The organism is Streptomyces sp. CC224B (assembly GCF_030010595.1).
GTDB lineage: Bacteria > Actinomycetota > Actinomycetes > Streptomycetales > Streptomycetaceae > Streptomyces > Streptomyces longispororuber.
The window spans coordinates 1-45591 of sequence record NZ_JASCXL010000074.1 but is presented as its reverse complement, the minus strand read 5'-3'; the positions used below and the strand labels follow the sequence as shown (position 1 = coordinate 45591).

General features: G+C 75.5%; 39 protein-coding genes. 26 read left to right on the top strand and 13 right to left on the bottom strand.

Features of this window, described 5'->3' with window-relative positions; all coding sequences use genetic code 11:
• Positions 1-646: 646 nt before the first annotated feature.
• From QK440_RS27025 to QK440_RS27015, 3 genes are all read right to left on the bottom strand, one after another.
• On the bottom strand, positions 647-1513 hold the full coding sequence (locus QK440_RS27025; RefSeq protein ID WP_282795830.1) for an NAD(P)H-binding protein: 867 nt from the start codon (positions 1511-1513) through the stop codon (positions 647-649).
• A gap of 58 nt (positions 1514-1571) precedes the next feature.
• A complete protein-coding gene (locus QK440_RS27020; RefSeq protein ID WP_282795829.1) occupies positions 1572-1973 on the bottom strand; it encodes a RidA family protein in 402 nt (133 codons plus the stop codon).
• Between the two features lie 191 nt (positions 1974-2164).
• Complete coding sequence (locus QK440_RS27015; protein WP_282795828.1) at positions 2165-3010, bottom strand: NAD(P)-dependent oxidoreductase; 846 nt, start codon at positions 3008-3010, stop codon at positions 2165-2167.
• A gap of 58 nt (positions 3011-3068) precedes the next feature.
• Here QK440_RS27015 and QK440_RS27010 point away from each other — a divergent pair, with 58 nt between their 5' ends.
• Entirely contained in the window at positions 3069-3404 is a 336-nt protein-coding gene (locus QK440_RS27010; protein WP_282795827.1) for a LysR family transcriptional regulator, read from the top strand.
• A 21-nt stretch (positions 3405-3425) separates the two neighbouring features.
• The gene (locus QK440_RS27005) at positions 3426-4079 is read left to right on the top strand and encodes a LysR substrate-binding domain-containing protein (RefSeq protein ID WP_282795826.1); all 654 of its coding nucleotides are present in this window, start codon (positions 3426-3428) and stop codon (positions 4077-4079) included.
• Here QK440_RS27005 and QK440_RS27000 read toward each other — a convergent pair.
• A complete protein-coding gene (locus tag QK440_RS27000) occupies positions 4011-4622 on the bottom strand; it encodes a hypothetical protein (RefSeq protein ID WP_282795825.1) in 612 nt (203 codons plus the stop codon). The two genes, QK440_RS27005 and QK440_RS27000, sit on opposite strands and share 69 nt — an antisense overlap.
• Before the next feature lie 243 nt (positions 4623-4865).
• Here QK440_RS27000 and QK440_RS26995 point away from each other — a divergent pair, with 243 nt between their 5' ends.
• Positions 4866-6206 carry a pyroglutamyl peptidase gene (locus QK440_RS26995; protein ID WP_282795836.1) on the top strand — a complete coding sequence of 447 codons (1341 nt, stop codon included), beginning with the start codon at positions 4866-4868 and terminating at the stop codon, positions 6204-6206.
• Positions 6207-6262: 56 nt separating this feature from the next.
• Here the strand turns inward: QK440_RS26995 and QK440_RS26990 are convergent, their stop codons facing one another.
• Positions 6263-7096, bottom strand: a complete 834-nt coding sequence (locus QK440_RS26990) for an EI24 domain-containing protein (RefSeq protein WP_282795824.1) — start codon at positions 7094-7096, stop codon at positions 6263-6265.
• Positions 7097-7241: 145 nt separating this feature from the next.
• Between QK440_RS26990 and QK440_RS26985 the strand changes: the two genes are divergently transcribed.
• Positions 7242-9818, top strand: a complete 2577-nt coding sequence (locus QK440_RS26985; RefSeq protein ID WP_282795823.1) for a M14 family zinc carboxypeptidase — start codon at positions 7242-7244, stop codon at positions 9816-9818.
• A gap of 663 nt (positions 9819-10481) precedes the next feature.
• On the opposite strand, the gene QK440_RS26980 is transcribed toward QK440_RS26985, so the two are convergent.
• Positions 10482-10910: an organic hydroperoxide resistance protein gene (locus tag QK440_RS26980; protein WP_282795822.1), complete on the bottom strand. Its 429-nt coding sequence runs from the start codon at positions 10908-10910 to the stop codon at positions 10482-10484.
• Positions 10911-10995: 85 nt separating this feature from the next.
• Positions 10996-12030: an NADP-dependent oxidoreductase gene (locus tag QK440_RS26975; protein ID WP_282795821.1), complete on the bottom strand. Its 1035-nt coding sequence runs from the start codon at positions 12028-12030 to the stop codon at positions 10996-10998.
• 161 nt (positions 12031-12191) lie between these two features.
• On the opposite strand from QK440_RS26975, the gene QK440_RS26970 reads away from it, so the two are divergent.
• Positions 12192-12638 (top strand): MarR family transcriptional regulator, encoded by a 447-nt coding sequence (locus tag QK440_RS26970; RefSeq protein WP_282795820.1) that lies wholly within the window; start codon positions 12192-12194, stop codon positions 12636-12638.
• A gap of 16 nt (positions 12639-12654) precedes the next feature.
• Here QK440_RS26970 and QK440_RS26965 read toward each other — a convergent pair whose 3' ends face one another.
• From QK440_RS26965 to QK440_RS26955, 3 genes are all read right to left on the bottom strand, one after another.
• Positions 12655-13500 (bottom strand): hypothetical protein, encoded by an 846-nt coding sequence (locus tag QK440_RS26965; RefSeq protein ID WP_282795819.1) that lies wholly within the window; start codon positions 13498-13500, stop codon positions 12655-12657.
• Between the two features lie 203 nt (positions 13501-13703).
• Positions 13704-14969 (bottom strand): helix-turn-helix domain-containing protein, encoded by a 1266-nt coding sequence (locus tag QK440_RS26960; protein ID WP_282795818.1) that lies wholly within the window; start codon positions 14967-14969, stop codon positions 13704-13706.
• A gap of 7 nt (positions 14970-14976) precedes the next feature.
• On the bottom strand, positions 14977-15141 hold the full coding sequence (locus QK440_RS26955; protein WP_282795817.1) for a hypothetical protein: 165 nt from the start codon (positions 15139-15141) through the stop codon (positions 14977-14979).
• Between the two features lie 363 nt (positions 15142-15504).
• Between QK440_RS26955 and QK440_RS26950 the strand changes: the two genes are divergently transcribed.
• The 9 genes from QK440_RS26950 to QK440_RS26910 all read left to right on the top strand — a co-directional run bounded on the left by QK440_RS26950 (position 15505) and on the right by QK440_RS26910 (position 27246).
• Positions 15505-16560, top strand: a complete 1056-nt coding sequence (locus tag QK440_RS26950; RefSeq protein ID WP_282795816.1) for a DUF3068 domain-containing protein — start codon at positions 15505-15507, stop codon at positions 16558-16560.
• Positions 16561-16841: 281 nt separating this feature from the next.
• Positions 16842-18041, top strand: a complete 1200-nt coding sequence (locus tag QK440_RS26945; protein WP_282795815.1) for a glycosyltransferase family 4 protein — start codon at positions 16842-16844, stop codon at positions 18039-18041.
• Positions 18038-18766 carry a class I SAM-dependent methyltransferase gene (locus QK440_RS26940; protein WP_282795814.1) on the top strand — a complete coding sequence of 243 codons (729 nt, stop codon included), beginning with the start codon at positions 18038-18040 and terminating at the stop codon, positions 18764-18766. Before QK440_RS26945 ends, QK440_RS26940 begins: the two co-directional genes overlap by 4 nt.
• Positions 18763-23238, top strand: coding sequence for an alpha-(1->3)-arabinofuranosyltransferase (locus QK440_RS26935; protein ID WP_282795835.1), 4476 nt, complete (start codon positions 18763-18765; stop codon positions 23236-23238). Before QK440_RS26940 ends, QK440_RS26935 begins: the two co-directional genes overlap by 4 nt.
• Complete coding sequence (locus tag QK440_RS26930; RefSeq protein WP_282795813.1) at positions 23235-24647, top strand: condensation protein; 1413 nt, start codon at positions 23235-23237, stop codon at positions 24645-24647. The genes QK440_RS26935 and QK440_RS26930 overlap by 4 nt, the downstream gene beginning before the upstream one ends.
• On the top strand, positions 24644-25399 hold the full coding sequence (locus QK440_RS26925; RefSeq protein ID WP_282795812.1) for a class I SAM-dependent methyltransferase: 756 nt from the start codon (positions 24644-24646) through the stop codon (positions 25397-25399). Before QK440_RS26930 ends, QK440_RS26925 begins: the two co-directional genes overlap by 4 nt.
• A 17-nt stretch (positions 25400-25416) precedes the next feature.
• On the top strand, positions 25417-26331 hold the full coding sequence (locus QK440_RS26920) for a hypothetical protein (RefSeq protein ID WP_282795834.1): 915 nt from the start codon (positions 25417-25419) through the stop codon (positions 26329-26331).
• Positions 26328-26597 carry a Trm112 family protein gene (locus QK440_RS26915; protein WP_282795811.1) on the top strand — a complete coding sequence of 90 codons (270 nt, stop codon included), beginning with the start codon at positions 26328-26330 and terminating at the stop codon, positions 26595-26597. The genes QK440_RS26920 and QK440_RS26915 overlap by 4 nt, the downstream gene beginning before the upstream one ends.
• Before the next feature lie 55 nt (positions 26598-26652).
• Positions 26653-27246 (top strand): hypothetical protein, encoded by a 594-nt coding sequence (locus tag QK440_RS26910; protein WP_282795810.1) that lies wholly within the window; start codon positions 26653-26655, stop codon positions 27244-27246.
• On the opposite strand, the gene QK440_RS26905 is transcribed toward QK440_RS26910, so the two are convergent.
• Positions 27243-28118: a hypothetical protein gene (locus QK440_RS26905; RefSeq protein WP_282795809.1), complete on the bottom strand. Its 876-nt coding sequence runs from the start codon at positions 28116-28118 to the stop codon at positions 27243-27245. The genes QK440_RS26910 and QK440_RS26905 overlap by 4 nt on opposite strands.
• A gap of 388 nt (positions 28119-28506) precedes the next feature.
• Between QK440_RS26905 and QK440_RS26900 the strand changes: the two genes are divergently transcribed.
• Both QK440_RS26900 and QK440_RS26895 read left to right on the top strand, forming a co-directional pair.
• Positions 28507-29973, top strand: coding sequence for an acyl-CoA synthetase (locus QK440_RS26900; protein WP_282795808.1), 1467 nt, complete (start codon positions 28507-28509; stop codon positions 29971-29973).
• Positions 29974-30414: 441 nt separating this feature from the next.
• Positions 30415-30816, top strand: a complete 402-nt coding sequence (locus QK440_RS26895) for a CU044_2847 family protein (RefSeq protein WP_282795807.1) — start codon at positions 30415-30417, stop codon at positions 30814-30816.
• Positions 30817-30870: 54 nt separating this feature from the next.
• Here QK440_RS26895 and QK440_RS26890 read toward each other — a convergent pair whose 3' ends face one another.
• Entirely contained in the window at positions 30871-32142 is a 1272-nt protein-coding gene (locus QK440_RS26890) for an MFS transporter (RefSeq protein ID WP_282795833.1), read from the bottom strand.
• 493 nt (positions 32143-32635) lie between these two features.
• On the opposite strand from QK440_RS26890, the gene QK440_RS26885 reads away from it, so the two are divergent.
• Both QK440_RS26885 and QK440_RS26880 read left to right on the top strand, forming a co-directional pair.
• A complete protein-coding gene (locus QK440_RS26885; protein ID WP_282795806.1) occupies positions 32636-33676 on the top strand; it encodes a rod shape-determining protein in 1041 nt (346 codons plus the stop codon).
• A gap of 81 nt (positions 33677-33757) precedes the next feature.
• The gene (locus tag QK440_RS26880) at positions 33758-35320 is read left to right on the top strand and encodes a GAF domain-containing protein (protein ID WP_282795805.1); all 1563 of its coding nucleotides are present in this window, start codon (positions 33758-33760) and stop codon (positions 35318-35320) included.
• Positions 35321-35624: 304 nt separating this feature from the next.
• On the opposite strand, the gene QK440_RS26875 is transcribed toward QK440_RS26880, so the two are convergent.
• Positions 35625-36908, bottom strand: coding sequence for an MFS transporter (locus QK440_RS26875; protein ID WP_349239322.1), 1284 nt, complete (start codon positions 36906-36908; stop codon positions 35625-35627).
• Between the two features lie 249 nt (positions 36909-37157).
• Here QK440_RS26875 and QK440_RS26870 point away from each other — a divergent pair, with 249 nt between their 5' ends.
• The 8 genes from QK440_RS26870 to QK440_RS26835 all read left to right on the top strand — a co-directional run bounded on the left by QK440_RS26870 (position 37158) and on the right by QK440_RS26835 (position 45584).
• Entirely contained in the window at positions 37158-38186 is a 1029-nt protein-coding gene (locus QK440_RS26870; protein WP_282795804.1) for an ABC transporter substrate-binding protein, read from the top strand.
• Complete coding sequence (locus tag QK440_RS26865; RefSeq protein ID WP_282795803.1) at positions 38176-39396, top strand: iron ABC transporter permease; 1221 nt, start codon at positions 38176-38178, stop codon at positions 39394-39396. Before QK440_RS26870 ends, QK440_RS26865 begins: the two co-directional genes overlap by 11 nt.
• A complete protein-coding gene (locus tag QK440_RS26860; RefSeq protein WP_282795802.1) occupies positions 39393-40238 on the top strand; it encodes an ABC transporter ATP-binding protein in 846 nt (281 codons plus the stop codon). The genes QK440_RS26865 and QK440_RS26860 overlap by 4 nt, the downstream gene beginning before the upstream one ends.
• The gene (locus tag QK440_RS26855; RefSeq protein WP_282795801.1) at positions 40238-40975 is read left to right on the top strand and encodes a methyltransferase; all 738 of its coding nucleotides are present in this window, start codon (positions 40238-40240) and stop codon (positions 40973-40975) included. The genes QK440_RS26860 and QK440_RS26855 overlap by 1 nt, the downstream gene beginning before the upstream one ends.
• Positions 40976-41097: 122 nt before the next feature.
• Entirely contained in the window at positions 41098-41946 is an 849-nt protein-coding gene (locus tag QK440_RS26850) for a DUF364 domain-containing protein (protein WP_282795831.1), read from the top strand.
• On the top strand, positions 41943-43181 hold the full coding sequence (locus QK440_RS26845) for a GHMP kinase (RefSeq protein ID WP_282795800.1): 1239 nt from the start codon (positions 41943-41945) through the stop codon (positions 43179-43181). The genes QK440_RS26850 and QK440_RS26845 overlap by 4 nt, the downstream gene beginning before the upstream one ends.
• The gene (locus tag QK440_RS26840; RefSeq protein WP_282795799.1) at positions 43102-44151 is read left to right on the top strand and encodes a pyridoxal-phosphate dependent enzyme; all 1050 of its coding nucleotides are present in this window, start codon (positions 43102-43104) and stop codon (positions 44149-44151) included. The genes QK440_RS26845 and QK440_RS26840 overlap by 80 nt, the downstream gene beginning before the upstream one ends.
• A gap of 833 nt (positions 44152-44984) precedes the next feature.
• Complete coding sequence (locus tag QK440_RS26835) at positions 44985-45584, top strand: hypothetical protein (protein ID WP_282795798.1); 600 nt, start codon at positions 44985-44987, stop codon at positions 45582-45584.
• Positions 45585-45591: the final 7 nt, after the last annotated feature.

Here is a 45591-nt window from a genome sequence, read left to right as displayed (position 1 = left end):
AGGCCGGCGTCCACCTCGCCTCACTCATCCTCTGGCTCAGAGAACCCACCCAAGATCCTTTGCCAGACAGGCCCTAGGGCAGCCCGCACCCACTCCACAGGGCCGCACGGGTGGGCGGGTGGGAAACATCCCTCGCCAAGCGGCCGAGCAGGCGGACGACGGGCGCAAGCCACCAGGCCACCCCACGCCCACTCCGCAGGACCGCACGGCGGGCGAGTGGAAAACATCGCGTCGCCAAGCGGCCGAGCAGAAGGACGACCCGCCGCAAGCCACCAGGACCCCACACCGGCACCGCAAGGCCGCACGGACGAGAGGGCGGGCGGACTCCCCGTCGCCAAGCGGCCGAGCAGACAGACCGGCCGCGAGCAGCCAGGGCAGCCCGCACCTACCCCGCAGGGCCGCACGGGTGGGTGGGTGGGAAACACCCCCTCGCCAAGCGGCGGAGCAGACGGACGACGGGCCGTAGGCCGCCGGGGCAGCCCGCGCCCGGTTCGCGGGGCCGCACGGGTGGGTGGGTGGGAGGCCTCCCGTTCGAAGCGGCGGGGCTGGCCTAGGGGCAGGGCCTTGCCGTGGGGAGGGGCGGGGGGGGGGGCGTCAGGTGGTGGGGTTTGGCAGGGGTGGACGGCCCGGGTTGCTTTTCGGGGGGTCAGCGGAAGGTCGGGGCGTGGGTGTGCGCCCAGGTGGTGAAGGGGCGGGCGGAGCGTCCCGTGACGCGCTCGACGGTGTCGAGGACAGTGCGCCCCTCCGGGGGCGTGTTCCTGTACACGTCCAGCAGCCACGCGATCGTGCCCTCGTCCTGCCCCTCGGCCCGCATCCCCGCCGCCGCCTCCTCCTCGCTGAGCTCGACGAGGGCGATGTCCTTGCCCCGCGCCTCGGCGAGGACGGCCACCCTTTCCCGCAGGGTCAGCGCCTGCGGCCCGGTGATCAGGTACTCCCGCCCCGCGTGCCCCTCCTCGCTCAGCGCCACCGCCGCGACCGCCCCGATGTCGCCCTCGTGGACCAGGGCGCTGAGCCGGTCCGCGAAGGGCGCCCGCACGGTGTCCTCGGCCCGTATGCCCTCCGCCCACTCCAGCGTGTTGGCCATGAACTCGACCGGCATGAGCACCGTCCAGTCCAGGCCGCCGGCACGCACGGCGTCCTCCAGCGGGGTGGGGCCGCCGCCGTTCAGGACGGTGACGCGCCGCACCCCGGCCTCCCTGGCCAGGCGGACGATCTCGGGGCCGGTCTCCAGCGGCTGGAAGGCCGCGCCGGCGAAGGTGATCAGGTGCAGCCCGGTGACGCCCTGGAGGGCGGCCTCGATGGTCGCCGGGTCGGTGAGGTCACCGCGTACGGCCTCGACACCGTCGGCGAAGGAGGCCTTCGCGGGGTCACGGGTGAGCGCGCGGACCTGGTGGCCGCGCTCCAGAAGCTCGCGGACGACCTCGCGGCCGACGGTGCCGGTGGCTCCGGCGACGAGGTGGGTCTGGGTCTGGGGCTGCGTCTGACGGTGGCCAGGAGTGGTGGGGTGTGTCATGCCGACCACGCTAGGGAGGCTTGCGGTCATCTTCTGTCCTCAAGCCCGGGGCCCGGCCTCAGTCCGGCAGGGGCCCGGCGGCGGCCCGTACCGCCGCGACCACCTCGACCTCGATGAGCGCCTCCGGCCGGAACAGCCGCGGAACCTCCACCGTCGTGCTGGTCGGCGGCGCACCGGTGAGGCGGGAGCGGCGCACGGCGGCGTACCCCGGCAGGTCGTCCAGGTCGGTCATGAAGGTGCGGATGTTGATGATGTCGTCGAGCGTGCCCCCGTACGCGGCGAGGAGGGCGGCGAGGGTGTCGAAGATCCCGTGGCTCTGGGCGGTGATGTCCTGGCCGTCGGCGATCTGCCCGGAGACGTACAACAGGGCGCCGCCGTCCGCGAGTTGGACGTGGGCGACCTGGGAGTAGGGGCCGAGGGGTGCCGGGGCACCGACCGGGTTGGCGAGGGTGACGCTCATGGCGGTCGTGGTCTCCTGTCGGGTGTCGGGTGGCAGGTGCCGGATGTCAGGGGGTGTCGGGTGGCAGGTGCCGGATGTCAGGGTGTGGCAGGTGTCGGGCGGCAGGTGCCGGGTGGCGCACAGCAGCCCTCGGGCGTCGGGCTCAGCCGTCAGGCCCTCAAACCCGTTCAGACCCTCAGGCCCTCAGGCCCTCAGCCGTCAGCCGCGGTGCGGCCCCGGATGTGGGTCACCGCGGCCGAGATGTCCTCGGGCCCCGTCGCCGGGTCGGACGCGGCGGCCTCGTAGTGGGCGAGGACGGCTTCCATGGCGGGGAGGCGGGCGGTGTGCGTGGCCAGGGCCACGTCCTTGACGGCCAGGGCGGTGGCGAAGTGCACGTCCTGGGCGAAGGCGCGGGCGACGGCCCCGGCGAGCGGGCCGCGGGCGAGGGCGGCGCGGGCGGTGTCCGCGTCGAGGCCGAGCGCGTCGGCGAGGGTCATCGCCTCCGCGACCAGGGCGACGCCGCCGAGCACGGCGGTGTTGACGACGAGCTTGAGGGCGGCGCCGGAGCCGAGGGGCCCGGTCCGGGTCACGGGCCCGAACCGGGCGAGGACGTGCGCGACGCCGTCGGCGTCGCCGCCCGCGAGGACGCCGAGCTCCCCCGCCGCGGCCTTGTCCGTGCTGCCCATGACGGGCGCGTCGACGAGCGTGACGCGGCTCCCCGCCCGCTCCCCCAGCTCCCGTACGACGTCGGGCCCGACGGTTGACATCTCCACCCAGTGGGCGCCGTCCCGCAGCGCGGGCAGGATCGCGTCGGCGACGGACCGGACCGCGTCGGGACCCGTGAGCATCGTGATCACCACGTCGGCGTCGCGGACGGCGTCGGCGGGTGTCGCGGCGTGGCGCGCGCCCGCCGTGACGAGCGGCTCGGCCTTGGCGGGCGTACGGTTCCAGACCGTCAACGGGTGCCCTGCGGCGAGGAGTTGGCGGGCCATGGGGGTGCCCATGTGGCCGAGGCCGAGGAAGGCGATGCGTTCGGGGTGCTGCGTGCGCGGTTCCATGCGGACGACGCTAGGTCCGGCGGCGTGATGCGACAAGCGAATGTCTAGCATGGCGGGCATGCCGATATCGCATGGGCCGACGGGCGCGTACGGGCCGCGGGGCGCGGCCCGTGGTGACAGTGAGCGGGGCGGCGGGCCGGGGGACGGGCCGGATGGGGAGGGCGTCGATCTGTCGACCTTCTGGCTGCGGGCCTTCCTGGAGGTGGCCCGGCAGGGCTCGTTCACGGTGGCGGCGCGGCGGCTGGCCCTGACGCAGTCCGCGGTGTCGCGCCAGATCGCGTCCCTGGAGGCGGCGCTCGGCGGCGCCCCGCTCTTCGACCGGCTGCCGCGCGGCGTGCGGCTCACCGCGCACGGCCGGACCCTGCTGCCGCACGCGGAGGCGGTCACGGGCTGACTGGCCGGGCTGCGGCGGGAGTTGGCGGACCTGGACGGGGTCGCGGGCGGGCACCTGCGGTTCGGCGCGTTCGCGACGGCGGACGCGGCGCTGGTGCCGCGGGCCCTCGCGGCGTTCCGGGCGCGGCACCCCGGGGTGGCCCTCACGCGCGAGGAGGGCTTCAGCGGGCCGCTCCTGGCGCGCCTCGGCGAGGGCGAGCTGGACCTGGCGGTGGTGTCGACGACGGGCGGCCCGCTCGACGAGGACGCGTACGACCTGCACCACCTGCTCGACGAGACGCTGTACGTGGCGGTGCCCGCGGCCCACCCGCTGGCGGGCGAGCCCTCCGTACGGCTCGCGCGCCTCGCCGCCGAGGACTGGATCTCCGGCAGCGCGGACCCGGCGGGCACCCTGCTCGACGCCGCCGTACAGGCGGGCTTCCGGCCGCGGGTGGCCCATGTGGTCCGCGAGTGGACGGCCAAGCAGGGTTATGTGGCCGCCGGGCTCGGCGTCACCCTGGTCCCGGCGCTCGCGGCCCAGGGCGCCCGGCCGGACATCGCGCTCGTCCCGGTCCGCGAGGAGGGCGCGCCCGCGCGGGCGGTGTACGCGGCGACGGCGCGGGGGCGGTCACCGGTGCCGAGCGTGGCGCCGTTCCTGGCCGCCCTGCGGGAGTCCGGGCGGCTGCTCGCGGCGTGAGCCGGGGACCGGCACGGCCGGGGCGGCCGGAGCCCCGGGGCGGGCCGTGCGGCGGCGGTGGTAGGCCACCGTGACCGCGAGGAGCAGCGGCGCCCACAGCAGCAGCGGGGCGTAGCAGAGGACCAGGAGCGCGTCCTGTGCGGGCGAGCCCATGCCGCCCGGGCCGACGCCCGAGTCCAGGTCGCCGCCCACGTTGCGGAAGGCGTAGCCCCAGATCAGGGCGAGCGCGACCGCGCCGAGCGCGGCCGGGACGACGGCGGCGAGCGGGCGCACCGGGCGGCCGCCGAGGAGCGGGATCCAGCGGGGCACGACCTCGCCCCACGGGCGGACCAGGCCCAGCGTCAGCAGGGCCAGGCCCTCGGAGACGGCGCTGAGCGCGAGGATGTACAGGGACTCGCCGGGCCCGGGGCCGTAGTCGGACACAGGCAGGCGCAGGACGAGGGCGACGCGCCACAGGCCCGACGGCAGGACGAGCCAGGGCACGGCGTGCGCGGCGAGCGCGGCCCAGCGGGGCACGCCGGGCGAGGAGACGACTCTCAGCATGGGGTTCATGCTGGTGCGGGGCGCGCGCCGGGGCGTCGGCCGCGCGGGCCGTCCGCCTCCGCCGCGCGGCGGAGGCGACATCCGCCGCAGGACGGCCCTTTTGGGACCGGGGGCGTAGCGCCCGGCGCCCGTGGCTGGCCATACTTCCGCCACCTCACCAGCAACGGAAGGACTCACGTGGCTTCGTCTCACATAGTCGGGCGCCGGCTCGGGGCGTTCGGCGCCGCGCTGCTCGCCGGGGCCCTGGCCGCACCCGCCGCGGCCGCCGCACCCGGCTCGCCGGGCCCGTCCGCGGCGGTCACCGCTCCCACCTCACCGGGCCCGTCCGCCACGCCTGGTGCGCCTGGTGCGCCTGGTGCGCCTGGTGCGCCTGGTGCGCCTGGTGCGCCTGGTGCGCCTGGTGCGCCGACCGTCGAGGAGCTGCGCCTCGACCGTGCCGTGCCGCGGGAGATCCTGCGCCGCAGCGGCTTCGACGGCGTGGCGCCCGCCTTCGCGCGGGCCCTGGACCGTGCCCGCTCCTACGACCGGGCGGAGCGGCTCGTCGTACGCGAGGGGCAGGCGCTGTGGCGGCGGGCCGTGGACCGGGTTCAGGGGCGCGGCCCGAGCGGCGGGACGCTCAGCCGGGGCGACGACCGGCCGCTGTACTGGGCGCGGCTCGGGATGACGCGGGAGCTGCGGGCGTGGCAGCCCGAGGGGTTCGAGCTCGGCGAGCGGCAGCGGAAGCGGCTGCTGGGGAAGCTGGAGCGGGCCTCGCGCGGCCAGGACACGGTGACGTATCCGAAGGGCCACCACGGCAAGCGGGTGAAGCGGGTGCTCGTCACCGGCTTCGACCCGTTCACGCTGGACCGGGACATCCGCATCGGCAACCCGTCCGGCGCGACCGCGCTCGCCCTGGACGGCACGGTCGTCAGGACGGCGGCCGGGCCGGTGCGGATCGAGACGGCCACGTTCCCGGTGCGCTGGACGGACTTCGCCGAGGGGGCCGTGGAGCGGGCGCTGCGGCGGCAGTTGCCGCGGGTGGACCTGTTCACGACCGTCAGCCAGGGGCGGGTGGGCAGATTCGACATCGAGCGGACCAACGGCGCCTGGCGCGGCGGCTTCGGCGACAACGAGAACCTGTCGAGCACCGGCACCGTCCCGGTGGCCGACCCCGCCTCGCAGCCGCAGTGGACCACGACCACCCTGCCGTACAAGGACATCGTGGCGGCGCCCACCGGCCGCTTCCCGGTGTACGACAACACGGCCGTGACGGAGATCCCGGCGGGCGGCACCGCGCCCGTGGACCGGCCCGAAGGGCCGACGCCGGGCTCCACGGCCCGCAAGGGCGGCGGCGGTGACTACCTGTCGAACGAGATCGCCTACCGGGCGACGCTGCTGCGCGACCGGCTCGGCCTGCACGACCGGCTGCCGGGCGGCCATGTGCACACGCCGGTGCTCCAGTTCGGCGCGGGGAACACCGATCCGGCGACGGGCACCGTTACGGACGCGGAGTTCGAGCGCAACCGGAGCGACATCGTCCGCCAGGTGCGGCGGATCGTGACGACGGCCGTGGAGGCCTCGGCGGCCTCGGCGAAGCGGGGTTAGGCGGTGGCGGCCACGGCGCGGCGGGGCCGGGCGGTGGCGGCCGCGGTGACGCGGGGCTAGGCGGTGGAGGCCGGGGAGCCCGTGGGGTACGGCCGCGGCTCCCCGTCCGCGCCGCCGGTGCCGTCGCCGTCGGCGCCCGGGTCGTCGGCGGCGTCCTCGCCCAGCAGGTCCCGGGCCATCAGCGTGGCCCCGGCGACCGCCCCCGGCATCAGGAACACCGCCACGAACGGCACCAGGAAGGCGACCGCGAGCGGCGTACCGAAGCCCCACGCGAGGGACTTGCGGGCGCGCAGCAGGTCCAGGCGCTCGCGCAGCCGCACGCCCCGGCGCTGGAGCGCCACCGCTGTCAGCTCCTCGGTCAGGAAGAAGCCGGTGACGAGGAAGCCGACGACGGGCACCACGGTCTGGCCCGCCACCGGGACGAAGCCGAGCGCGAAGAGCAGCACGCCCCACAGGGCGGCCCGCACCACGATGCGCAGGCTGTCGCGGGCGGAGATCCACAGGTCGCGCCAGAGCGGCAGGCCGGACTCGGGGGCGGAGCCGGCCACGGAGACGTCGACCTGCTCCGACAGGGACTCGTAGAACGGCTCGCCGACGAGGAGCGTCACGGCGGTGAAGCTCACCACGGACACCAGCAGGGCGAGGGCGAAGAGGAGCACGGTGAGGAAGGTGCGGAAGGCGCCCTGCCAGGGGTCGTCCCAGCCGTCGGCGAAGGGCGTCGCCCAGGACACCAGGTCCGTGCCCCACAGGGCGAGCGCGACCAGCGCGGCGGCGTACAGCACGAGGGTGATGAGGCCGGGCAGCAGGCCCAGGCCGTACTGCTTGCGGTGCTGGGCGACCCAGCGCTGACCCTTCAGGAGGTAGCCGAAGCCCTGGCCCAGTTCACGCATGCGCCACACCCTATCCGCTGGTGGGGCGGGTCCCGGCCCGGCGGGCGGGCGGCCGGGACCGACTGGTGAATAACCCCTTGTTGCGGCGGAGTTCACCCTGTAGACCTCCCCTACCGATCACTCATGGGTCTCTAGGGAGGTACGCATGGGGACATCCCGGCCGTCCAGACCGGTCCTGCTCACCGCGTCGGCCGCCGCGGGCGCGCTCGTGTTCACCGCGCTCACACCGGGCGGCGCCGGCGCCGACCCGCGGCCCGCGCCGCGCCCGGCCGTCCGCGACACGACGCCGCTCGACCCGCCCAACACGGCGGCGAAGGCCCCGGAGTCCGCGGCCGCCCGCGCGCTCGACGCCACCGCGACGCCCCTCGCCACCGGCAAGGTCCGCGGCTACCCGCGGGAGCGGAAGCTCGACGCGGAGCCGCCGAACCCGGCGGACAAGTCCCTCAAGCTGGGCCTGACGCCGTACCACGCCATCGCGCCCCGGCTGAACGCGATCCAGCGGCTCGGGGACCGCGTCAGCGTCGAGGTCGCCGGGCGGTCGGCGGGCGGTCACGAGCTGTACCTGGTGACGGTGACCGCGCCGGAGTCGGCGCGCGAGGCCGCCCGGCAGGAGCGGATGCGCCGCCTCATCGCGGACGCGCCGGCCGCCGCGGCGAAGGACAAGGCGGTCAAGTCCGCGTACAAGACGCCGGTGTTCATCAACAACAACATCCACGGCAACGAGTGGGAGGGCACCGACGCGGCCCTGAAGCTCATCGAGAGGCTGGCGAAGGCCGAGGACGGGCGGACGCGTCGGCTCCTGGCCCACAACCGCCTCTACTTCAACGTCACCATGAACCCCGACGGGCGGATCGCGGGCACCCGCGAGAACGCCGGCGGCTTCGACCTGAACCGGGACTTCGTCACGGCCTCGCAGCCCGAGACCCGCGCGGTGCGGGACATCGCCGTCACCAAGCAGCCCGCCGTGATGATCGACCTGCACGGCTACGTCAACGGCACGCTCATCGAGCCGACCACGCCGCCGCACGGCGAGAACTACGAGTACGACCTGTTCCTGAAGAACACCTACGCCAACGCCCTCGGCATGGAGAAGGCCGTCAACGGCCTCGGCTACACCGAGGCGAAGGACGGCGTGAAGCCCGCGGTCATCCCCTTCCGCGACCAGGAGGAGGGCTGGGACGACTGGCCGCCGATCTTCACCCCGCAGTACATGCCGTTCCACGGCGCGGTCGCGGCGCACACCATCGAGTTCCCGATGCAGGTCAACTACGAGGAGTACGACTCCCAGCCGGTCGCCGAGCTGCGCCGCCGCTCCGCCATCAACGTGGACATCGCGGGCGCGGCCATGAGGGCGACCCTCGACTTCGCCGAGCGCAAGCGGCGCTCGCTGATAGCCGACCAGATCGAGGTGTTCCGGCGCGGCGCGGCGGGCGCGCGGCAGATGCCGGTGTCGCCGGAGACGGTGCCGGGCGTGCCGGGCATCGGCCCGGAGGACGTCTACACGACGACGTTCCCGCGGGCGTACGTCGTCCCGGCGGGCGGGCGGGGCGACCAGCGGTCGGCGGCGGCCGCGTCCCGGCTCGTGGACCATCTGCTCGCCAACGACGTCCGCGTGCGCCGCGCCACCCGCGACTTCCGGCTCGGCGGGCGGGCGTACGCGAAGGGCTCGTACGTCGTCGACATGCGCCAGCCCAAGCGGGGCCTGGCGAACGTGCTGCTCGCGGACGGCCGGGACATCAGCGGCAAGGTGTCGGTGATGTACGACATCTCCGGCTGGAGCCTCGGGCGGCTGTTGGGCGCCTCGGTGGTGTCCGTGCGCGCGGGCGACCCGGCGCGGGTGGAGTCGCGCGCGGTGTCCCGCTCCGCGCGGGTGGCCTACGTCGCGCCGCGCGGGGACCTGCGGCTGCGGCTCGACGACCCGCGCGAGGTGGCCGCGCTCAACTCGCTGCTCGGTGACGGGGTCCGGGTGCGGAGCGGCGGGGACGGCTCGGTGGTGGTGCCCGGCTCGGCACGGGGTCTGGCACGGGCCGCGGCCAGGGAGTACGACGTCGCCTTCTCCGCCACGAAGGCGCGCGGCGGCGAGGTGCTGCGGCGCACCCGGGTCGCGGCCGCGGTGACGCCGGGCGAGCTGTTCGCGCTGCGCGAGATGGGCTTCGACGTGGTGCCGGTGTCGACGGCCGCCCTCAACGCCGGGTTCGACTGGCGCAGGGCCGATGTGCTGTTCGTGTCGGCGGGCCTGGAGTACGCGAAGCTCACGGGCGCGGCGCGCGCCGGGCTCGACGCGTTCTTCGCGCGCGGGGGCGGTCTGGTGGGGCGGGGCGCGGTCGGAGCCGCGGTGAACTCCGCCGCCCGGCTGCTGCCGGTCACTCCCGTGCGGGGGAACGCGGACGCCAACGGCGTGGTGCGCGTGCGGAACTCCGGCGGGCCCGTGGTGGGCGGGGCGCCCGGGGCGAGCTTCGTGTACACGCCGATGTGGTTCACCCGGCTCGGCGCCGGGGTGCGGGTCGAGCAGGCCTACGGCTCCGGGAACCCGCTGGTGTCCGGGCACTGGCGCCCCGTCGACGGGCGGGGCGGGCCCCGTGACGCCGCCGGGGAGGCGGCCGTGGTGAGCGGGCGCTCCGGCGGGGCGGGGGTGGTCCTCTTCGGCACGGAGCCCTTGTTCCGGGCGCACCCGAAGGGGGCGTTCACGCAGGTGGGCCGAGCACTCCTGACAGTGCGCTGACCCTCGCGGGGGCGCCCCAGACCCGCCCCTTCCCGAACCAGTGGCTGCCGCCCCTGGACCCCGCTCCCTCGCGCTCCGCGCTCGTCCTCACACGCCGGACGGGCTGGAGGGGGCAGGTGGGGGGGCGGGCCCTGCTCGCGGGGTGGCAGCCCTCGCGGGGCGCCCCAGACCCGCCCCTTTCCCGAAACCGGGGCTCCGCCCCGGACCCCGCAAATCGGCCTCCGGCCTCGTCCTCAAACGCCGGACGGGCTGGAAAGACCGCGCTCCGCGCTCGTCCTCAAACGCCGGACGGGCTGAATAGGCCACGCTCCACGCTCGCCGTCGGACCCCGGACAGGCCGGAAAGCTCGCGCTCCGCGCTCGTCCTCAAACGCCGGACGGGCTGAATAGGCCACAGGCCGGGGTGCCCGCGCTGGAAAAGCCCACCCGCCCGCCCTGGAAAGGGCGGGCGGGTGGGGGAACATCCGCCGCGGAGCGGTGGATCACAGCAAGCCGCGGACACCGTCAGCCGACGACGCCGCGGTGGATCACGGTCGGCCGACGACGGCGGTGCGAGCCGCCAGGTCGGGGCCGGGCGGGGTGCCGGGGCTGTGCGGGTGGGTGGGTGGGAGGCATCCGCCGCGCAGCGGCGGGACAGGCCCCCGCCCAAGGCGCCCCCGCCAGCTCACGCCAGCTTGAGCTCCACCTTGATGTTCCCCCGCGTGGCGTTCGAGTACGGGCACACCTGGTGGGCCTGCTCGATGAGGGACTGGGCGGTGGCGGCGTCCACGTTCGGGATGGAGGCGACGAGCTCGACCTCCAGGCCGAAGCCACCGGTCTCGTTCTGCCCGATGCCGACCTTCGCGGTCACCGTGGAGCCGGAGATGTCGGCCTTCTCGCGGCGGGCCACGACGCCGAGCGCGCCCTGGAAGCAGGCGCTGTACCCGGCGGCGAAGAGCTGCTCGGGGTTGGTGCCCGCGCCGCTGCCGCCCATCTCCTTCGGCGGGTTGACGACGACGTCGAGCTTGCCGTCGTCGGAGGCGACGCGCCCGTCGCGGCCGTTCTCCGCGGTGGCCACGGCGGTGTACTTGACGTCGATCTTCTGGATGGACATGGGTGTCGAATCCTCCTGGTTTGTACCGTTCCGCGCGCCCGCCGGTCCGGCTCTGCGGAATTACCTTACCGAGTAGCGGAAGTTCTCAGTCGTCGAGAGAGACGATCATCTTGCCGGTGTTCTGCCCGCGCAGCATGCCGAGGAACGCCTCGACGCCGTTCTCGATGCCGTGCGCGAACGTCTCGTCGTACCTCAGCTCGCCCGAGCGCACCCACGCGCCGACCTCGCGCACGAACTGCGGCTGGAGGTCCTGGTGGTCCTGGACGAGCATGCCCTGGATGCGCAGGCGCTTGCCGATGATCAGGGCCATGTTGCGCGGGCCCGGCGTCGGCTCGGTCTCGTTGTAGCCCGCGATCATGCCGCAGATCGTGACGCGGCCGCCCACGTTCAGGCGGCTGATGGCGGCCTCCAGGTGCTCGCCGCCGACGTTGTCGAAGTAGACGTCGATGCCGTCGGGGGCCGCCTCCTTGAGCTGCTCGACGACGGGCTTGTCGTCCTTGTAGTTGAAGGCGGCGTCGAAGCCGTACTCCTCGACCAGGCGCCGGACCTTGTCGTCCGAGCCCGCCGAGCCGATCACGCGCGAGGCGCCCTTGAGCTTGGCGATCTGCCCGACCTGGCTGCCGACCGCGCCCGCGGCCCCGGAGACGAAGACGGCGTCGCCCTCCTTGAAGGACGCCACCTCCAGCAGACCCGCGTACGCCGTCAGGCCCGTCATGCCGAGCACGCCCAGGTACGCCGACAGGGGCGCCGCGTCGGCGTCCACCTTCGTCGCGTACCGCGCCGGCACCGACGCGTACTCGCGCCAGCCCGCGAAGTGCAGGACGTGGTCGCCGACCGCGAAGCCGTCCGCGTTCGAGGCGACGACGACGCCGACCGCGCCGCCCTCCATGGGCTGGTCGAGCTGGAACGGCGGGACGTACGACTTCACGTCGTTCATCCGGCCGCGCATGTACGGGTCGACGGAGAAGTGCAGGTTCCGGACCAGGACGCGGCCCTCCTCCGGGGCCTCGACGGGGGCCTCCCGCAGCGCGAAGTCCTCCGGGACGGGCCAGCCGTGCGGGCGGCGCACGAGGTGCCAGGCGCGGCCGGTGGCGGGAAGCTGCTCGGGGGTGACGGACATGGGGGCGTCCTCCTCAGGCTGGGGGCTGCGGAATCGGGCCTCGGGCCGGTGCGCGCGCCGTCGGCTGCGCGCCGCGGGGTTCGAGGCCTAATGCTTCATGTTCTGAAATAAGCATGCGCTTTTATATTTGAGGTTGTCAAGTAAATGGGTACGCTGGTGGCATGACCCCCCAGAACTCCTCCGCCGCGTCGCGGGTCGACCCGCTGACGCTCGAGGTCGTCGAACTCATCGGCACCGTCGTGGCGCGCTACCACGAGGAGTACGAGGTCGCCGCGGGGAAGCACGCGCTGACCGGGGCGCAGGCGCGCGTGCTCGGCCTGCTGTCCCTGGAGCCTATGCCGATGCGGCGCATCGCGCAGAAGCTGAAGTGCGAGCCCTCGAACGTGACCGGGATCGTCGACCGCCTGGAGGCGCGCGGCCTCGTCGAGCGGCGGCCGGACCCGGCCGACCGGCGGGTGAAGCTGGCCGCGCCCACCGAGGAGGGGCTGCGGACCGCCCGCAGCCTGCGCGAGTCCCTGGACTTCGCGCGTGAGCCGCTGGCTCAGCTCTCCCGCGAGGAGCGCCTCTCGCTGCGCGGGCTGCTGCGGCGGATGCTCGGCGAGGTGTGACCCGGCCGGGCCGGGTTCAGGTGCACCACCACAGGAAGCGGTCGCACGTCTTGGACGGGCTCGGCTTCGGGGCCGGCTCGTCGTCCGCGGGCCTGGACGCCGTGGGCTTCGGGTCCGGGCGCGAGCCCGGGCCGCCGGTGGTGGAGGTGCCGGAGCTCGGCTCGGAACCGGAACCCGACGGGCCGCCGGTGCCCGCCGTGCCTCCCGTCCCGTTCGCCCCGTCCGTCCCGCCCGTGCTCCGCCCGGGGTCGGCCCCGTCTCCGTCCGTGGAGCCGCCGTCCTCGTCCCGCGCCCCCGACTCCTTCCCGCCGTCGCTCGCCTCACCGTCGCGCTGTTGCGTCCGCGCGTCGTCCGCGTCCTCGTCCTGGGCGGTGGGTGAGCCCTTCGGGGTGGCCGAGGACGACACCGGTTCGGCGGTGGTGCCCGAGCCCACCGCGTCCGCGCCGCCGTCGGGGCCGCTGCCGGACGCGCCGCGGTCCGCCTCGTCCCGGGAGGAGGACGCCGCCTCGGGGTGCCCGGACGAGGACTCCGTGCCGAGTTCGGCGAGGCTCAGACCGCCCGCGGCGAGCACGAGGCCCGCGGTGACGAGCAGGACCTTGCGCCGTCTGCGGCGGTGCTGGGCCGCCCGGCGGGTGCGCTCCCGGCCGCGGCCCCGGCCCCGCGGCTCCCCGGCGTCGCCGTCCGCGCCCCCGTCGGCGTCGTCCGGCGCGTACGCCACCTCGCCCGGGTCGCCCGGCGCCACGGAACCGGCCCGGGTGTCGAGCGACTCCCCGTACGCGCGGCAGTCCTCGGCCGGGGTGCCGCAGCCCGGGCAGGCGAAAGCGCCGTTGAGGTGCCGGTGGCACGCGTGACAGTAATCCATGGGGCCCATGAGGCATGGAGGCTAGGTCCCGGGCGACGCCGTGAGGAAGCCGGAGCCGTGAAGGTTGTGTGTGAACCGATCTTCCGGCGGGCCTCTCCGCGAGCTTCCCCGCGGGCCTCTCCGCGGCCGGTGCCGCGTCCGGTGCCGCGTCCGGTGCCGCGGCCGTGGCGCGCCAGGCGCCCCCGAGCCGCCTCGGAGCCGCCTCAGGGCCGTCCCAGCTCGCCCCGCAGCCGCCGCGCGCGCAGCACCAGCTCCAGCTCGAAGCGGCGGTCCGGGTCGTCGATCTCGTCGCCCCACAGCTCGCGGATCTGCCGCAGCCGATAGCGCACTGTTTGCGGGTGCACACCAAGGCGGGCCGCCACTTCGGGGGCGCCGCCGCGGGTCTCCAGCCAGGCGAGCAGGGTCTGGGCGAGGCGGCGGCCGTGGGCGGGGCCGCAGTGGTCGAGGGGGGCGAGGCAGCGCCGGGCGAGGTCCTCGATGAGCTCCTCGGGCTGGAGCAGGACCAACGCCTCGGTGTGCTCCGTGCAGTACAGCACCTCGCCCGCCGGGAGCAGGCCGCGCTGCATCAGGCCGACGGCCGCCTGCGCCCAGCGCAGCGACTTCGCGGCGTCGGCGAGCGGCACGGGCGGCCCGATGGCGCCCGACCAGCCGGTCATGGCGCGGCGCAGCAGCTCGGGGCGGCCCGCCGCGTCCGGGTCGGGCACGACCAGGCGGGGCTGCTCGGCCTCCATGTCGAGCAGGACGCCCTCGCCGACGGCCGGGGCAACGGCCTCGCGCGCGGGGCGCAGCAGCACGCCGACGGCGACACGCTCGGGCAGCGGCCAGCCGGCCCGGGCGGCCCGCTCGTCCAAACCGCTGTCGGCGCCGGGGGCGGGGCTCCCCTGCTGCTCGGGGCGCCGCTCGGCGAGCAGGGACTCCATGAGCTTGCGTTGCAGTCGCAGACGCTCGCCGGCCTGCCGGGCCGCGGCCTCGGCGTAGCCGCGTACGGACTGGTCGACCAGGCCGTCCAGGTACTCGAAGCCGGACTCGGCCAGCTCGTACATGGCCGGGGGCGGGATCTCCGTCTGCTGGCCTATTTCGGCCAGGCGGCGCCAGGCGAGGCGCACGCCGAGGCGGTAGATCGCCTGGAGCGAGTCGAGGCTGCGCCCTTCGAGGCCCTCGCCGCGGCCGAACTCCTGGAAGACCTCGGGGTGGTAGCGCGGGCGGTCGGCGGCGGCGAGCTGCTGGACGAAGCCCTCCAGGGCGCGGCGGATGCCGACGAGGGCCATGGGCTCGCCCGACTCGTCGAGGACCACGGGCAGGCCGGGGTACTCGGCGCGGATCTCGCGCAGGATGTCCTGCGCGAGCACGGGCACCTCTTCGAGGGCCAGCGCGGCGAAGCGCCGGACCTGGAGCGGCGGCACGTCGCGCCAGGCCGAGCGGGTCGCGGCGGGGCGCCGGCCTTCGGAGACGTCGGGACTTGCGGACACGGGCCGCTCACTGGTCCCGCTGGTCGCGCTCGGGCGGCGTCTCGTAGTGCACGAGCGGCCGGTCGGGCTGGTCGGGTGTGGCGTTCAGGAGCGCGACGACGCCGAAGGCGGCGCCCACGGCGAGGGCCGCGGCGGCGACGGCGGTCAGTGTCGCGGCGAGCAGTCGGTGCATTACAGGGTCAGCCTCTCTGCTGGAGGTCGTACCCCACCCCCTGGCGGTGCGCCGCGCGGTCGCGCGATCGTACGCAGTCGATTACCGGCCCCGTCCGGCGGTGCCCAGTGTCAACAATGCATTGACACTGAGTCAAGGGTCCGCCTAGCGTTCCCGGCCCATACGGGTCAGTAACACCGCGGTGACAGCGCCGCAGCGATTCGGGCAACTCCTCGGCAACACCACTGAAGCACTCCCATAACTCATCGGTAATGCCCCACAGTTGAGCGGCCGCCCCATGGGCGACCGCTCACGCCCGAAAGCTACGCGTTCGACCGTTGTGTGTTCGACCGTCCCCTGTTCACCTCACGGCAGGAGCGCCGGATGACGCGCCGCACAGCCTCGCCCTTGTCCCTGGTCCTGCTCGGTCTCGGCGTCTTTCTGCTGGTCCTTGCCCCGATGCTGGCCTGGTACGTCGAGCCGCGGGCGAAACGCACGCCCATCGACGTGGACCAGATCACCGTTTTCAAGGGCACGGGCAGCTATTTCGACACCGAGAAGATCAAGACCCTGCACAACGAGAACCTGACCGTCACCCGGCAGGTCCGCGGCGACGTGGACGACAGCGAGGACTCGGGCCGGGCGGTGTGGGACGTGTCCACGTCCGTCGACCCGGACAAGTCGCTGCCCGCCGCCGACCCGCACGACTCGCTCCAGTGGACCCTGGAGCGCTGGGTGACCGACCGCAAAACCAACAAGCCCGTGCACTGCTGCGGCGAGAAGCCGCGCTTCGAGGGCGAGGCGTACCTGAAGTTCCCGTTCGACGTGGAGAAGCGCGACTACCTGTGGTGGGACAACACCCTGGGCGGCACCGTCCCGCTGCGGTTCCGCGGCACGAAGAAGGTCCAGGGGTACGAGGGCTACCGCTTCACCGGTGAGGTGCAGGCCACCAGGACCGGCACCCGGCAGGTGCCCGGGCGGATGGTCGGGCTGCCGCGGCGGAGCCAGGTCCTCGCCGAGGAGTGGTACGCCAACCACGGCATCGAGCTGGTGGCCGACAAGCGCACCGGCCGGATCATCTACGCCGCCATCGGCCCGCGCAAGACGCTGCGGGCTCCCGGCGGCAAGAAGGACCGTACGGTGCTGCTGGACAGCGAGCGCATCGCGTTCACCGAGAAGACGCAGCGGGCCCAGGTGGACCTCGCCAAGGACGACAGCTCGCGGCTGAAGCTGGTCGGCGAGACGCTGCCGCTGCTCGCCCTGGTGCTCGGCGGGGCGCTCACCCTGTTCGGCGGCGCCCTGGTCGCCCGCGGCCGCAAAGCGGACGTGAACGGACAGAACTCCGGTTCCGACGGGCCGAGCGGGCCCGGCGGGAATCCGGATCCGGAAGGTCCACTTTCCCCTACGTCACGAAGCGCGCTGCAACCCACCACGAAGTGATGAGACGTCAGCTCCAACAAGGCCGGAAATTGTCACTCCGGTGAGTAGCCGCACCGTTCGGTGCGGCGAAAACTAACCACCCCACCCAGGTACCGGCCCCGTACCACCCCCGCACACCGGTTCCACCCCGTTCACAACCGAACGGCGGGATTCCGCCCCCACGCACCACGCGGAACCCGCCGCGCCCACCCGTCCGCCACCACCGAACCGTGCGCCACCCCGCACCACGTACCGCCGTCCGAGCCCCCCACACCGCACCCTGAGACGAGTTGGAGCACCCCATGCCCCAGCACGTGCCGTCGCCTCCGCGCACGGCCGTACAGCGGCCCGCCGCGCGGTCCCTGCCGGCGCTCCCCCCACAGCCGCGCCGGATCACCTTCCTCGCCCGCCGCGACCTCGACAACCCCGCGGCCGGCGGCTCCGAGCTCCTCGTCGACCGCCTCGCCGACGGCCTGACCCGGGAGGGCCACCAGGTCACGCTGCTGTGCGGCGGCCCGGCCGCCTACCGGGACTACCGCGTGGTGTCGGCGGGCGGCGACCTCGGGCACTACCTGCGCGCCCGCTCCACCCACCGCCGCCAGGTCGGCGGCAGCGACCTGCTGGTCGAGGTCTGCAACGGCATGCCGTACCTGGCGCCCCTGTGGCACCGCGGCCCCACCCTCTGCCTCGTCAACCACGTCCACACCGAGCTGTGGTCCATGCGCTTCCAGGGCCCGCTCGCCCCGGCCGCCCGGCTCGGGCGCAGGCTGGAGCACTGGGCTCTCTCGGGCGCCCAGCGCGGCAACCTCCTGGTGGCGGTGTCGGAGTCGACGGCCGCCGCCCTGGAGGACCTGGGCGTGGACCGCGACCGCATCCGCGTCGTGCACAACGGCGTGGAGGAGCCGGGCCCGCTTGCCGACCGCTCCCCGGAACCGCTCTTCCTCGCCATGGGCAGGCTCGTCGAGTACAAGCGCGTCGACCTGCTGCTCCGCCTGTGGGAGCGGGTGCGCCCGGTCACCGGCGGGCGGCTCGTCATCGTCGGCGAGGGCCCCGAGCGGGCCCGCCTGGAGCGGATGGCGGGCCCGGACGTGACCTTCACCGGCCACGTCTCCGAGGCCGAGAAGCACCGCCTGCTCTGCGCCGCCTGGCTGCTCCTGCACCCCTCGGCCGTGGAGGGCTGGGGCCTGGTCGTCACCGAGGCCGCCACCCGCGGCACGCCCGCGATCGGCTTCGACGTCCCCGGCATCTGCGACTCCGTCGAGGACGGCGTGACCGGGCTGCTCGCGCACGGCGAGAGCTCCTTCGCCGCCGCCTGGTGCACGCTCGCGCTGAGCACCGAGCGGCGGGAGGCCTTCGGCAAGGCCGCCGCCGAGCGGGCCGCGCGGTTCCGCTGGGCCAACACCGTCCGCCAGTTCCGCGCCGTGGCCGCCGAGGCGGTCGCCGCGCACCAGCCCCAGGCGCCCGCCGCGCCCGCGGCGCCACCGGTCAGAGGTGCCGTGTGAAAGACCCGTCCCTGCGCCGTTCCGTCACCCTGTTCCGGGCCTTCCTGCGGGAGCGCCAGGAACCGGAGCGGTGCTACGCGCTGCTCGCCCGTGACGCCGCCGACCAGGTCGAGCGGTACGGATCCGTCGACGGCAAGGTCGTCGTCGACGTGGGCGGCGGCGCCGGGTACTTCACCGAGGAGTTCCGCCGGCGCGGCGCGCAGGCGTTCCTCTTCGAGCCGGACCTGCGCGAACTGGGCGCGCGCGGCGAGAAGCCGCCCGAGGGCGCGGTCGTCGCGGACGGCTATCTGCTGCCCGTGGCGACCGGCGCCGCCGACGTCACGTTCTCCTCGAACGTCCTGGAGCACGTGGCCGACCCGCAGACCTTCCTCAGCGAGCTGGTGCGGATCACCCGCCCCGGCGGACTGATCTACGTGGCGTTCACGAACTGGCTGTCCCCCTGGGGCGGCCACGAGTGGGCGCCCTGGCACTACCTGGGCGCCGAGCGCGCCCGCGCCCGCCACGAGCGGCGCACCGGCACGCCCGCCAAGCACACGCTCGGCGTCAATCTCTTCGCGCACCACATAGGACCCACGCTCAGACAGGTGCGGGCGCGCGACGACGTCACCGTCGTCTCCGCGCGCTCGCGCTACTGGCCGTTCCTCGCCGAGACCGTGGCGAAGGTACCGGGCGTGCGCGAGTTCACGACCTGGAACCTTCTCCTCATCCTCAGGCGGTGTCCATGACCACAACGGTCCAGGCCCCTCCGCCGGCCGCCACGCGGCCGACGGCGCGCCGGCCCGACGAACCCGCGCGCGGCCCGCGCTCCCGGCGCTGGCTGGCCGGCTTCTGGGCGGCCGCGTTCGTGTGCTTCCTCGCGGTGCGGCCGGGGCGGATGACGTTCGACACCAAACTCGGTGTCGCCGTCGACCCGTGGCAGTTCCTGTCCGACCTCGGCCAGCTCTGGCACGACCGGGGCGGCTTCGGGGGGCTCCAGGACCAGTACATCGGGTACGCCTTCCCGATGCTGCCGTACTACGGCCTCACCGACCTGCTCCAGGTCCCGGTGTGGCTCGCGGAGCGGCTGTGGTTCTCGCTCATCGTGACGGCCGCGTTCTGGGGCGCGCTGCGCCTCGCCGAGCGGCTGCGGATCGGCAGCCCGGGCTCGCGCCTGCTCGGCGCGGTGGTGTACGCGCTGTGGCCGACGTTCACCGTGGTGGTCGGCTCGACCTCGGCGGCGGCGCTGCCCGGCGCGTTCCTGCCCTGGGTGCTGCTGCCCCTCACCGACGACCGCGTCACCGCGCGCATCGCCGCGTTCCGCTCGGCGCTCGTCATCCCCCTCATGGGCGGCGTGAACGCGGCCTCCACCCTGGCCTCGCTGCTCCCGGTCGCCCTCTACCTGCTGTCGCGGCCGAACGGGCCGCGCAAGCGCAAGCTCATCACCTGGTGGGTGCCGGGCGTCATCCTGGCCACCGCGTGGTGGGTGGTGCCGCTGCTGCTGCTCGGCATCTACGGCGAGAACTTCCTGCCGTACGTGGAGAACGCCGCCACCACGACCGGCACCATGTCGGCCACCGAGGCCCTGCGCGGCGCCGGCAACTGGGTGGCCTACCTGCACTTCGGTGAGGCCTGGCTGCCCGCGGGCTGGACGGTCGCGACGGGCGTGGTCACCATCGTGTGCTCGGCGCTCGCGGCCGGGCTCGGGCTCGCCGGGCTCGCCCGCCGCGACCTGCCCGAGCGGCGCTGGCTCGTCCTCACGGTCCTCTCGGTCGTCCTCGTGACGCTCGCCGGGTACGGCGGCGCCTTCGGGGCGCCCTTCCACGGCACGGTGCAGGGCTGGCTCGACGGCTGGCTGGTGCCGTTCCGCAACATCTACAAGTTCCAGACGGGCCTCGCCCTCGCCCTGGCCTTCGGCCTCGCGCACTTCGCGGGCGTGGCCGGCGTGGCGCGCGGCACCCGGGCGGTGCGCGGGCGCCGGTACGTGCCGCTGGTCGCGGCCGTCCTGGTGCTGCCGGGCCTGATGTGGCCGTACCTGAACGGCTCCATCCTCCAGCCCGGCTCGTTCAAGAAGCTGCCGAACCACTGGCAGGCGACGGCCGACTGGCTGGACAAGTACTCGCCGGACTCGCGCGCCCTGGTGGTGCCCGCGACCGCGCACGGCGTCTACACCTGGGGCTCGCCGATCGACCAGCCCCTCGACGTGCAGGCCGAATCCCGCTGGGCGCAGCGCGACTACGTGCCGTTCGGCACCCCGGGCAACCGGCGCGCCATGGACGCCGTGGAGCAGGCCCTGATGACGGGCGGCGCGGTCCCCGGCCTGAAGGACTACCTGACGCGCGCGGGCCTGTACTACGTCGTCGTGCGCAACGACCTCGACAAGGACCAGATCGGGTACGTGCCCACGGCCACCGTCAAGCGCACCCTGGAGCAGTCCGGCTACACCCGCGTGACCGGCTTCGGCCCGACCCAGACCGGCGGGAAGATCGAGGACGACACGCCGGTGCAGGTCGAGGGGCTGTTCCCGCGCCACCGGGCGGTGGAGATCTACACGCCCGGCAAGGGCACCGAGCGGCCGGGCCAGGCGGGCCTGAAGCCGGTGTCCAACACGGCCGTGGTCAGCGGCGGGCCCGAGGCGCTGCTTCCGCTGTCCGCCGACCCCGAGATGCGCGACCGGCCGGCGGTCCTGACCGGCGACAACCACCCGGGCCTGGGCTCCGCGCCCGGCCTGCAGGCGGTCGGTGACGGGCTGCGCCGCGCGGACACGCGGTTCGGCCTGGTCAACACCAACACCTCGTACACGTACACGCGGAACGAGAAGAACGCGCCGAAGGCCCTGCAGGACCCGGGCGAGAAGCCGCACCAGATCCTGCCGACCAAGGGCGTCGAGCACCAGACGACGGCCGAGCTGCGCGGCGCCAAGGCGGTGACGGCCTCGTCGTACGGCAACTGGCTGTTCCACCTGCCGCAGTACGACCCGGTCAACGCCTTCGACGGCAATCCGGCCACCGCCTGGACCGAGGGCAACCCGGACAGCCCCGAGGACGAGTGGATCAGGGCGGAGTTCCGGAAGAAGACCGCGATCCCGGCGTCCTTCAAGGTCACGCCGCTGCCCCAGAGCGGGGTGCGGGCCGCGCCGACCAAGGTGCGGGTGGAGACCGAGCGGGGCCGCAAGGACTCCTTCCTCCAGGCCGACGGCACGACCCAGCGCGTGGCGGCCGTGCCCGGCGACTCCTCCTGGATCAAGATCACCATTCTGGAGGCGCAGGTCGCCCACCGCGGCCTGACCGGTGCCGGGTTCGCCGAGATCGACATCCCCGGCGTCCAGGTCACCAAGCTCCTGAAGATGCCCGACGACGTCCAGGGCACCCCCGGCGCCGAGTCCGACGCCACGACGTACTCCATGCACCGCTCGGCCGACCCCAGCGGCCTGTCGCCGGTGACCGCCGAGGCGGGCCTGCACCGCCGCTTCACCACCGGCGGCCAGGGCACGTACGACGTGCGGATGAGCGCCGTCGCCGTCCCTGGGGGCGCGCTCGACGAGCTGCTCTACGACGTGGCGCCGCGCAAGCGGCAGCAGATCCGCGCCACCGCGGACTCCACGGCGGACCTCGGCACCGGCCTGTCGGCGCGCAACCTCACCGACGGCGACCTGACCACGGCGTGGATCGCCGGGGACCGGCCCGTGATCCATCTGCGCTGGCCCGGCAAGGTGGCCGTGGGCGAGATCGTGCTGCCCGGCGCGGGCGGCCTGTCCACGCGCCCCGAGAAGATCGAGATCAGTTCGCCGGACGGCGCGGCGACCGCGGGCGTCGACGAGAACGGCGTGGCCCGCTTCGCGCCGATCACCACCGACCGCCTCGACATCACCATCACCAAGACCGCGCCGCTGACCCTGCACAACCCGGTCGCGGACGACGAGCTCCAGCTCCCGGTGGGCCTGACCGAGGCCTACATCCCGGCGCTCGACCAGTTCCGCACCGAGCGGCCGCGGCCCACGCGCTCCTTCGAGCTGGCCTGCGGCAAGGGCCCGGAGGTGGCGATCGACGGCAAGCTGTACCCGACGTCCGCCAAGGGCACCGTGCGCGACCTCGTCGAGCGGCGGCCCGTCGAGGTGACGCTGTGCGAGCGCGGCGAACGGCGCCCCGAGCCGCGGCCCGAGGTGGACCTCGGCGCGGGCGAGCACCGCGTGGAGGCCGGTGACGCGGGCCCGCTCGCCGTCACCGACGTCACCCTGACCCGCGGCACGCCCGGCGCCCTCGACACCACGCGGCGCGAGCTGCGCGTCAAGGACTGGCTCGGCGACCGCCGCGAGGTCACCGTCGGCGACGGCGCCGCCGCGTACTTCACCACGTACGAGAACGTCAACGACGGCTGGAAGGCCACCCTGAACGGCAAGGAGCTGCGCGAGGTGCGGCTCGACGGCTGGCAGCAGGGCTGGCTGATCCCGGCCGGCGAGGGCGGCACCGTCAAGCTCAGCTACGAGCCCTCCACGGTGTACGAGGCCGGGCTCATCGGCGGCGGCGCGGGCGTCCTCGCCCTGGTGGCGCTGGTGTTCGTGCGCCGCAAGGCGCCCAACCCCGACGGTCCTGACCTGGCGCCGCCCGCGCCCGGCATCCTGCTCGGCACGGTGGCCCTGACGCTGGTGGCCGTGGTGGTCGCGGGCTGGTTCGCACTCCTCGTGCCCGCCCTGGCGCTGCTCGCCTGGCGGCGGCACACCCTGCTCGTGCCGATCGCGTTCCTGGCCCTCGCGGGGGCGGGGATCGCCGCCGCCACGGGTGCCGGGGAGACGGTCGCCGCGGACGAGGGGGCCTTCGGGCACGCGGCCCAACTGCTCGCGTTCGTCGGGCTGTTCGCGGCGCTGGTGTCGGTGCGGGAGGCCACCGGTCCCGGTGGGGTGCCCGCGCAGGCGGCGCCCGCTGCCGGTGGGGTGCCCGCGCAGGCGGCGCCCGCCGGGGTTCCGCAGCCGTCGGCCGCGCAGCCGCCGGCCGCGCGGCCGGGGGGTGCGCCTCCCGCGGGGGCTCCCGGCACGGGGACTCCCGGCGCGGGGACGCCCGGCGCCGACCCGCTGGCCAAGCCCGCGCCGGGCGGCGACCCGTCCGCGAGGACGCTGCCGCTGGGGCCCGACCGCGACATGGGGACACCGCCCGGGACACCGCCGCACAGGCAGGAACCCGGTGACGGCACGGAACAGCAAGAGGAAGAGGACCGCCGGCCATGACCGCCCTGGAGAACCCGGCCCGGCGTGCGGACGGCCCCGGCCGCCCGCCGCGCCGGGTGCCGTTCCCCGTCGTCGACGAGGTCTCCCGGCACTGCCTCCAGGAGGCGGAGCCGGAGACCGTCCACATCGAGGTGCACCTGCCGGGCGCCTTGGACGAGGACCGGCTGCGGACGGCCTTCGGCGAGGCGCTGCGCCGCCACCCGCGCATCCTGGTGCGGGAGGCGCGCGGCCCCTGGTACCGGCGCCGCTACGAGTGGGAGCTCACCGAGGGCCCGGACGTGGAGGTCGTCACCTTCCCGCGTCCGGCCCCCGGCGAACTGGAGCGGGCCCGGCAGCGGACGCTGCTCGACGCGCCACCGCTGACGGCGTCCCCGCCGGTACGGCTGGAGGTCGTCACCGACCCGGAGGCGGGCAGCGCGGGCGGCACGGGCGGCGCGGGCGGCGCGGGCAGCGTTCTCGTGCTCACCATCAACCACACCGCCCTCGACGGCCCCGCCTGTCTGCGGGTCCTCGCCACCGCCGCCGAGCTGTACGGCGGACGGGACAACGCGCCCGCCGCGCCCCCGACGCGGGCGCCCGCCGCGCCCGCGCCGGGCGCGGCCACGGACCTGCCCTCGCCGTGGGCCACCCCGGCCCGCGTCGCCCAGGGCTCCCCGGAGCCCGCCCCGCGCGCCCGGCCCCGGCCGGGCGCGGCGGGCCCCGCCCCCGGGAACGACATGCTGGTGGCGGAGCTGCCCGTGCCGCGCCGCCCCAAGGGGGCGCCCTTCACCGTCAACGACCAGCTCATGGTCGCGACCGCGCTGATGATCGCCCACTGGAACCGTGAACACGGCGCCCCGCCCAAGCCGTTGCGGATCACCATGCCCGTCGACGACCGGCCGCGCGACATGTCGATGCCGATCGGCAACGGCACGCGCCTGGTCGAAGTACCCTTCGGCGCGGCCGAGTTGACGCCGCTGCTCGACGCGGGCGCGACGCCGGAGCGGATTCACGCGCTGCTGCGCCGCACCTCCGACCGCACGCGCGCCCTCAAGGCCCTGTCCCGGCCGCAGCTCGGCCACGGTGCGACCCTGCTCACCGCGCCCGTCCTGCCGGTCGCGCTGCGCGCGGCCGTCACCCGCGGGCTGCGCCGGGCCGCGGCGCCCTGGACGTCGACGACGCTGCTCAGCAACATCGGCCGCATCCCGTACGCGCTGGACTTCGGCGACGCCGGGGCCGCGACCGCGGTGTGGTTCTCGGCGCCCGCGCGCATGCCGCGCGGCCTGACCGTGACCACCGCGTCCACGGCGGGCCGGCTGCACCTGGCCCTGCGCTGGTCGCGGGCGCTGCTCGGCCCCGGCGACGGCGCGCGCCTGCGGGACCTGTTCGAGCGCTACCTCCACACCACCGAGGAGGGGTCCGGCCGATGACGACGTCCGGCACCACCGAGCGGCCCGCCCGCCACCGCCCGCGCGGCCTGCGGGACTTCTACGAGAACCCGGCGGTCCCCGTCGCCTCGGGGGACGCCCGCAGCCTGCGGCAGGCGCGGATGCTCGCCGCCGCGCTCGGCCCGGCCACCCGCGGCGCCCGCGTGGTCCTCGACGTCGGCTGCGGCGACGGCTCCGCCGCCCGGGCCGCCGCGCCGCTGCTCGCCGGGCACCGCGTCATCGGCGTCGACTGGTCGCAGGACGCGCTGCGCCGCGCGCACGCCCACCTGCCGTACGTCGTCCGCGGTGAACTGACCGACGGGGGGCTGCCGTTCGCGGACGGCGCCGCCGACGCCGTGCTGTTCAGCGAGGTCGTCGAGCACCTCGTCGACCCGGACTCCGCGCTCGACGAGCTGCGCCGGGTGCTGCGCCCCGGCGGCCACCTGATGCTGTCCACGCCGAACCTGGCCGCCTGGTACAACCGCGGGCTGCTGCTCGCCGGGGTGCAGCCGGTGTTCTCCGAGGTGAGCCTGCGCGCCATCCACGGCCGCCCGGGGCGCGAGGTCGTCGGCCACCTGCGGCTGTACACGGCCCGCGCGCTCAAGGAGTTCGTGGCGGCCTCCGGCTTCGACGTGGTGCGGCTCGCGGGCGCGCCCTTCCACGGGGTGCCGCGGCCGCTGCGCGGCCTGGACCGGCTGGCCTGCGCCGTGCCGGGCGCGGCGTCGATCCTGCTGCTGCACGCCCGGAAGGCCTGAGTCCCGTGTGGGTGGGTGTGGTCGCGGCGCTGCTCGCCAACGTCCTGTACAGCACCGGCTTCGTTCTGGAGAAGCGGGCCCTGTCCGCGATGCCGTCGGTGAGCGTGCGCGAGCCGCTGCGGCTGCTGCGCCAGGTCGTCTCCAGCCCGCTGTGGATCGGCGGCTCCCTCGCGCTCGCGGCGGGCTTCGGCGCCCAGCTCGCCGTCTACCGCACGCTGCCGATCGCCGCCGCGCAGGGCATCTTCGTCTCGGGCCTGGTGCTGCTGCTCCTGCTGTCGTCGGTGCTGCTCGGCGAGCGGACCTCGGGGCGCGAGCGGTTCGCCGTCGGCGCGATCCTCGCGGCCCTGCTGATGGTGGTGCTCTCGCTGGACGAGGGCACCGACACCGTCGGCGAGGACGCCCCCGTACCGCTGGTGCTCGCGGTGTGCCTGCCCTCGCTCGCGCTCGGCGTGTGGCTGTACGCGACCGGGGAGCGGCGCGCCGGGCAGCGGCACCGGCAGCGGTCGTCGGGCGTGGAGTACGGCGTCGGCGTGGGCCTGCTGTACGGCGTCAGCTCGCTGGCCATCAAGGGCGTGTCCGGCTGCCTGACCACGGACGGGCTCGGCGGCGAACTGCTCGGCCTGCTGGCGTCGCCGTACCCGTACCTGCTGCTCTTCACCGGCGCCTTCGGCCTGGTCATGTCGCAGGCGGCGCTGCAGCGCTGCCGGGCCTCGCTGATCGTGCCGGTGTGCACGACGGTGACGGCCCTCTTCACGGCCGTGCTCGGGACGCTCGCGTTCGGCGAGGCGCTGCCCGACGACCCGGTACGGCTCGCGCTGCGGGTCGCGGGCACGGCCCTCGCGGTGACGGTCCTGCTCGTCATGCCCAAGCACGACGCGCCGCCGCCCGCCGCGCACCCCTCCTCACCCCCCAAGGAGCTGACCTCCGGATGACCCCCGACGACCCGCTGCTGAAGATACTGGCCTGCCCGCTGGACAAGGGCCCGCTGGTACTGCTGCTGCCCGAGGAGCCCGGCCCGGCGGACACCGACGCCGACGCCGGTACTGCTGGTACTGCTGCTACCGAGCAGGCCCTGTACAACCCGCGGCTGCGCCGCCGCTACCCGATCATCGACGGCATCCCGCAGCTCCTGCCGTCCTCGGGCGAGCAGGTCACCGAGGACGAGCACGAGCGGCTCCTCAAGCGCGCCGCCTCCTGAGCCGGGGCGCGGAGGGACGGCCCGCCCCCGGCCGGGCATGGGCCACGATGGGTCCATGCCCACACGCCCCTCCGCGCCCTTCACCCCGCTCGACTTCCAGCTCGTGCTGCTGCGCCGCATGGCCGACCACAACCCCGACCTCGTCGAGGACGCCCGGCGCGCCCTCGGCGTCTCCATCGGCGAGATGCGCGAGGCCAACCGGCGCTGGCAGGCGATGGTCCGCTCGCCCCGCTCCCGCGCGGCCGCCGCCCGCTACCGCTCGGTGCTCGGTGAGCCGGAGGCCACCGCGGACCGCGCCATCGGCGACCTGCGCTGCCGGGCCCTGCTGTGGCCGGTGCCGCTCTGGCCCGACCTGCGCTTCGAGGTGCTGCTCGCCCCGGACGGCGCGGTGTGGAACGCCTGGCTGGTGCGCGCCCCCGGCGCCCCGCCCCCGGCCCTGCGCACCCTCGCCGACCTCACGCCGTGGTCCTGCACGGTCGACGAGGCGGCCCGCGCCTTCGCCCCGGCCCGGCCGATGGAGGGCACGGCGCCGACGCGGTGGCGGCTCGCGTTCAGCGGCCCGGACGACGAGGGCTCCCCGCCGCGGCCGTGCGTGGCGGAGTTCACCTGGGGGCTGCTGCAGCGGGTGTCGTTCCCCGACCGGCCCTAGCCGACCGCCTTGACGATCCGCTCGGCGACCGTGGCGAGCGAACCGGGGTGCTCGGCCAGGAAGAGGTTCGGCTCGATGAGCTCCAGCTCCATCACGCACGGCGCGCCGTCGTCGCCGTCGACCAGGTCCACGCGGGCGTACAGCGGCTCGGCCGCGCCGGGCACGGCGGCCAGGGCCTGCTCCGCGACGGCGAGTTCGGCGTCAGTGGCCTGCCAGACGCGGACGTCCGGGTGCGCGGTCCTGGCCGCGTCGTACGCGATGCCGGGCGTGAGGACCGGTCCCTTGCGGATGGCGTGCAGGTGGCTGCCGCCGAAGAAGATCAGGGCGCGCTCCCCGGTGGTGTCGATGCGGGGCATGTAGGGCTGCACCACGGCGGTGAGCCCGGCGGCGCCGAGCCGGGCCAGGTGGTCGCGGGCGGTGCCCTGCTCGCCGGGCAGGTGGCGGGCGGCGAGCAGGGACCCGGCGCCGACAGTCGGCTTGATGACGAACTCCCGGTCGGGCAGGGCGCCTTCAAGGTCCTCGCCGGGTGCCACGTACGCCGTCGGCACGGTGGGCACCCCGGCCGCCGCGAGGTCGCCCAGGTACCGCTTGTCGGTGTTCCAGCGCACGACGTCCGCCGGGTTGGCGAGCACCGTCAGACCCGCGACGCGGTCGGCCCACGCCGTGAACTCGGCGACGCGCTCGATGTAGTCCCACGTCGAGCGGATGAGGACGAGGTCGTAGGCGCCCCAGTCGGCGTCCGGGTCGTCCCAGTACTCGGCGCGGGCCGTGGCACCGGCCTCGCCGAGGGCCCGTACCAGGCGCGGCAGGTCGCGGTCGGTGACGATGTCGGGGCGGGGCCGGTAGGTGGCAAGGGCGACGGCGACGGCCACGGGCGCTCTCCTCGGATACGCGCGGACGATCCGGGTGATCGGCCGCGCGCAGGCTAACGCGCACCGGCCGGGCACGGAAAGCGAATTGAGACACGGGCCACACCGCGGCCCGGGCCCCGGGACCCCGGACCGGAAGGCGGCGCCGGCTCCCCTCGTCCCAGGGGAGGCGGCGCCGCCATGACACCGGATACCCGCCGATCCGGGGGGAACGCCTGTGACGAACGCTTGTGACGCACGCTTGGGATTCCGGACGGGCGAGAGGGGACGCGGCCGGGGGGCTTGCAGGGGCGGGGCGCTGGATAGGTTGGCGGTGGAACTGATCGTCGGCGGCCGTCGCGGACGCCGGTGGTCGCGCGGCCCCGAGGACATGACATACGGAGGACGACTCGTGGAACCCGAACCCCTCTTCCCCGCCCTGACGGCGCCGGGGGACGCCCCGGCCCTGCGGTTCGGCGACCGGGAGCTGACGTACGCCGGACTCGCCGCGAGCGCGGGCGCGTTGGCCGGGCGGCTCACCGAGGCGGGCGCGACCCGCGTGGCCGTGTGGGCGACCCCGGCCCTGGAGACGGCGGTCGGCGTGGTGGCGGCGCTGCTCGCGGGGGTGCCCGCGGTGCCGCTCAACCCCAGGTCGGGCGAGCGGGAGCTGGCGCACATCCTCGGTGACAGCGAGCCGTCGCTGGTGCTCGCGGCGCCCGGGGACGACCTCCCGCCGGCCCTTGCCGCCGTGGCCCGCCTGGACGTGGCCGCGACCGCCCCGCCCGGCACCGCCGCCCCGGCACCGCGCGCGGTGCCGGCCGGCGCTCCCGCCCTCATCGTCTACACCTCGGGCACCACGGGCCCGCCGAAGGGCGTGGTCCTGCCCCGGCGCGCGCTGTCCGCGACGCTCGACGCGCTCGCCGACGCCTGGCAGTGGACGGGCGACGACGTCCTGGTGCACGGGCTCCCGCTGTTCCACGTCCACGGCCTGATCCTCGGCGTCCTCGGCCCGCTGCGGCGCGGCGGCTCGGTGCGGCACCTGGGCCGGTTCAGCACGGAGGGGGTGGCGCGGGAGCTGGCCGGCGGGGCGACGATGCTGTTCGGCGTGCCGACGATGTACCACCGCATCGCGGAGGCGCTGCCCGACGAGCCCGGCCTCGTCAAGGCTCTCGCGGGCGCACGGCTCCTGGTGTCCGGCTCGGCGGCGCTGCCGGTGCACGACCACGAGCGCATCGCCTCCGCCACGGGGCGGCGCGTCATCGAGCGGTACGGGATGAGCGAGACGCTCATGAACACGAGCGTCCGCGCGGACGGCGAGGCGCGCGCGGGCACGGTGGGCGTGCCGCTGCCGGGCGTCGAACTCCGCCTCGTCGACGAGGCGGGCCAGGAGATCTCCGGCACCGGCCCGGAGGCGGTCGGCGAGATCCAGGTGCGCGGCCCGAACCTGTTCACCGAGTACCTCAACCGCCCCGACGCGACCGCGGAGGCCTTCGCGGAGGGCGGCTGGTTCCGTACCGGGGACATGGCGGTGCGCGACCCCGACGGCTACGTCCGCATCGTCGGCCGCAAGGCCACCGACCTCATCAAGAGCGGTGGCTACAAGATCGGGGCCGGGGAGATCGAGAACGCGCTCCTCGAACACGAGGGCGTGCGCGAGGCCGCCGTCACCGGGGAGCCGGACCCCGACCTGGGCGAGCGCGTGGTCGCCTGGATCGTCCCCGCCGACCCCGACGCCCCGCCCTCCCTCGCCGCCCTGGCCGACCACGTGGCCTCCCGCCTGGCCCCCCACAAGCGCCCTCGCGTGGTCCACCACCTGGACGCGCTGCCGCGCAACGACATGGGCAAGGTCCTCAAGCGAGGCCTGACGGCCCAACCCTGACCCCGGGCCGGTCCCACCCACCCGCCCTTCATCGGCCTCCGGCCTCGTCCTCAAACGCCGGACGGGCTGGAGCCGTCCCGCGTCCCACCGTCGTCGACTGCCGGTGCGTTTCCCCACCCACCCACCCTTCCATCGGCCTGGCGGCCTCGTCCTCAAACGCCGGACGGGCTGGGAGTGTCCGCCGCGCGCCGTCGTCGGCTGACCGTGATCCACCACAGGCGGGCACCCGACGACGGCGAGTCGAGGACATCTCAGCCCGTCCGGCGTTTGAGGACGAGGCGCGGAGCGCCAACAACGGGGGAAAGGGGCGAAGCCCCAGACGAGAAGGGCGGCAGCCCTCGGTTTCGGGAAGGGGTGGGGCTGGGGCGCCACCCGCGAGGCTTCCCGTGGGCGTCGGCCTCGGTCAGAATGTGCTCCCGGTGACCGAACGACGGGGGCGGTATGGACGGCGGGCTGGTCGAGTTCACGACGGACAGCGGCGCGCGGGTGGCCGTCGCCCTCGACCCCGAGGACATGGACGGCGTCCGCCTGGTCTCGCGCGGCGACGGCCCCGCCCAGGCCGCCCGCACCTTCGAGTCCACCCTGGACAGCGCGCGTGCGGCCGCCGAGGCGGCGCTGCGGGTGTTCCGGGACGGCACGCTCAAGCCGGACTCCGTGGAGATCGAGTTCGGCGTACGGATGACCGCGGAGGCCGGGGCGGTCCTGGTCAAGGGATCCGCCGAGGGGCACCTGCTGGTGCGGCTCGCCTGGTCACCGGAGAAGGACCGTCCGGCCCCCGCCGGCCAGGAGTCCCCGACCAACCAGGAGTCTCCCACCGGTCCGGAGTCCCCTGCCACCCCCTGACCGGGGCGCCGGGCCCCCGCCCGTGCGGCAGCCCCCGCGCCCGGCCGCCGGGGTTCAGGCTTGCGGGTCGCGGGCGTCGTACCGCAGGAAGGCGCGCCAGCGCAGGACCAGCAGGCCCACCGCGACCACGCACGCGACGCCGCCGCCGACGATCGCCACCCGGGGCGAGGCCAGGTCGCCGACCGTGCCGGCGAGGAAGTCGCCGAGGCGGGGGCCGCCCGCCACGACGACGATGAACACGCCCTGCAGCCGCCCGCGCATCGCGTCCGGCGTGGCCGCCTGGAGCATCGTGCTGCGGAACACCATGGAGACCGTGTCGGCGGCGCCCGCCAGGGCGAGGAAGACGACGCCGAGCCACAGGTCGCGGGTGAGGCCGAAGACGGCGACGGCCGTGCCCCAGCCCGCCACCGACAGGGCGATGGCGAACCCGTGGTGGTGGACGCGGCCCAGCCAGCCGGAGAACACGCCGCCGAGCAGCGCCCCCACGGCGGGCGCCGCCGCGAGCAGGCCCGCCGTCTTCGCGTCACCGCCGTACCAGACGACGGCGACGGCGGGGAACAGCGCGCGCGGGTGCGCGAGCACCATCGCGCACATGTCGGTGAAGAACGTCATGCGCAGGTTGGGGCGGGTGGCGAGGAAGCGCAGCCCGTCGACGACCGAGGCCCGGCGCCGCTTGCCGCCGCCCGCCGCCGCGCCGTCGCCCTTGGTGCTGGTGTCGGTGCCGGAGCCGTCGTCGCCGGGGAGCATCGACGGCAGCCGCCACATCGCGTACAGCGCGGCGGTGAAGGTGACGGCGTCGATGGCGTACGCCGCCTGGTAGCCCCACAGGCCGACGATGACGCCGCCCAGCATGGGGCCGACGGTGGTGCCGGACGTCGTGGTCAGGGAGTTCAGGGCGTTGGCTGCGGGGAGCTGCTCGGGCGGCAGCAGGCGCGGGACCATCGCGGTGCGGGCGGGCGAGTTGAGGGCGCCGCACGTCGCCTGGAGCGCGACCACGCCGTACAGGAACCACACGTGGTGGAAGTCCACGAAGGCCGCCGCCGCGAGGACGAAGGACAGCGCGCACAGCCCGGCCGCCGAGTACAGGCCGAGCTTGCGGCGGTCCACGGTGTCCGCGATCGCGCCCCCGTACAGGCCGAAGACGACGAGCGGGACGAGGGAGAACAGGCCGACCAGGCCGACGGAGAAGCTGGACCCGGTGATGTCGTACACCTGGAGGGACACCGCGAGCGCGGTCATCGCCTGGCCGACCCAGGAGACGGTGTTGCCGATCCACAGGCGCCGGTAGTCGGCGGAGGTCCGCAGCGGGGTCAGGTCGGCGAGGATGCGGCGCTTGGGCGGCGGGGCGCCGGACCCCCCGTCGGGCCCTCCTCCGGACCCCCCTTCGGGCCCCCCTTCGGACTTCCCTTCGGACCCTCGTCCGGTGGGCGCGCCCGAAGCCTCCCCGGGAGGTGCACCGGGTCCCCTCCCGGGAGGTCCGCCGGGCCCTTCGCCGGCGGGTGTGCCGGGGTGTTCCACGGCGGGTGTGCCGGGTTGCTCCACGGCGGCCGCACCGGGCGCCTCCCCGGGTATGCCGGACCCCTCACCGTCAGTCGCGTCATCCGTCTTCGCTCGTGTCACACGGGATGGTAACCGGCGGCCGACGGGACCCGGCCAGGGATTTCCCGCGCGGTACGGGTGCCCCGCGCGGGCACGGAACACCCGCACGGCCGCTCCCCGCACGGCCCATCCCGGCATGCGCGGCGGCCCGGAGCCTCGGAGGATGCGGAGCAAGGCCCACCGCCCGGTGGGCCCCCGCGTGCTCTCGGGAGGATCCGCCGTGACCGTCAGTCTGGAACAGCTTCGCCGCTGCCACATCGGCGTCGACCTCGGTGCGGCCCGCACGCGCGTGTTCGTGAAGGGGGCCGGGCTCGTCGTCGACGAGCCGAGCGTCGCCGCCGTGAACACGCGCACGGGCGCGCTCATCGCGGTCGGACAGCTCGCGGAGCAGATGACGGGCCGTACCCCCGGCTACATCCGGGTGGTGCGCCCCGTGTCCGGCGGCACGGTCGTCGACATCCAGATGGCGCAGCGCATGGTACGCAGCCTGCTCGGCGAGAAGCTGCGCCGCGCCCTGCGCCGCAAGCCGCTGCTGCGGGCCGCCGCGTGCACCCCCCACGACGCGGACCCGCTCGCGCAGCGCGCCACCGTCGAGACACTGGTGGGCCTCGGCGCGCGGCGGGTGGAGCTGGTGGACACGCTCATCGCGGCGGCGGTCGGCTGCGGCCTGCCCGTGGAACAGCCGGAAGCGACCATGATCATGGTGTGCGGGGCCGCGGCCACGCAGATCGCGGTGCTCTCCCTCGGCTCCATCGTCACCGCCGAGCGGATCCCGGTGGGCGGCGAGGCCATCGACCACGCGATCGTCCAGCACCTGCGCCACCAGCACGAGCTGATGCTGCCCTCCCAGTCGGTACGGCCGCTGCAACTCGCCCTGCACGGCAACGGCCTGACCCCGCAGGGCCCGGAGTCCACCGAGATCCACGGCCGGGACGTGGCCACGGGTCTCGCCCGCTCCGTCCGCGTCGACACGGCGGCCGTCCGCGACGCCATCCACACCCCGCTCACCGCCGTGCTCGACGGCATCGGCAAGGTGCTGCGCGACTGCCCGCCGGACCTGGTGGCCGACCTCGCCGACCGGGGCATCACGATGGTCGGCGGCAGCGCGCTGCTCCCGGGCCTCGACCAGATGCTGCGCGACGCCACGGGGATGCCCGTACGCATCGCGGAACGGCCCGAGGTGTGCGCGGTCCTCGGCCTGGGCGCGATGCTGGAGGGCAAGATCCAGCCGCTGGTCCTGTCCCCCCTGACCGGGAGCTGACGGGCCGCACGCCCGCGGCCTCCCCCGGCGGGGACCGGCCGCCCGCTCCTTCCTCCTGGCCCACGGGAGTACGCCGCCGCCATGACCGACGACGCCGGCGGGCCCTCGCTGCCGCTGCTCCTGGACGCGGTCCTGAGCGTCGGCACGGAGCTCGCCCTCCGCCCCACCCTCCAGCACGTCGTGGACAGCGCCACCGCCCTGACCGGGGCCCGCCGCGGCGTCCTGCGCGTCTCGGCGGCGGAGAGCGGGCGGGCGGAGCTGTTCCGGGCGGGCGGGGGCGGGGATGTGCGCGGACATGGGCGGGGGGATGTGCGCGGACATGGGCAGGGGGACGTCCGTGGAGATGGGCGGGGGGATGTGGTGAGCGTTCCCATTCGCGTCGGGGACGAGGAGTTCGGCCGGCTGCACCTCACGCACGCGCCCGGCGGCGTCTTCACGGACGAGGACCGCGACCTGCTGCGGGTTCTGGCGAGCCAGGCGGGCATCGCGGTCGGCAACGCCCGCCTGTACGAGACCGCCCGCCAGCGCGAACGCTGGATCGAGGGCGCGGCGGCGGTCACCACCGCCCTGCTCACCGGCGAGGCCGCGGCGGACGCCCTGATGACGGTGGCCCAGCAGGCCCGGCTCCTCGCGGACGCGGCGGCGGGGGTCGTGCTCCAGCCCACCGAGGAGGGCGGCATGCGGATCGTCGCGGCGGCGACGGACGGGGAGCAGGGGCCGGGGGGTGAGCTGGGGCCAGGGGGTGAGCAGGGGCGGGAGTCGCGGCAGGGGCAGCGGCGGCATCCCGCGGCCGCCGCGCAGAACGACCTCATCGGCACCACCATCGAGCCCGGCAGCGCCGTACTGGAGCAACTCCTCGGCGGCCAGCCCGTGTTCGTCGAGGACTCCGCGACCGACCCCCGGATGACGACCCGCGTGCGGTCGAGGTTCGGGCCGAGCATGATGCTGCCGTTGCAGGCCGGGGGCCGGCTCATCGGCACGCTGGCGCTGCCGCGCCGCCGGGGCGAGCGCCCGTACACGGCGGTGGAACGGCTGCTCGCCACGCAGTTCGCCTCCCAGGCGGCGCTCGCCCTCGTCCTGGCCGACGCCCAGCAGTCGCGGCAGCGCCTGGCCGTGTTCGAGGACCGCGACCGGATCGCCCGGGACCTGCACGACCTCGTGGTCCAGCGGCTGTTCGCGACCGGCATGATGCTGGAGTCGACGCGGCGCCGGGCCACGGACGCGCCGGTGCGGGCGGCCCTGGACCAGGCCGTGGACGAGCTGGAGTCGACGATCCAGGAGGTGCGGACGGCGATCTTCGCCCTGCAGCAGCCGCCCGCCGAGGCGCCCACGACGTTCCGGGGGAAGGTGCTCAAGGAGACGGCGGGGGCGGGGGCGGTGCTCGGGGTGCAGCCGTCCGTGCGCTTTGCGGGGGCCGTGGACACGCAGGTGACGGAGGCCGTGGCGAAGCAGCTCGTCGCCGCGTTGCGGCGGGCTCTGGCGGCGGCGGCCCGGCGGGGCGGGGTGACGCGGGTGGAGGTGGTGGTGGAGGTGGGGGTGGCGTTGCCGGACGGGCGGGAGGGGGTGCGGCTTGTCGTCTTCGACGACGGAAGCTGTGACGGGGCGGACGGGGGTACGACGGTGACGTGGCAGGCCCCGCTGTAGCCCCGGCGGGCCCTCGCGGGGGCGCCCCAGTCCCGCCCCTTTCCCGAAACCCGGGGCTGCCGCCCCTGGACCCCGCTTTTTCGGCGCTCCGCGCCTCGTCCTCAAACGCCGGACGGGCTGAAATACCCTGCCCCGGGGCCTGCGAACACACCAGGGCGATACGGGTGGGCGGGTGGGAAAGCACCCCGCCGCGCCAGCGGCGGGGGAGGTCCGCGGCGGCCCGCAGCCGCCAGGTCGGGGCCCAGCCCGCGCACCGGGGCCGCACGGGTGGGCGGGTGGGAAAGCGAGGCCAAGGCCCCCGCGCTCAGCGGGCCCCGGCCCCGGCCCTGGCGAAGGAGCGGGCACTGGGGACCAGGGCCGCCACCGCGGGGGCGGCGAAGCACAGGCCCGCGCAGACGGCCAGGACGGGGCCCGGTCCGAAGTGGTCGATGGCCGGGGCGATCAACGCGAGCCCGGCGGGCGCGAGGCCGTACGACAGCATGAAGTCGAGGGAGGACACCCTGGCCAGCTTGTCGGGCGCGACCTCGCGCTGGGTGGCGGTGAACCACGGCACGTTGAACAGTTCGATGCCCACCCCGGCCACGGCGTACGCGGCGACGACGACCACCCAGTGCACCGGCAGCACCAGGCTGAGCGGCGCGAAGCCGTAGAGGGCGAGGCCCGCGAGGGCGGCCCAGCCCTGGGCGCGCGGCCGCCAGCGGGCGACGACCAGGGCGCCGCCGAGGGCGCCGAGCGTGTACGCGGTCATCGCGGCGGCCAGTACCACCTCGGTGTCGTACTTGTCGCGGCTGACGAGCGGGAGGGCGACGCCGGTGGCCGAGTAGCCGGTGGCGATGACGACGGTGAGGGCGCCGAGCCCGGCGAGGAACCACGGGTGCCGCCGCGCCTCGCGCAGCCCCTCGGCGAACTCGGCGGCGAAGGAGGCCCGGGTCCCGGGCTCCCCCGCCCCGGGGCGGGTGCCCGCGCCGGGCCCCGGCACCAGCGCCGCCGCCAGCCACAGCAGGCCGATGCCGAGCAGCAGCGCCCAGGTGTCGAGGACGACGGCGAGCAGCGCGGTGAGGGACGGTCCGGCGAGGGTGGTGGCCCGGACGGAGAGGGTCATCGCGGCGTTGGCGGCCTGGCGCCGCTCCTCGTCGACGACTTCGGCGGTCAGGGCCTGGAAGGCGGGGCGGCACGCGCCCTGCCCGGCGCCCGCGACCACGGCCGCGGCGAGCGCGAGCGGCAGTGAGCGGCCGAGCCCGGCCGCGAGGAGGGGTGTGGCGGCCGCGGCGGCCAGGCCCGCCCAGAGCACGACGCCGCGCCGCGAGTACCGGTCGGCGAGGACGCCGCCGACGGCGACCGCGACGAGGAAGCCCGCGGTGCGGGCGGCGAGCAGCAGGCCGAGGGTGCCCGCGCCTATGGTGCGGTCGAGGACGGCGAGCCCGAGCACGAAGGGCAGCGCCCAGGTCGCGAGCCCGGACGCGGTGGTGCCCGTCCAGAGCCGCAGGAAGGCGGGGTCCCGCAGGACGCCGCGCCGGGCGGCGGTCGCCGGGGGCTCCCCTCCGGCTCCCTCGGCGTGCTCGGCCGTGTGCGTTGGCGTGGTCGCCACGTGACGTACTCCTCTGCTGTCGCCCGCGCGGGGTCGCGCGGGTCTTGGACGGTGCCGTCCGCGCGGGCCGCGCGGATCTCGAAATCGTTATGCGGAGGCGCGGCGACACCCAAGTGCCGCCGCCCGTACCGGAGTTGCCCGGTGCCGATCGGCGGTCGCCGCTCGGCCACGGTCACCCCCGTGAACGTTAATGAAAATGATTGCCATTACAGTACCCTTGTCGCGTCCCACCCCACGACCGGAGGTCCCATGCGTCACCCCGCCCGCCTCGGCATAGCCGCCCTGGCCCTCTCCCTCACGGCCGTCGGCTGTTCGTCCGGCGACGGCGACGGCGGCACGTCGGACGGCGCGGCGGCCGCCGCCCGCAAGACGACCGTCACGAGCTGCGGCAAGAAGCTGAGCTTCGACGGGCCGCCGAAGCGCGCCGTGGCCCTGGACCAGTCGTCCACGGAGGTGCTGCTCGCGCTCGGCCTGGAGAAGCGCATGGCCGGTACGTCCAACCTCAAGACGAAGATCGCGCCGGAGTACCGGGCCGCGTACGACAAGGTCGACGTGCTCAGCCCGAAGATCCTCACCGGCGAGCAACTGCGCGCCGCCACCCCGGACTTCACCCTCGGCGGCTTCACGGACTACTTCACCAAGGACCGCGTCGGCACCCGCGAGGAGCTGGCGGAGCTCGGCCTGCCGTCGTTCGTGAGCGCCGTGGACTGCCCGAAGCAAAACACGGCGGGCGGCAAGGCCAGGTCGCCCTTCGAGCTGCTCTTCCAGGACTACACCGACCTCGGGCGGGTCTTCGGCGTCGAGGAGCGCGCACGGCAGCTCGTGAAGCGGCAGCGCGCCACGCTCGCCGAGGCGGCGCGGACCAAGGCCGGCGTCAAGGGCGAACCGAGCGTCGTGTGGGTGTACTCCGTGTACGGCGACACCCCCTACGTCGCGGGGAAGTCGGCGATCCCCAGCGAGATGAGCCGCCTGGTCGGCGCGCGCAACGCCTTCGACGACGTCGACGAGGACTGGCCGCAGGTCACCTGGGAGGAGGTCGCCAAGCGCAAGCCGGACTTCATCGTGGTCGGCGACCTGTCCGAGCGCGGCAAGCCGGGCGACAGCGCCGCGGACAAGCTGAGGGCGATCCGCGCCAACCCGGTCATGGCGAAGCTCCCCGCGGTGGAGAAGAAGCGGTTCGTGGAGATCCCCGGCACGGAGATGGACCCGTCGGTCCGGGCCTCCGGCGCGCTGCCGCGGCTCGTCGCGGGGATGAAGGACCTCGGGTATGTCCGCTAGCCCGGACGTACCGGGCACCGTCGGCGTCCCCGCCGGTGCCCCGGCGCCCGCCCCCGTCCCCGGGCTGCCGGGCGGGCACCGCGTACCGGACCTGCTGCACCCGTCGGCGCGCGACCCGCGGATCACGACCGCCGCAGTCGCCGCGACCGCCGCGGCGGCCCCCGGTTCCGTACGGACCGCCGTGCGCGGGGCCGGGACCCGGGCCGGGACCCGGGCCGGGATCTTCCTCCTGGCCGTGCTCGCCCTCGTCGCGTCCGCCGCCGTCTCCGTGCGCATCGGCACCACCGACGTCCCGTACGGCGACGTCGGGCGCAGCGTCGGCTTCCACCTGGGCCTGGGCACCGAGCCGCTGCCGCCGCTCGTGGACTCGCTCATCTGGGAGCTGCGGGTGCCGCGCGTGCTGATGGCCGCGCTGGTCGGCGCCGCGCTCGCGGTGTGCGGCGCGGCGCTCCAGGCCGTCACGCGCAACGCCCTCGCCGACCCCTACCTCCTCGGCATCTCCTCGGGCGCCTCGACCGGTGCCGTCGCCGTCGTGGTGCTCGGCGTCGGGGCGGGGTCGCTCGGGGTGACCGGGGGCGCGTTCGTGGGCGCGCTGGTGTCGTTCGCGCTGCTGATGCTGCTGTTGCGGCGCGGCGGGCTCGACTCGGTGCGGATCGTGCTGACCGGCGTCGTGGTGGCGCAGCTCTTCACGGCGCTCACCTCGCTCGTCCTGATGGCATCCGGCGACGCGGAGATGGTCCGGGCGATCACGCAGTGGCTGCTCGGCTCCATGGCTCCGGCGCGCTGGGACGCGGTGGCGGTGACGGCGGCCGTGACCGCGGCGGGCCTGCTCGTCCTGTGGCTCAACTCCGCCGCCCTGGACGCCTTCTCGTTCGGCTCCGACACCGCATCGTCACTCGGCGTCGACGTGCGCGTGACGCGCTGGGTGCTGCTCGTGGTGACGTCCCTGATGACGTCGGTGGCCGTCGCGACCGTGGGCGCGATCGGGTTCGTCGGACTGATCGTGCCGCACGGCGTACGGTTCCTCGTCGGGCCCCGGCACCGGGTGCTGCTGCCGCTGTCGGCGCTGGTGGGCGCGGTGTTCCTGGTGTGGACGGACGCGCTCGCGCGGGTCGCGTTCAGCCCGCAGGAGGTGCCCGTCGGCGTCTTCACGGCGCTGCTCGGCGTGCCGCTGTTCCTGCTGGTGCTGCGCAGGCGGGGGGAGCTGTGAGGATCACCGCCGAGCACCTGAGCTGGGCGGTCGCGGGCAGGGCGGTCGTCGACGACGTGTCCCTGGACGTGGCGCCCGGCGAGACCGTCGGCCTGATCGGCCCCAACGGCTCGGGGAAGTCCTCCCTGCTGCGGTGCCTCGCCGGGCTGCGCACCCCCGCCGCGGGCACCGTACGGTACGACGGGGAGCCGATCCGCGGCTGGAGCGCGCGGCGGATCGCCCGGCGCGTGGCCTTCGTGGAGCAGGCCGCCGACACCGACGGCGACCTGCGGGTCGCGGACGTGGTGGGCCTCGGCCGCACCCCGTTCGGCGACCGGTGGCGCGGGCCCGACGCCCACGACCGGGCCGTCGTCGACGCCGCCCTGGCGCGGCTCGGGCTGACCGCGCTGCGCGACCGCGCCTGGAAGGCCCTGTCGGGCGGGGAGCGCCAGCGCGCCCACATCGCCCGCGCGCTCGCCCAGCAGCCGTACGCCATCCTGCTCGACGAGCCGACCAACCACCTCGACGTGAAGCACCAGTTGGAGCTCCTGGCCCTGCTCGCGGGCACGGACCAGACCGTCCTGGTGGCGCTGCACGACCTGTCGCTGGCCGCCCGCCACTGCGACCGGCTGCTCCTGCTGGGCGCCGGGCGCCTCGTCGCCGCCGGGCCGCCGAAGGACGTCCTGACGCCGGAGCTGCTCGCGGAGGTCTTCGAGGTGGACGCCGAGACCGGCCCGGACGCCCTCGGCCACCTCGCGGTCAGCTACCGCGGGACGCTCGCCCCCCTCTCCCCCGCCCCGGATCCCGCCCCGGGCTCCTCCATACCCCTCCCCGCCAACCCCTGTACGGACAAGGACAGTTGATGGACACCACGGCCACCGGCCCCGACCTGGTGCGGCAGTTGCCGCCGCCGCTGCCCGCCGAGCGGATCGTCGCGCTCAACCAGCCCAAGCAGGACCTGCACACCACCCGCGCCTACGAGTGGAACGGCTGGACCTTCGACGTGCCGCCGGGCGTCTTCCTGCCCGGCTGGACCAGCCGGATGATCCACGAGCGGATCCTCGACGGCCGCATCGAGACCCGCGGGCGCCGCTACGGCGCGATGGGGGCCGGGCTCGGCGTCGAGGCCGTCGCCGCCGGGGTGCGCGGGGCCCGCGAGGTCTACGCGATGGACGTGCACGCCACGAGCGTCGCCACCGCCGCCCGGCACTACGCCCGCCTGGTCGGCCCCCGGGACGGCACCGCCTTCCTGCCCGCCGCGGGCGACCTCTTCGACGGGGTGCCGCCCGGCACCCGCCTCGACGTCGTCACCTTCAACCCGCCCGCCGTCAGCCAGGCCGTGAGCGACGACCCCGACGTCGTCCGCAACACCTGCGTCGGCGCGCCGCTGCTCGCCCGCTTCTTCGCACAGCTCGCCGAGCGGGAGCTGCTGGCACCGGACGGCGAGGTGTACATCATCGCGTCCAACACGGCCGACCTGCGCACGATCGTCCAGGACGCCCAGGACCGGGGCTTCACCCCGCGCGTCGACCACGTCCGCGACTGGCGCGACGGCGTCCTCACCTTCCTCTTCGCCTTCACCCACGGGAGCCGGGCATGACGAGCACCGCGTACACGACGGATACGGCAGATACGGCAGATACGACGCATACGACGCATGCGACGGACATGGCAGACACGGCAGACGCGGCGGACACGAGGAAGACGGCAGGCATGGCAGACATGACGGACACGGCGGACACGGCGCGCCTCGCCGGGGTCGACGCGCTCCTTGCCGGGGTGCTGGCCGGTGAACACGGCCCCGATCCAGCGGAGTTGACCGCCACCAGCGTGTTCTGGGCACACCACGGCACCCGGCTGGCGGGCGGCGACGTCACCTACCTCAACCAGTACGTCCTCGTCCGCGTCGGCGGCGCCTTCGGCGGCTGCGCCTTCGAAGCGGGCGAACTCGACCCGGCCGTCTGCCGGGAGGCGTCGGGGAGCCCGCTCGCCACGCTCCTCAAGGAGGCGCCGACGCCGCTGCGCACGGCCGCCCTCGACGCCTATCTGGCCGCCGTCCGCCCGCACCGCGAGGCGCCCGGCGCGGAGCCGGTGACGCTGCCCGCCGGGCCGCCCGAGGTGCGCGCGGCCGCCCGGGACGCGGCCGTCGCGGGCCTGCTCGACATCGAGCGGGGTGCCAAGGTCGCGCTGATCGGCGTCGTCAACCCGCTGGTCGCGGCCATCCGCGAGCGCGGCGGCGACCCACTGCCCTGCGACTTCAACCTGCGTACGACGCAGTGGGGCGACCCGGTGAGCCGCGACATGCACGAGGTGCTCGACGCCGCCGACGCCGTCGTCGCCACCGGCATGACGCTCTCCAACGGCTCCTTCGACACGATCCTCGCCCGCTGCCGCGAGCGGGGCGTCCCCCTGGTCGTGTACGCGCAGTCCGGCAGCGCCGTCGCGCGGGCCTTCCTGGGCGCGGGCGTGACCGCCCTGTCCGCGGAGCCGTTCCCGTTCTCGCAGTTCAGCGCGGAGCCGACGGCCCTGTACCGGTACCGGGCCGCGGCGGGCGGGAAGGGCGGGGCATGACCGCCGCCCGTACGCGCCACGGGCCGCCGGGCCCGACCCCGGCCGGCGCCTCCGCAGGCACCGCCGCTCCGGAGGCCACCGCTCCGGAAGCCGCCGCGCCCGTCGGCACCGGGCACGCCGCCTGCCACCACGGCGAGATCCTCCAGGGCGTGTTCCTGGACGAGCGGGGGCGGCGGTGCGCGGGCCTGGTGACACTGCCGCTGGCCGGGCTCGGCACCCGCGCCCGGTTCGCCCGCCGTCCGGGCACCGACGAGGTCACGGTCGTCCCCGCCGACCGCACCAAGGCCTTGCGCGCGGCCACGTACGCGCTCGCCGAGTGCGCGACCCGCCGCCAGGAACCGCTGGACGGCGGCGAGCTGACCCTGGACGGCGACATCCCCGTCGGCCTCGGCATGGGCTCGTCCAGCAGCGACGTGATCGCGGCGGTGCGGGCCGTCGCCGACGCGTACGGCGTACGCCTGGCGCCGGAGGCCATCGCGCGGCTCGCGGTGCGCGCCGAACGCGCCTCGGACCCGCTGATGCTCGACGGCCGCCCGCTGCTCTTCGCCCAGCGCGAGGGGCGCGTCCTCGAGGAGCTGGGCGCGGCGCTGCCGCCCGCCCTCGTCGTCGGCTGCGCGCTCGGCGGCGGCCGTCCGGTGGACACCCTGGCGCTGCCCGCGCCCGCGGACGGCGGCTGCGCGGACAGCGACCGCGGCGGGGGCGGCGCCTGCGCGGACGACTCCGACGTCCGCGCGTACGAACGGCTGCGCGCCCTGCTGCGCCGCGCCGTCGCGGCGGCCGACCCGGTGCTGCTCGGCCACGTCGCCACGGAGAGCGCCCGGCTGCGCCAACGGGTCCTGCCGCACGCCGAGTTCGCGGCGCTCACCGAGATCGCGGGCCGCGTCGGTGCGGTCGGCGTCCAGGTCGCGCACAGCGGCAACGTGGCCGGGCTGCTCTTCGATCCGGCGGCACCGGACGCGCGCGGCCGGGTGCGCGACTGCGCCCGGGCCCTGCGGGCGGCCGGCCTCCCCGCCACGTACACCTTCCACACCCGCCCCTCCCCCGGCACCCCGCCCGTCCCCGGCGCCCGGGCCGCGGCGCCGCCCCCCGGCGCGCCCACCGCCCCCGGCACCCCTTCACCCACCAGCTTTTCCCCCACCAGCGAGGAGCCCCCGCATGGACGAGCACATCGCGGAAGCGATCGGCCGCCCCGACCTGATACGTGTCGACGACGGACTCATCTGCCTGCGCTTTGAGACCATGAAGGTCGTCTCGGCCCTCGCGGCCGTGCGCCACCTCCTCGACACCGGCGCCGTCCGCCCCGGCGCCACCCTGCTCGACAGCTCCAGCGGCATCTACGCCTACGCGCTCGCGCTCGCCTGCCACCGCTACGGCATGGGCTGCCACATCGTCGGCTCCACCACCGTCGACCACACCCTGCGCACCCAACTGGCCGTCCTCGGCGCCCGGTTGGAGCAGATGCCGCCGAGCGACGACCTGAAGCTGGACCAGAAGCGGCGCGTCGCCCGCGTCCACGAGATCCTGCGCGAGCACCCCGACCACTTCTGGATGCGGCAGTACCACGACGACATCCACTACCTCGGCTACCGCGCGGTCGCCGACCGCCTGTACGCGGAGGCGGGCGCCGACGGCGGCCTCACCCTCGTCGGCGGCGTCGGCTCGGGCGCCTCGACCGGGGCGCTCGCCCGCTATCTGCGCCGCCGCACCCCGGACGTGCGGCTCGTGGGCGTCCAGCCCTTCGGCAGCGTCACCTTCGGCAGCGAGCACGTCGCCGACCCGGAGATCATCATCGCCGGGATCGGCAGCTCCATCCCGTTCGCCAACGTCTCCCACGCGGCGTACGACGCCGTGCACTGGCTGTCCTTCGACACCGCGCTGGCCGGCAGCGTCGACCTGCTGCGGCGGCACGCCGTCTTCGCGGGCCTGTCCACCGGCGCGGGCTACGCGACGGCCCGCTGGGAACGCGCGCAGGCCCCCGGCCGCACCACGGTGTTCATCGCCGCCGACACCGGCCACCGCTACGTGGACACGGTCTTCGCCCGGCACGCCGAGGCGGCCCCGCTCGACACCCTCGCCCCGCGCACGGTCACGTCCCTGGACGAACTCGCCCTGCCCTGGGCCCGGATGGAGTGGGCGGGTGCGGCGGCCCCGGCCGCGGCGGTGGCGGGAACAGAGGGGGGCCGGGGGCCGTTGCAGCGGACGTAGAGATCCGTTCGGGGCGGGCGGGGTGTGGCGCAGCACCGCGAGGGCTGCCGGGAGGTGTGGTGGAGCACGGCGAGGATGACATCACCGAGGCCGCGCGGGCCGCGGTCCAGCGGCTCGTCACCGTGGACGCGACCCGCGGCGCCCGCGCGGCGGTGCCTCTGGTACGGGAGGCGCTGTGCCGGGTCGGGTACGGCGTACGGGGTGTGGGGGCGGGTCCGGGTCTGTGCCCGGGCCCGGGGCCGGGGCCGGATGGTGGTCGGTGCGCGGCGGGGGGTGAGGGGTGCGGGGGTGGTGGGGTCGCCGGGGCCGGCGGGCCTGCCGATGCCGATGGTGTCGGCCGAGCTGGTGGGACTGACCGTGTCGCCGCGGCCGGTGGAACTGGCGAGGACGGCGGGAATTGCTGGGGCGACCGGGCCGGCGAGGCCGGCCGAGTCGTCGGGGCCTGCGGGACTTGCTGCGGCGGCCGGGGTGGCGAGCCTGGCGGGGCTTTCGGGGCTGGTCCGGCCGACAGGGCTCGTCGGGCTGACGGGGCCGGTCGGGCCGACAGGGCTGGTAGGGCCTTCTGGGGCGGCGGGTTCGGCGGCGCCGACGAGGGCCGCAGCGCCGGTCGGGGGCGCGGCGCCGGTTGGGGGCGCGGCGCCGGTCGGGGGCGCGGCGCCGGTCGGGGCAGTGATCGTCTCGCCGCCCTCGCCGAGCTGTACGAGGTCGCCGGGTGGATCCTCTTCGACGCGGGCCACCACCGCGTCGCCCACCGGCTCAACGCCCGCGCCCTGGCCCTCGCCGAGCGGTGCGGCGACCGCTGGACGGCCCGCCTCACGCTCCTGAACGACAGCATGCTCCTGACCCACACCGGCCGCCCCCGCGCCGCGCTCGCCGCCGCCGCCCGCGCGCGGGGGCCGCGCACGCTGCCGCCCCGCGTGGCGGCCCTCGTCCTGATCCGCGAGGCGCACGCGACCGCGCTGCTCGGCGCCCGGCACGCGCCGCGCGAGCTGATCGGGCAGGCCGGGAGTCTCTTCCTCGACGGGGTCTCGCGCCGCGACCCGCCGTGGGCGTGGTGGCTCGACGAGGCGGAGCTGCTCGGCCACCGCGGCTGGGTCCTGGCCCGGTTGGGCGACACCCGCCGCGCGGTGCCCGCGCTGCACCGCGCGGCCACCGCCCCGGGGCCGTCCTACCGGCACCTGTTCACCGCCCAGTTGCTCGCGGCCCTCGTCCGGGCCGGGGCCTGGCGGGACGCCGAGCGCCTCGTCGCGGACCTGGCGCCGCGCGCCCGGACCATCGGCTCGGCCCGGACCACCGAGGTCCTCGGGCACCTCGCGCACCGCCTGCGCGAGCCGGGCGCCGCGCCCGGGTACCTGCGGGACGCCGCCGTGCACCTGCTGGAGTCGCTGCCCGCGCCCCGGGCCGGGGCGGCGCCCCCGCCGGACGGGCGCTAGGGCAGCC

Coding starts and splice junctions, on each gene's coding strand:
- QK440_RS27025 (WP_282795830.1), bottom strand. CDS start 1,513: ATGACACACCCCACCACTCCTGGCCACCGTCAGACGCAGCCCCAGACC.
- QK440_RS27020 (WP_282795829.1), bottom strand. CDS start 1,973: ATGAGCGTCACCCTCGCCAACCCGGTCGGTGCCCCGGCACCCCTCGGC.
- QK440_RS27015 (WP_282795828.1), bottom strand. CDS start 3,010: ATGGAACCGCGCACGCAGCACCCCGAACGCATCGCCTTCCTCGGCCTC.
- QK440_RS27010 (WP_282795827.1), top strand. CDS start 3,069: ATGCCGATATCGCATGGGCCGACGGGCGCGTACGGGCCGCGGGGCGCG.
- QK440_RS27000 (WP_282795825.1), bottom strand. CDS start 4,622: ATGCTGAGAGTCGTCTCCTCGCCCGGCGTGCCCCGCTGGGCCGCGCTC.
- QK440_RS26990 (WP_282795824.1), bottom strand. CDS start 7,096: ATGCGTGAACTGGGCCAGGGCTTCGGCTACCTCCTGAAGGGTCAGCGC.
- QK440_RS26985 (WP_282795823.1), top strand. CDS start 7,242: ATGGGGACATCCCGGCCGTCCAGACCGGTCCTGCTCACCGCGTCGGCC.
- QK440_RS26980 (WP_282795822.1), bottom strand. CDS start 10,910: ATGTCCATCCAGAAGATCGACGTCAAGTACACCGCCGTGGCCACCGCG.
- QK440_RS26975 (WP_282795821.1), bottom strand. CDS start 12,030: ATGTCCGTCACCCCCGAGCAGCTTCCCGCCACCGGCCGCGCCTGGCAC.
- QK440_RS26970 (WP_282795820.1), top strand. CDS start 12,192: ATGACCCCCCAGAACTCCTCCGCCGCGTCGCGGGTCGACCCGCTGACG.
- QK440_RS26965 (WP_282795819.1), bottom strand. CDS start 13,500: ATGGATTACTGTCACGCGTGCCACCGGCACCTCAACGGCGCTTTCGCC.
- QK440_RS26955 (WP_282795817.1), bottom strand. CDS start 15,141: ATGCACCGACTGCTCGCCGCGACACTGACCGCCGTCGCCGCCGCGGCC.
- QK440_RS26950 (WP_282795816.1), top strand. CDS start 15,505: ATGACGCGCCGCACAGCCTCGCCCTTGTCCCTGGTCCTGCTCGGTCTC.
- QK440_RS26945 (WP_282795815.1), top strand. CDS start 16,842: ATGCCCCAGCACGTGCCGTCGCCTCCGCGCACGGCCGTACAGCGGCCC.
- QK440_RS26935 (WP_282795835.1), top strand. CDS start 18,763: ATGACCACAACGGTCCAGGCCCCTCCGCCGGCCGCCACGCGGCCGACG.
- QK440_RS26930 (WP_282795813.1), top strand. CDS start 23,235: ATGACCGCCCTGGAGAACCCGGCCCGGCGTGCGGACGGCCCCGGCCGC.
- QK440_RS26925 (WP_282795812.1), top strand. CDS start 24,644: ATGACGACGTCCGGCACCACCGAGCGGCCCGCCCGCCACCGCCCGCGC.
- QK440_RS26915 (WP_282795811.1), top strand. CDS start 26,328: ATGACCCCCGACGACCCGCTGCTGAAGATACTGGCCTGCCCGCTGGAC.
- QK440_RS26910 (WP_282795810.1), top strand. CDS start 26,653: ATGCCCACACGCCCCTCCGCGCCCTTCACCCCGCTCGACTTCCAGCTC.
- QK440_RS26895 (WP_282795807.1), top strand. CDS start 30,415: ATGGACGGCGGGCTGGTCGAGTTCACGACGGACAGCGGCGCGCGGGTG.
- QK440_RS26880 (WP_282795805.1), top strand. CDS start 33,758: ATGACCGACGACGCCGGCGGGCCCTCGCTGCCGCTGCTCCTGGACGCG.
- QK440_RS26870 (WP_282795804.1), top strand. CDS start 37,158: ATGCGTCACCCCGCCCGCCTCGGCATAGCCGCCCTGGCCCTCTCCCTC.
- QK440_RS26865 (WP_282795803.1), top strand. CDS start 38,176: ATGTCCGCTAGCCCGGACGTACCGGGCACCGTCGGCGTCCCCGCCGGT.
- QK440_RS26855 (WP_282795801.1), top strand. CDS start 40,238: ATGGACACCACGGCCACCGGCCCCGACCTGGTGCGGCAGTTGCCGCCG.
- QK440_RS26850 (WP_282795831.1), top strand. CDS start 41,098: ATGACGGACACGGCGGACACGGCGCGCCTCGCCGGGGTCGACGCGCTC.
- QK440_RS26845 (WP_282795800.1), top strand. CDS start 41,943: ATGACCGCCGCCCGTACGCGCCACGGGCCGCCGGGCCCGACCCCGGCC.
- QK440_RS26840 (WP_282795799.1), top strand. CDS start 43,102: ATGGACGAGCACATCGCGGAAGCGATCGGCCGCCCCGACCTGATACGT.
- QK440_RS26835 (WP_282795798.1), top strand. CDS start 44,985: ATGCTCCTGACCCACACCGGCCGCCCCCGCGCCGCGCTCGCCGCCGCC.